This is a genomic window from Runella sp. (assembly GCF_027484545.1).
Lineage (GTDB): Bacteria > Bacteroidota > Bacteroidia > Cytophagales > Spirosomataceae > Runella.
On record NZ_JAIXST010000053.1, the window covers coordinates 1 to 57,671 of the forward strand.

Here is a 57,671-nt window from a genome sequence, read left to right on the forward strand (position 1 = left end):
CGCAAAAAAGAAATAAGATTATCAGTATGTTTATCTGAATAGATATACTGGTAAATACATTGATGACTTAGCAGTTTTTGACCAGCCTCCAAGGCCAATACTCCACTTATCTGCTCAGGTGAAAAACGTGCTTTCAAATGTGTCAAAACTTGTTCTTTGAGATTACCTTTCATCTTATAAGGCTCTCTTTTACAGCGATATGAACACGATTTATGTGCCTCAATTCCGACATAATCATTTGATAATGAGCAATGTCTTCTAATTTCCCTACTTATTGTAGATTTGCTTACTTTTACAAAATCGGCAATTTCATATTGCTTAAGATTTTGTTGTAAAAGGGTTTGTATTTGGTACCTTTGCTCAAGGGGCAACTGTTTGTATTTTGCCATCTTGTTTTATGATTCGACACCACAAAACTATGGTTTATTATTCACAACAGTTGGCTCTTTCATCAGCAGTCACTAACAAGTAACGGCTGGATAATTGCACTTCAAATCTGAATCTGCGCTTTTACTATATACTTATTATCAAATCAATTCGTATTCATTCAAATATCCCTGAATGGTAGGGACGTCGTTAAACATCATGATATCAACAATCGAAAGCCAGGGAACAAACTCATTTTTAAACTGTGAATATACCAATGGCTTCGATTTAAGGAAGTTTAATTGGATACCCACTTGCTCAAAATTGCTTTTATCGTACAAGTCAGTGCCGCCAATCGGGTTGATGTAATGGTTAGCCTTTTCCTGTTGACAAATATTCAAAATTCGTTCCGGCCCTTTCAGATGTGTATTTTCGTAAATACTTGAGCTTGGCACAATTTCGGTTTGAATACCTAAATAGTCAATTAATATCCCAAAACTTCCTGCAATCCAATCGCTCACCTTTTCGGCATCTAAATTGATAATTTTTTCGGTGACTGCAAAGGCCGTTATAAAAAAGGGCGCTTTTTTATAGGCTTGCTCAAAGGTCTTGAGCAGTTTTCCCCGCCATTTTGGATCATCGCTGAGATAAATTTCATTGATGAGTTTATTTTGGCTTGCATCTTTGAGTGGAATCGTAAACAAGTACTCCTGTCCGTTTACTAAGAGGCGATTACGATTAATCCACCCTTTATTGATATAATTGACATCATCATAAAGCACAAATTTATCCACTGCATTCATCAATTGCAGATACCCGATGTAAGGGAGAAAATAAGGTTGCATAATGGCAAGACGCATAAATCAGTGGCGGGGCCGCCCGTGCGGCAGTTAACAGTTTACAAAGGGTAAAAAATAAGTGGTTTGAAAAGATTACTTGAGCTTTCTCAAATAGTAATCTTCTCCGGGTACAATGACTCCTTTCATGGTGGTGTCTGTTCCCAATCGAATGTCAGTAGGCAAAGGAGCTATTACATTTTTTGAGAAAAACAGATAATCTGCCTCTTTAGGAATCGGTTGTACTCCTTTTTCAAACGGGTTGATAGTAAGTAGTCTCCGTGTGAGTTTTTTCCCATAAAGAGGATATTCAAAATCGTCATTAATGGTTCCTAAAGCAACCGTTGCTGAATCAGGAACAATTTGGTCAAATTTTTGGTAGGCTTTGGTTATGTCAGGTCGGGCAAAAGTCATCATTTCGATACGCTCTGTCTCAAAAGCGGATTGTCTCCCAAAAGCATCGAATGGCAAGCATCGAACGTTTAGAAAAACGGCTAAAAGCGCAGAAATACAGGCCAAAACAGTAACTATACCAACATAAGTTTTCAAAGCCCATGAATAACCCGATTTCTCAAGACTGTATTGATGGGTAAAAAGCAAGGTTAAAAATAAGACCCCCAAAATGCCCGTTTCCTGAAAATAACGGCCTTTCCACGGGTCATAAGCGGCTGAATAGGAGAGTGCTGCAAAATGTAAAAGCACGGCTATTGCTAAAAACCAGTACACAGGAGAACGAATGATTCCTATCAACACTAAAAACAACAGCGGAAACACCAAGGCAAAACCTAAGATACCCCAATAAGGATTTCCGTTGGCAAATTCAAACCGTCGTTCAAACGAAAAAGGTTGAATGGTAAATTCCGTGGTTTCATCCAGACGCATCTTAAGCTTGTCTTCCAGCCATACCAACGGTTTTCGCATGATTCTGTTGGCCTCCTGCCCGATTTCTACGTTGCGAAGTCCGTCCAGATTAATAAAATCATAGGCATATCGTACCACATTGCGCGAACCCTGTTCAAATAGATTACGATACCCTCCGTTCGATGTAGCCCGTTCAATTGATTGGTGTTTTAGTGAAGTGGGAGGGCCGATAGGATGACCAAAGACCTCAATATTTTTCAAATACCCCGTCGGCAAAGTCCAGATGCAGAAGCAAATGATAATGGCAACTCCTAATTTAAAAACAGCAGACCAATTGATACTTGCCGTTACACTTTCCTTATTTTTCCCTTTACCTCTATGCAGGAATACTGTATAAAGCATTACAATAAACACTGAAGGAAGCAGCAAAGTAAATGTAACTTTATGTCCATATACAACGCCGAAACTCAAAGCAGCTAAATATAGATAGCGATTTTCGTGAGTAGACCGGTAGGTGAATAAAAAGTAAAGCAAGCAACTCAGGTAAGCTGCCAATACAATATCTGTCTCAGTCGTAACGGCCTGCATCAAAAAATCTAAAAACAGGGCAAACGCCAATGCACAAAAAAAGCTGGCATTTAAACTGTTTTTTGTAATGCGTTGGGCAATCCCAAAAATCGCAACCAACGTAATCCAAAAAGAAAGATGGTGTATTAATTTGAAGGCATTTTCAAAACCTCCGGTCATTAAATACGAATAGATTTGAAGTGTACAGACGCTCTTGGGATAGGTATCAATGTTCCAATTTGTTCCTCCAAAATGCGCCATAGAACCGCGCTGAATGTATTGCACTACGCGGTTAAGATGCCCCGTCATGCTATCCCATTCGTTGGGAACGGTAAAAAAAACCAACAGTAGATTTGTGATACCGATAATTACTACCGTAAGAATCATTATTCCAAACAGAAAACGCAGATAAGTACCGCCACTGACATACCAACGCTGTATGGCGTGCCAACGGTGCAGAATCATTGTTTGAGAGGAAAACGAAGCTGTTTGAGGAGCTATTTTACCAAAAATAACACTAAGAACAGTTGGCGGAATAAATACTCCTAAAGCCCAAGCCCAAGTAGTGCCTGTCAGATGGAGTGGTGATAGACAGAAACCCGTACTAATAACGCTGCTTGTAAAAAGAATAAAAGAGGTAATGAGCCAATCTACCAGGGAAGGACGGCAAATCTTTGCTGATGTACGTCCAATGTACCAAATAAACAGGCCAAAACATAGTAAGCTTATCAGCGTCATTCCTTACAAATTTTGGTTAATCAAGGCAGCAATGCGCCTTACATCTTCATGGGGCAATTCGGCATGTAGAGGTAAGCATACAACTCGTGGTGATATACTTTCGGAGACAGGGCAGGATTCAGTAGCATTCAGGAAAGGTAATTTATTAAGCGAAGGGTAGAAATAGCGCCGGGGAACAATGTCGTTTTGATTTAAAACATCACGAACCGCAAGCATTTTGGCCTCAGATTCAAACACAACTGGATAATAAGCGTAGTTGCGCTCTAAGCCTATTACCCATTCTGGAGCTTGGAGATGATTCCAGTCAAGTAATTCCGTATATAAATCGCAGACCGCTTTTCTGGCAGCAATCAGTTGCGACACCAGAGGCAGATTACAAAGCCCCATTGCAGCGTGCATTTCCGAGTTTTTGCCATTAATCCCTACGAAATAATAATCATCACCTCGATGCCCAAAGGCGCGCATCAAGTGCAATTTTTCATCCCATTTGGAATTATTGGTAACAATTGCCCCGCCTTCTACCGTATGAAACAATTTAGTGGCGTGAAAGCTGCAAGTGGCAAAATCTCCGTAAGAAAGTAAAGAGCGGTCATTAAAATTGGCACCGAAAGCATGAGCTCCATCGTAAATAACAATAAGGTTATGCTTCTTCGCAATTTTCTCAATTGCTTCTACGTCGCAGGCATTCCCGTATACGTGCGTAGCCAAGATAGCTCGTGTACGTTCAGTGATGGCTGCTTCAATCAATTCGGAGTTGATACAATATGTTTTTGGGTCAATATCAACGAATACCGGTTGGCAGTTTTCCCACAAAACAACGTTGGTCGTAGCTACGTAAGAAAAAGGAGTGGTTATTATTTCTCCCGGTTCATCAAGAAGTTTCAGTGCCATTTGCAGCACGATAGTACCGTTGCCGCAAAAAGACAGGTACTCCACTCCTAAGTATTCTTTTAATCCCTTTTCTAACTCGCGTGCCAAAGGTCCGTTGTTAGTGAGAATGCCATTGTCCCAGATTTTTTTTAAATAAGAGACATATTGGTCAAAATCGGGAAGATATGTTTTGGTAACGTTAATCATTCGCTTCAGGGAAGCCGACCGTTTAGACCAGTACTTCTGATTGACTAATTTGAAAATTTAATTGAGGACGTACGTACCCGGGCCATTTGCCATACCATGTTACGCCTTCTCGGTGATCTTCTACTTCAAAAGAGAGTGCGTCGAGCAGTTGAAACAATACTGTAGATGTATCTTTCACAACCATGATGGAGATAACGTAGGAACCATCATTCAAAAAGTTGCCCGGAACTTCAAGCGTTGCCGATACCAACCCTTTCTCAAAAGACTGAGAAGCCGTACCTACATTAAAAATACACTCCCCTGTAAACGCATATAAGTGCAGACTTAGGTTAAGATCCGCGCGGTCTGCCAGATTCCAAAATTCAATATGTACCCGAACTGGTGTCCGAACATCTATGTAAAGTTTGCTGTCTTGATATTCAGGGTCAATCTTCACACTGCGGAATCGTATTTCATCGGTTCCTGGACCTTCTTCGGGTGTTTCCCAAAAATGCTGTAAATTGGTCTTGGCAACGTGGCTGAGGTAATTATTGACTACATGTGTGGTATCACCCTGCATTTTCAACTTTCCGTGTTCAAAATAAAAAGCACGATTGCAAAGCGACTTCACGGCAGCGAGATTGTGGCTTACGAACAAAATTGTTCGCCCGCTTTCGGAAACGTCGCGCATTTTGCCGAGGCATTTTTTCTGAAAATCAGCATCCCCCACGGCCAATACTTCGTCAATGATAAGAATTTCAGGACTTAAATGCGCCGAAATTGCAAATCCTAACCGCACGTACATTCCTGATGAATAGCGCTTCACGGGTGTATCAAGGAATTTTTCAACTCCTGCAAAATCAACAATACTATCGAAAGCGTTTTTGATTTCCTGGCGTTTCATACCAAGAATCGCTCCGTTTAAGAAGATATTTTCGCGGCCTGTCAGTTCAGGGTGGAAACCCGTCCCCACCTCTAACAAACTGGCAACCCGACCTTTAATTTTTACTTTACCGCCCGTAGGCTCGGTGATTTTACTCAGAATTTTAAGAAGCGTAGATTTGCCTGCACCATTGTGGCCGATGATACCGACCCGGTCTCCTTGATTAACGGTAAAATTGACGTCACGGAGTGCCCAGAATTCTTCCTGTTCTACTTCATCCTGTTCACCCTTACCGAAAAAATGCTTTATTTTCTCCGAAAAAGTATCCCGCAATGTATGACTTTTGCGAGCAGCTTTTTGGTGATCAATGATGTATTTTTTGCTTATATCTTCTGCAATGATAACCTGCATTGAGTTCGTAGGGATTTATCTAAGGTCAAAAGTAATCAAATGTAGTCAACAAATGAATTTTCTTCCTTACGAAAATAGTAAATGGAAATTGTCAACATGACCGCAATCAGCCCCATTGTACTATACAAACTACTGACTTTGAAGAATGCCCCGTCGCCAAGAAGACACCACTTAAAGCCATCAATAATACTTACCATTGGGTTGAGATAGTATAAATCATACCACCAAACATCATGATTTGCTTCTACTAAAGAGCTGCTGTAGGCAATGGGACAAGCGTAAAAACCTATTTGTACAAGAAAGGGTATGAGTTGTGCAATGTCTCTGAAACGTACATTCATTACAGCAAAAATCAGACCAAAGGCCAAAGAAGCTAATAACGTTAAAACCAGAAAAGCAGGAAATAAAATAATTTGCCATCCGGGAGTGTGACGAAACCAGACAGAGATCAACGCAAAAAGTGCAATAGATATGAAAAAGTCCACAAACCCCACTACGACAGAGCTTAAGGGCATAATCAAGCGCGGGAAATAGGTTTTTGTTACTAAATTGGAATTTAATAAAATACTATGACTGATTTGGGTAAAAGTGCTGGAAAAAAAGTTCCAAATGGTAATTCCGGCCAATACCATTAGAGGATATGGGATTCCGGCATCTCCTCTAAATTTGCCTACCATACTAAATACAAATACCATAACAGCCATGGTAGCAAAGGGCCGAATAACGGCCCATCCTGCTCCAATCACTGTTTGTTTATACCGAACCGACAAATCTCGGCGGGAAAGGATCCACAATAATTCGCGATTTTTCCATAAATCACGCCAATAATTCTTCGCTCCGTGTCCCGCTTCAATAACTATTTCATCCGAATACGCCATTTCTTTTTGAGTCGATTAAGCATTAAAAATTAGGTATTGAATTAAGAAGTTAATTTTCTCCCTTAACTTTTAACCGGTTTCTTTTTCATATCCCGCAATGCTTCCGAGTAAGTTTGTTTTGCAAGGACAAAGATAATTGCAACAATCAGCCCAAGAATCGCGCCAAATTTTGTATTTTCTCTAGTAAACAATTTGGTTTCCAAAGGCAACACGGGTGGTTCAATAATGGTAAACAGCGGCGCTTCTTTAACGATTGACATCCGTAAATTTTCAAGACTCCGAGATGCTTCTAAGTATATGGAGGATACAAAAGTGGTACTGCGGGTCAATCGACCCTCTTCTACTTTTGCCGTTGGTGCCACCGCTTCCGTATTGATAACAGTTGTTCTGGCAAGACTGCTTTCAGTTCGATTCAGCACTCGTGCCAACGAATCTACGCGTCTTTCCATAATTCCTAACATCTCCCGCGATTTCCGCGTTTGGTTTTCCTGATAGACGCGTTCGATGGTTTTAAGCAACAGCTCGGCAAAGGTTTTGGAAACCATTTCGTTTTCCATTAAAACCGTTAAGTCATAAAAAGCCGTTTTCAAATCAGGTTGACCTATTGTGATTTCACGATCTCGGATTTTATTTAATACGCCGTCAAAAACCTGCCGTTCTTTTCTCTCCATAGAATCCCGTCTGCTGTGCGTAATGCGCACATCCATCCATTCGGGAAGAAAGCTGGCCCATTCGTCCTGGCGCAGAAAGGTAGAATCCAGGTAATAATTGACAAATTTCTCTTTTCTTCCATCGCTTAGTGTTACAGGGGTCAATAAAACTCGTTCCAACACGGGACGCGTTTTGATAACGTAAAAAAGGTTCTCTCCTTTAAACAAACCCGCATCTCCTGCCTGTCCCCCGTTCATACCAAGCAAGCTTCCAAACCCGCCCATTTCCTGACCTCCCGTTACACCACTTACACTAAAGATGATTTTAGAAAGATATTGAAGCCGTTTGTTTTTTTCAGCATCTACATAATATCCTATTCCCGTACCTATACCTGTGATTAGCAAAATAAGCCACCAATTCTTGAGTGCCAAATCTTTCGTCTCAATTAGCTTTTGAAATATCAGTTTAGGAGAAAGGGTTACTTGATCTTGTTGTTCCATAATCAAAGACTGAATTTGAATATTTATTATTGTGCTCCTAATACTTTGAAAGCTAATACAGTGGTAATGAGGGTCATCAAAGTTGACGAAATTCCGATAACTGATTGCATGGCACGCTGCGCCTCTGCCAAATCAGATTGGGTACGTTGCGGAACATGGATTTCAGAGCCCGGCTCTACTTTAGGATAAACATTGAAAAACAGGAACTTGCGCGTACGATCAATCGAACCGTTAGGATAAATCACGTACGATTTCCGTTTTAGGGACATCCGAGTAAATCCTCCCCCCTGTGAAACATAATCCATAAATGAACTGCCACTGCGGTATTTTACTGTAGTAGGGAATAATAATTCTCCCTGTAGACGAACAGTTTCCAAACGTTTAGGGATATCAATAATGTCACCATCCTGCAAGATAATATCTTCTTTACCACTGGGATTACGTAAAATACGACCCAAATCAATTCCAATCGCTTCCTGTTTATCTTTAACAACAGCTTCTGCTTCAAAACGACCTTTTTTTGCATCATCAGAGATTTCTGAGACAGCTTTGTTGCGCTGGTTTATTTCTTCTTCCGACAACGTTACTTTCCGAAGCAGTGTTGCTCCATTCTCGTAAGCTTGGGCCGTTAATCCGCCTGCCCGTACCAACAAATCAGAGAGTTTTTCATCTTTACTTTTGATACCATAAATACCGGGACTTACAATTTCCCCTTGGAATGTAACAAATGTTTGTGGTTGATAATTGGACGATGGGCGTATCAAAATCTCATCATAGGGCTCCAGAACAAAATGGCTATTACTGCCATTGAGCGTTAAATCGCGATTAACATCAAAGATAAATATATCCGCAATTTGTGCCGAGGCAGATTGTACATTAACATCACGTCTCCTACGAACGATTTCAATTTTTGAAGTAGCTGCTGACTCTTTGAACCCACCCGAGCGAATAATGGCATCTTCAAGTGTTAAGTTTGAAGTATAGGCCAAATTTACTTCCGGGCCCTGATTTACTTCACCCACTACTTTGATGAAAGCCCCTTCACGCAACTCAAATTTTGAAGGAATAATAATTTGATCTTCGCGTCGGAGCAATAAGTCTTCGGTTTTTCCATTCATCATATCGGCCAAGTTGATGGAAATATTTTCTACTGATAAATCATCGCGTGTGCGAACCACATTGATACGACCCGTAAATGCTTCACCGGTCAAACCTTCCGCATTTTTAATCAATTGAAGCAATGATTTATTTTGATCCAATGAATACTGTCCCGGACGATAAACTGGTCCTGAAATGGTAACCATATTTTCAAAACGAGGAAGCAGCATATCGGCCGTTATTTCGTCGCCGTTGCTAGGAATATATTTATCGTAATCGCTTGACCTAACATCTACTATACGACGCTCTTTAGAAGTCAATCCAAGTAATTTAAGGCGATCTGTATAGGCATTGTCAGTAAAACCGCCTGCATAGTCCAAAACCTTACCGATAGGTTCTGTGGGCAACAATTCATAAAGTCCCGGACGTTTTACATTCCCTTTTATTTCTACGCGTTTTTTATAAACACTTACCTGAACTACGTCATTATCCTGTAAACGAATATCGGTATTGAGCATTCCGTTCATTAGGAGTTCGTACAAATCAAGTGTTGCTACCACTTTATTACGACGTACTACATTGATTTGACGAAATGAGCCAAGCTCATTGGGACCTCCTGTCAAATAGAGCGCATTGAGGGCTGTAGAAAGTGAAGAAACATTATAGGTGCCCGGTGTAATTACTTCTCCCAATACCATCACTCGAATGGTTCGAATCCGACCCAAGCGAATTTGCAGATAAGTACTTGCACTACTGCCCGGTGCGCCCAAATTGTTATAGTAGGGTGACAGACGGGTAATCAATTCTTTTTGTGCCTGCTCTATGGTGCGTCCGCTCAACTGTACTGGTCCAATCGGTTTCACAAAAGCAAAGCCGTCTGAATTAACAACCATTTCTATCTGAGATTGTGAATAACCATAAATATAGGCAGTTAATTCATCGCCAGGGCCAACCGTATAATCACGCGGAGTAGCGAGATTTTCAGAAGGTTCAAAAGATAATTTGGAATTATTAAAAAGCTGATACCCAAATATCTTGCGGCGCATCTTAGTTAATTCCGCCTGACGATAGGCTTCATCGGCATCTTCATTTGTAGCGGCATTTTTATCATTCGCCTTTTCGTCGGCTTTTTCTACCTGATTCAACAACGCTTTCGGGTCAGCTGATTTTTTTGGGTCAGCTCCTTTTTCTGTACTCTGTTGAGTAGTAGTTTGAGTCCCTGTTGTTGTAGTTTGTCCCGTAGAGGCCGGCGCGGCGGGTTGCCCTTTAGCCGGAGTACTTGAGGGAGCTGAGGATGGAGTTGAACTCGCCGGTGTTTGAGCATTAACGACAATAACGGCGAATAAACTGATTGAAAAGGCCTGTACAATGGTGCGCCCTGCGCTGAAAGTAGATAAATTCCTAAAAAAATTCTTCATGAAATTGTGTTCAAAGCGAAAATCTTAGATTCTGATTAACAATAAATTAACACATCGACCAAGCCAATATTTATACAGAATCAAATTGGCCGACAAAGTAACGCAACTTTTTTAGCTTTTTAAACTTTTTTCTTTTTTAAGGCCATTTTCGGGGCTTATTGTATGATTTTTCCGATATGTTCATCTCTAAAAATAAATAAGTTATGTAAAAACCAAACCGTTAAATAAACCGCAATAAAAAGTTTAATAGATAAAAAGAACTTTGTTTTGCAAAGTAAATATATTTTCACCTAACCCTGCAAGTTTTACGCTATAAAAATTTTGTAACGGGCCGTTTTTGGAGTTTATCCATTGCATTTGCTATTTTTAAATCGTAATTTGTAACAACAAAGGCAATCTGTCCAACAGTAAGCTATTTCTAAATCAGTATATATTCAATGGCAGAACAGGTAAAGTATGACGAAAGCAGTATTCGTTCACTCGATTGGAAAGAACACATTAGATTACGTCCGGGAATGTACATCGGTAAGCTCGGGGACGGTTCGGCAGCTGATGACGGAATTTATGTCTTGGTAAAAGAAATCATGGATAACTCCATTGATGAACATACCATGGGGTTTGGGAAGGCTATTGACATTAAAATCACTGAACACCGCGTCGAAGTTCGTGATTATGGTCGGGGAATACCCTTGGGAAAAGTGGTTGATTGCGTCTCTAAAATCAATACCGGAGGCAAGTATGATTCAGGTGCTTTTCAAAAATCTGTAGGTCTAAACGGGGTAGGTACGAAAGCTGTGAATGCGCTTTCTTCTTATTTTAAGGTACAGTCCTTCCGTGATGGGAAAAGTAAATGGGTAGAATTCCGAAAAGGTGATATTACAACCGAGTCAGGAGAGGAAGAGACGAATCAGAGAAACGGCACTTTGATGACGTTTGAACCTGATAATACCATTTTCAAAAACTACCATTATATCCCTCAGTTTTTGGATAACATGATTTGGAATTATTGTTATCTGAATGCCGGGCTGGTAGTCAATTTTAACGGACAAAAATTTATCTCTCAAAACGGTTTGCTTGATTTGCTCCGTAACAAAACCGACGAAGACGCCATCCGCTATCCGATTATTCACCTTAAAGGCTCAGATATTGAAATTGCGCTGACCCACGGCAATCAATACGGAGAAGAATACTATTCGTTTGTCAACGGTCAGTATACGACGCAAGGAGGAACGCATTTGGTTGCTTTTCGGCAATCATTGGTGGATACAGTACGGGATCACTTTAGCAAAGACTATGCTGTAGAGGATGTGCGGGCTTCGATTATTGCAGCAGTGAGTGTTCGGGTGCAAGAACCTGTTTTTGAATCTCAAACAAAAACTAAACTGGGTTCTAACAACATTTCGCCCGATCCCAACAGCCCAACGGTGAGAACCTTTGTAAATGATTTTTTAAAGGCCAAACTGGATAATTACCTGCACATGAATCCCGCCGTAAAAGAGGCGTTGAAAAAACGGATAGAGCAATCGGAACGGGAACGGAAAGAACTGGCTGGAATCAAAAAATTGGCAAACGAACGGGCAAAAAAAGCCAGTTTGCACAACAAGAAACTTCGCGATTGCCGTAATCACCTCACGGATGTAAAAGCAGAAGATCGCTACGAAACCACGCTTTTTATCACCGAAGGTGACTCCGCCAGTGGCTCTATCACTAAGTCTCGTAATGTACAGACGCAAGCCGTGTTTAGTTTGAGAGGGAAACCCCTTAATTGTTTTGGGTTGACCAAGAAAGTTGTGTACGAAAACGAAGAGTTTAACTTACTTCAACACGCACTTGATATTGAAGAAGGGCTTGACAATTTACGTTTTAATCGTATCGTCATTGCTACAGACGCTGACGTAGACGGAATGCACATTCGTCTACTAATGCTGACATTTTTCCTGCAATTTTTCCCGGATTTAGTGCGCAACGGCCACGTATATATTTTACAAACTCCACTTTTCCGAATTCGTAATCCACGTAATCATAAAGAAACGATTTATTCGTACAGCGAAGACGAACGGCAGAAAGCCCTTAAAAAATTGGGCGGGCTTAAGAAAGTGGAAATCACCCGTTTCAAAGGATTAGGTGAAATCTCACCCGAAGAATTTGGGAAATTTATTGGCGAAAATATTCGCCTCGAACCCGTCATTTTGGAAAAAGAAGCGACGATTCCCAAGCTTTTGACTTACTATATGGGTAAGAATACTCCCGAAAGGCAACGATTCATTATTGACAATCTTAGAGTAGAGAAAGACGTCATTGAGGAGGCAACCGTAGCGGCTTAAAAAAAGTAAAGGCTCGTTTAAATGCGAGTCTTTACCCCATCAATTATTATTTGGTCGCATATTTACGCTTTCTCCACCATTGCCATACGCCTCCCAAAATTCCAATGAAAGCCAGAGGACCGAGCAAATTGAGCAATTGCCACTGCGTACGTTCTTCTTTCAAACGGAGTTTATCCAAAGGACGCAGCGTCACCTGTTTGTTTCTAGCCGTGATAAGCCCTTCTGAATCCATCAGATAATCAAGCGCATACAATGCAAAATCTTTATTGGCAAAGGTTTTTTCCGAAAGTCGGTCGTAGCCCAAAGGCAATGGAGCACCGCGTTTGTAGTCAATGTCGTTCACAATCAAATCTCCGTCCGAAACTACAATCATCTTCGTCGGTTTTCCTTTTCCTATAAAGGTGGCTGTGCGAGGGTCGTTGGGTAGCAGACGATTATTAAATAAGGAGGTAAATGAGCCTTCCAATAAAACGGCTATGTCTTTTTCACCCGTATTGTAGTCTTTGGGGTCGGGTTGCTGACGGGCTTCGTTGTAGGCCACCAAAGCGGGCGCTTTGCGAATTTGAGTGTATTTAGAAGTCAGTAGCAAGGGAGTTTTTACAATCCCCGGTGCTTCAACCGTATCAATTGTGCTCGGAAAACGGGTATAAATGGCATCCAAATTACGGACAATCGGGTGTTTGCCAAAATTGTTAATTAACGGAAAAAAGCGCCACGGCATCGGCTTTATTTGTGGTTTATCGCCCATATTACCTACGTTGAGCGGAATCATGGCACAACTCAAATCTTTTACTAAATTTTGATTGACCCGACAGCCGTATTTAAACAGTAAATCATCCAGATTCAAATCCAATGGCTGTGCAAACGTGCCTTCTAAACTGATACTGTCCACTCTGGCACCATCGATAAACATCAGTAACTTACCGCCGCGCATCACAAACTGATCCAAACGATATTTTTCATCGTCGGTAAAAGGGGTATCGGGTTTAGGAATGACCAATAAATCTCCTTTTTCCCATGAATCGGGATTCTGTACGTCAAAATAGAGGTCGTAATTTTGTTGAAGGTTAGCCAAAAAATCTGAAAAACGTTGGGGTGGCACCTTGGTATGACCCACCAAAATTCCGACGCGTTTCCGTTCTTTCTGAGTCAACCGCCGAATCGCGGAAGCTAATTCAAACTCTACCCCTTCGTAGGATTGGTTTAACCGTTCTTCTGAAGAGGCTGAACTGTTTCCTTTCAATAGTTGCACTGGATATTCTTTGCCATCATACACCAAAATCGCTCCAGGAAATACCAGCCGCTCAGTGCGTTTTCCATCTTCGTTGGCAAACAAATTGGTGGGAATCAAGCCCTTTTGAATCAATTCTTCCTGCACTTTTGAATCTTTCGGTTCGATAAAACGATAGGCCAAATTCACTCCGCCATAGTCTGAAAAAGATTCTAAAGTTTCCTGAATGGCTCGCTCCAGCCGCTCAAAACCTGCGGGAAAATCGCCCGTCATGTACACTTTTATCGTCACTTGCTCGTCTAAATTTTGGAGAAGTTTTTTGGTAGCATCAGAAATAGTATACCGTTTTTCCTGAGTCAAGTCCCAACGGAAAAACAAAAAAGAAGCCAGTACATTAGCGGCGGCAAGAATGCCAATAAAAATAAGCAGTTTAACGATTTTCGACTTCATAAAGTCTGGATTTTCGGCCAAAGATACGCTAAAAACGAAAAAGGAAGCCGTATCGTGTGGCTTCCTTAAAAATGACCTGTACTATTTTATGGGATTCATAACGACATTCCTCAATTAGTCTCCACCCGAATCATAGCGCTGTTGCCGTTTGTGACGCCGGCTCCGCAGGTATTATTAATCGAAACCACTTTGTATTCCGTAGTCGTTCGTGGGTTGACAGTAAGTTGATAGGGGTTAATAAAAGTACCAGCCACCGCTGTTCCGTCGGAAAGTACAAAAGACCAAGGCGGCAGACCGTTTTTAAACGTAACCCGGATACGAGCTGCTCCGCCGGGGCGAATCACAGCCCCGCCCGTCACGAGAGCCGAAGCGGCATTGGGCATCATGACGTTGATGTTGGTAGGTACGCCTTCCGTAAATGGGAAAGTGGAAATAACCCGAATTTGCTGCGTAGTAAGTGTGTCTTTAAGATACGGCGGTAAAATCTTGGCACGTAATGCAGTAGCTCCTCCCATCGTAGGAAGGTTGACCCATTTTCCGCTGGTGTCCGTTATTTGAACCACAAAGCGGTTTGCATTTTCAAAGCGTCCGGTAGTGGTAAACGGCACCGTAATTTCAGTACCGGAGCAAATGATTTTATCTGATAAGTTACCGGTTGTAATAGTTGCCGGCGGGATTTTTACTTTTACAAAAGCATTTCCGGAAAAACTTCCCACCCCGCAAAATCCGCCTGCGGAGGTAATGCTGTAAGCCGTTGGATTGTTGGGAGTTACTTTAATTGTATAAGGAGTGACGCGAATGTCGTTTTGGTATGTACCGTCCGATAAAAGCACAAACCAAGGGCCACCACCGCCAAAATCCAAGCTCAGATTAGTGGAGCCTCCTTCGGGAATTTCAAGAGAATCACGACGTAAGGTTGCCGTTGCCGTTGCCGAAACGTTCACATCTACCGTATCGCTTGAAATCGTGGGAAAAGTAGATACCACTCGCAATTTATAATTACCCGGCTTTATTCCAAACGGCGTTTTTGCCATGACGGGGCTTTCTGAAGCAATTTCAGAAATATTGGCAAAATTTTCTCCCGCAGCATCGCTCAATTGTACGACAAACCCATTTCCGACATTGTATTTACCCGTTGCATTGAAATTGATCTGAAACGGAGTACCTGTACATACCCGAAATCCGGCCTTGGGAACTGCTTTCAGCGTAATAACGGGCAATGTATCCTGACTGACCTGTACCACTAATTCTCCCGAGGTAGTGCCGCTCCCGCAGGCATTGCTGACTGATGTTACTTTATAGGAGCCCGTTTGCGCAGGAGCTACCTGCGCCGTATAGGGATTTATCATTGTGTTGGTTACGGTGGTGCCATCGGAAAGTGTAAAAGACCAAGGAGCCGCGCCGGTGAGCAAAATACGGTACGTTGCCATTTGGCCCGGGCCGATTTTGGCTATGGCACTGCCGTCGTTTAGCTCCATGCGGGCGTGAGCGAAAGGCAAAAGCGTCAGGCGTGCGAGTTTACTTGTACTCTTCGCAGAAACCACTCGTACCGAAACCAAACCCGAGCGATTGGCGGGAAGCGTTGCCCGAATCGGGCTTTGAAGAGCCGAATCCGAAATCGTAACAAATTTGCCTGAAATGTCAGCTATCTGTACTCGGAAATAGGTGTTTTCTTCAAATTTGCCCTCAGTGCTGAAAGGAATAAGCACCGAACTTCCCGGACATACAAACAGATGGGAAAGATCGACGATTTTTATCTCAGATTTGATGATGGGCGCTGCCGTATCAGGCCGAAAAGTAGTGTCTCTTTGAAGCCCGATGATTTTTTTAGCAACACTACCGGTGTCTTTGCGAAGGGTGTCTTTACGCAAAGTGTCTTGACTGTAAGTGAATTGGGGTTGGTTTTTTACCTTCGACCACAGCCCTGCTCCTGCCCAAGCAATTACAAAACAACTAACAATGAATTTGTGCATACCTCTACCTGTTGAAGGGCAAAGTTACGGTTGTTTTCACAAATTCCCCACTGCCTGATGAATATGAGCGACTTGTTTGGGTTCAAAAACTACACAGGGAAAACCAAACAAACATTTATCTTTAATCATTTGGGCTACTTCTACTGGCACGCTTTCTTCCCAGCCCGGCTCGCCGCGTTTGATCAATTCAAGCACGCGGTCGGTCGAAATTTTAAGGTTTTCTTCGTTGTAATCACGAATATCTTCGATTTTGTCGTTACATACCAAGTAGTTAAAAAGAGGCTGGAGATTGGTGGATAATTCAAAATTTTGACAATTGTAGAGTTTGCCGTTTTTGAAAGTTGGGTAAACAAACAGTTTGACATTTCGGCTAAACAAAGTCGAAAATGACTCTAAAATTCCGCCGGGCAGATTGTGGTAATAACTTTCTTCAAAAATGTATTCCAAATTAGGAATGCCCAATACTAAACCGATTTTGAGGCGTGTGGTTTTGGCCAAAAATGCCACTAATCGGTGGTATTCGTGGTAGTTGGAAATCATTACCGTTTGCCCAATCGAACTCAACACATCCACGCGGTCGAGAAAATCTTTTTCGTTGATGTCTTTTTCGGCTCCCCGCAAATTTTGAAGCGTAAGTTCGGCTACCATCATTACCTTTTTTTCGTCTACGTCGGGTTTGGCTTTAAATTGCTTGAGACCATTGTGAAGCATATCTACGTGGACATTGGTAATGGGGCGAAGCCTGCCGCGCAAAAGGAGAATGTGCTTTTTGTAAAGCGCTTCCGAGGGTTGCAACACTTGACCGTCTGGACCAAACATCGCTACTTCCGTGAAACCATGTTTTACCAAATATAAACTCATCAGGCGATTATCAACGTGTTGAAAATCGGGTCCCTGAATCCGAATCATGTCTATTTGAACGCGGTCAGGGCTCAAATCGTCCATGAGCGAAAGCAAAAGCGTTTCGGGCGATTTGTAGTAATTAAAACAGCCGTAAATCAGGTTAACCCCAATCACACCCAGGGTGTATTGCTGTAAAATGCTGTCGTTGTCGAGCATTTTAATGTGAATTACAACATCATTATAAGGCGAGCGGGGAGTGAGCTGAAACCGAAGTCCCAGCCAACCGTGACCTTCGTTGCTTTTCTGATAATTGAGCGCTACGACGGTGTTGGCAAAAGCAAAAAACAAACTGTCAGCACCGCGTTTTTCGGCCAATCGCTGTTCTACCAAGTCGTATTCATGCTTAACCATTTTCATCAACCGTGATTCGACAACGTAGCGGCCACTGGGTTCGGGGCCGTAGATTTCGTCACTGAATTTCATGTCATACGCCGACATAGTTTTGGCAATCGTACCCGAAGCGCCACCCGCTTTAAAAAAATTGGCAGCCGTGTCCTGTCCTGCTCCGATTTCGGCAAAAGAGCCATAAATACGGCGGTCTAAGTTGATGCGAAGAGCCTTTTGTTTCGTGCCAAGGTTTTTGTCGTAAGGAATACTCATGAAATTGTCGGTTGCTGATAAGGTGGGTTAAAACTTTCCAAAGTTTTAAAGGAAAATCGGACGAGTTTGTACAAAACTAATTAATAAACCCGTCAAGATTGTACAAAAATACGATAAACTCCCTAAACTCCCATACCACAAATTGACATACACAGCTCCTTTAGTAAGGTAAAATAAACAATGATTGAATAAGCCAATTCTACCAAAATGAACCTCAAACTGGAGTATTGATTCATTTAAATGTGTTTTCATTAGTAATTTAGGTAAATCAATTTTGGATTAATAGGTTTGTAATGTACTTATAATCAATGAATTAATCACTAATTGTCAATTCACTAATTCACAATTGATTCCCAGCTACCCAAATTGTGGATAAAGTCGTAATTTTGCAGTATGCAAATAGATAAAGATACTCTCCATAAGATTGCGCACTTAGCGCGTTTGGAAATCAAACCGGAAGAAGAAGCCCCTTTGTTGGAAAGTCTCGTAAGCGTGCTTTCGTGGATGGAACACCTAAATGAGCTTAACACGGACGATGTAGCGCCGCTTACGCACATTTCTTCGGAAATAAACGTGATGCGTGAAGACACGGTTGGCAATCACTTATCCCGTGAAAAAGGGCTTTTGAATGCACCTTCGCAGGATGGTACGTATTTTAGAGTTCCGAAAGTGATTGAATAAGTAGATTCGCTCCGAGTGTAAAAAATAAAGCTCTTCCCAAAAATGAGAAGAGCTTCCAAATAACAGATGTTGGTGCGTACTATAAAGTAGCAATCAACTTTTGATTCAAAACTACGTAATCGTCGTTTTTAGCTTCTTTGGCCAATTCAATAGATTTCATGGCTGTTGCTTTTGCGCCTGTTTTATCGCCTGCTTTTGCCTGAATTTTTGCTTTTAAGTGCATTACCCAAAACGCAGTAGGTTGTGCTTCAACGGCTTTGTTAGCCCATTCCAATGCTTTGGCAATGTCTTTACCGTTATCAAAATAATAACTGGCGGCCTGAAAATAAGGACGGCTGTCTACAGCCATGGCTGAGCTGATTTGCGCCATGATTTTAGTGTCAATGTCAGCCACTACCGGGATTTGTACCGCGGTGTTTTCCCATAAGATTTGGATGTCGGCAGAGGAGGCTGTCAAATTACCTAAAATGATGGTGAAATTCTCAATCATCATAGGCAGCTGCATAGATTCTACTTTGAAACGAGCCACGTCATCTTCGGTTTTGTAGCCTGTCAAACCGCTGTTATTAGCGCCTTTGTTGATGATAATTTCCCAAGCACCGGCAGTAGGAACGGAATAAATTGCGTACGAACCGGCTTTTACGGGCATTCCACCCACTTTTACATCTTCTCCAAAAGTTACTTTGGTAGCTGCGTTAGCACCTGTTCTCCAAATTTTACCGAACGGTACTAAGTCACCAAAAATCTTGCGGCCTTTTGCTACCGGACGTGAATAGGTGATTTCAATGGAAGAAAGGGCAAAGTCTTGCTTGAGGGTTTGGGTTGGACTGGGGGCCGGGGTCTTGATACCTTGTGCAAAAGCACCCGCTGAAAGAAGGACAAAAAGAAGTACAACGACTTTTTTCATTTGATTTTTTTAATTTTGGTTAAACGATTATCGCTTACAGTCTATCGGCTATTAGCTGAATTGAAAACTCAATAATTCACTAAATAATTCAAAAAAATGACGGCTAAGTGTACCGTTGGGTTGAATTTATGAGATAATTACTGATGTATGTCATCATTTACCAACGAGGAAATGCCGATTTTTGGAGATATTAGATTCGGAGGGCCTGATATCCACTAATTATTAAATTGCTACTTTTTACATGTCAAAGCAACATACTTTTCATATTCCCGTCATGGGTCTGGGCTTTACGATGGAGTCGCCCATTAAAGTCGCTCGTTTTGGGATTTCGTCGGTCATTTCCATCATTGAAGATGAGCTGATGGAGCGCCTCCGTGAGTTGTACAGCCCGTGGGTGAATGAGACGTTCAGTCCAATTACCAAACATCAGGAAGACTGGCGTGCCAAACGAATTCAATCCTATCTCAATTTGGTCAATCAAATTGTAAATCAGCAGGTTGAAAAGTTACAAAATTTGCCCTTTACGGTTGGAAATGAAATTGTTAAATACTTCGAACTCCTGCCCGACGATTCGGCCATCAAAGAACTGTATCAGAAAATGATGTTGCTTGAAGAAGGGGAGAACAAGGCGCAATTGCAGGAAAGACTTCGCAGTGAAATTAAAGCCGGGGCTATTGACGTCAACATCATGGCGAAAGTAGACCGAAACAATTATACCAAAGAAGGTGAAATGCTTCCTAAAGAATTTTCGGATGCACTTTCCAGTTTGCGGGGTTTTGCCCAAAGTGATTTGGAATCTTCGGTGGTTTTTTCTGCTGGTTATAACCCGCGCCTGTATGGCTACATTGATACATTCAGCGACTTTTTTCCTGACGTAACCGGCTATTTGAAAAAGAAGATTGTGCTGAAAGTAAGCGATTACCGTTCGGCACTGACGCAGGGTAAACTATTGGCCAAAAAGGGTTTGTGGATTTCTGAATTCAGAATTGAATCAGGATTGAACTGTGGCGGACATGCTTTTGCGACCGATGGGCTCTTGTTGGGTCCTATTATGGAGGAGTTTAAGGCAAATAGAGAAGCCCTCGCAAACGAGCTTTGGACCATGTGCAATCAAGCCTTGGTTTCAAAAGGAGCTACAACTTTTGAAACTCGACCCGTGCTTCGCATTACAGTGCAGGGCGGTATCGGAACTGCCAACGAGAATAAATTTCTGTTGGAGCATTACCAAGCCGATGCTACCGGTTGGGGAAGTCCGTTTTTGCTCGTTCCGGAAGCGACGAGCGTGGACGAAACTACCCTTCAGTCGTTGGCTACGGCCAAACCTGACGATTATTACCTGAGTCATGCATCACCGTTAGGGATTCCTTTTAATAATTTCCGAAAAAGTACGGCTCAACAGCAATTAGCAACGCGTATTGCGAAAAACCGCCCGGGTAGTCCCTGTTACAAGAAATTTCTGGTAGCTAATACGGAATTTACCGAAATACCCATTTGTGCCGCTTCGCGCGAATACCAGCATTTGAAAATTAATAAATTGAAACAACAGAATCTTTCGCCCGCAGCGTACGAAGCGCAATTGGCGGAGGTGACCGAAAAAGATTGCCTTTGTGAAGGTTTGGGTGCTTCGGCTTTGTTGAGCGAAGGCTTGCAACCTGCTCATAAACTCAATGCCGTTACGATATGCCCAGGGCCTAATTTGGCGTATTTCTCCGGCGTATTTACGTTACAGCAAATGGTTGATCACATTTATGGCCGTTTGAATTTGCTCAATTCAGTGAAGCGTTCCAACCTGTTTGTGAATGAGTTGAGGATGTACATCAACTACTTTGATGATGAGTTGAAGAAAAACATGGATAGCCTCACGACCAAGAAAGTGCGTTATTTCCAACTGTTTCAAACGAATCTTCTGCAAGGGGTGGATTATTATAAACGACTCATGCCTTCTCTGAAAAATGAAGCGGAGCGGTATTTGGAAGAAATGAAGGAAGAACTAAATCAGTTTGAAAATACGATAAAAAATATGTCAGTTCCCGTTCCTGTGGGGGCGTAAATGAAGAATATTAGTTTTTGGTTTTTTAAGTGTTTCAGTGGTTAGCAAATTTTTGCTGACCACTCTTGTTTGATTCTCTTTCCGGAAAGAGTTACTTCTTCTGCTTTTTCGCTGGTTTCCCCTCCAATACCTTCGTATGCTATTAAATAGACAAAACCGGGCGAGCAGTGGAAGGTCATCAGCCTGAAAGTTAATCAATTGTATGAGGAAGAAAACGTAAACTTGCCTGTGATTGCTATAACACAAAGCTTGGAATTTAAGAAGCAATAATCGCCAACTCTATTGTTAGAAATTCATAGAGACTAATCACTTTTATTGAGTGATTTTTAAGATAGTCTGTGCCCGTTGGTATAATTAAAGACATATCTTCCAAATTGAATCCATTCGTTTTTAGATGCTTAAAGTAATACCGCGCGGGAGACCCCGTCTATTTTCCAGCGTTTAGCATATTTTTTGTCAACCATTTTCTGATGTAAAATAGGGCTCAATTATGATTTCAAGTTGCTAAATAGAGCGTTAAAATAGTTTTTTTTGTAAAAAAAGCTTATGATTCTAAGAATAAATGACGTTGTTGATGACCGATTATGCTATGAAAAAGTAAGAGAACTCCGTTGGTCTGAAGGGGTAAAATGTCCTCACCGTGGCAGCCATAAACACAACCGTCATGGGCATCACAATACAACTGAACACCGTTATCGTTACCAATGCAAAGATTGTTCGAGGTGTTTTGACGATTTAACCAATACTATTTTTCAAGGGCATCATCAGCCACTGAAAGTATGGATAATATGCCTTTACCTAATGCGTTTAAACCTCTCTAACGCACAGATTTCCAAAGAATTGGGAGTAAGCGAAAACGACACACACGTAATGACAAGCCTTTTAAGAGAAGGCGTTTGCGAGAAAAGTCCACAAGAAATAGTAGAAGGCGAGGTAGAGTTTGATGAGTTATACCTCATTGCAGGCCATTTCATATATTCATAAAACTGTTAACCATACTCAAGGCCAGTACGCCCGAGATGAGGATGGCAAATGTGAAGTCCATGTCAATACAATGAAATCTTTTTGCGGGGCTCCCCGTGCGGTCATTGTTAAGGCCGTGGCTACGTCCCCATCGTGGAATTTCGCAAGAAAGACTCCCTTATTATTTGGGATTTTTTGAATACTTACACAACATTCGAAAACGAGGTGCAAGTTGCACTCACTGCTTTAGTTCAACTTTTAGTAGCAACTTGAATCCATAATTGAGCCTTAAAGAAATAAGCCTAATGAATTTGCCCCTAATTTTTATTTGCTCTTAAAATTGTACAATTAAACGACGCTATTCTTCAATCTTTACTTAGATTAATGCAGAAATAAAGCAATTTTTTAGGCAGACGTAAAATCAAAGCCTTAATTTTGCGTTTAATTAAATCAGATGAGACTTAGCTTCCATTATGAGATATTCAGTTCAATTTTTTGTCCTTCTGCTATTTGTTTCAACTACATTACTCAGGGCACAGGACAATCGTACAAACTTTCAGATAGAGCTTCCTTCCGAACCTAATTGGAATACGGTGCAGGAAGGGAGTCGTATCGAATTTCGATTAAAAACTACGGGCGGGAAAAGTGATTCTGTCAAGTATGTTATTATGCAAGGTTTGGTCGAAGGCATGGTCTTTGACTCCACAGGTCATTTTGGATGGGTCCCATCCTACGAAATGGCGGATCGTACCAATACTCAAAAATCAGTACAGATTATTTTCGAGGCGAGAAACAAACAAAATGAAACAGCGACTCGCTCCATAGAGTTAAAGGTAGTCCATGTGAACAGACCTCCTCGGGTGGAAGAGTTAAAACCTTTTTATGTTCAAAATCGCACCCAAAATATTTATAGAATTGATGCCAATGCTTTAAAGGATGACGACGGCGATCCCCTGGTTGTAATTCCCGTAGCGGAAACAATGCCAGAAGGGGCGAAACTCACTTCAGCAGGAGAACTAACGTGGCATCCTTCTCTTACTCAATTCAATAATTTAAAAACGAGTCCTGTTTTTATTGATTTTTTGGTAGAAGACCAGCCGGGAAAAGCCCGGGCAAAAGGAAGGCTGAAAATTGAAGCTACCCAGATGGATTTGCCGCCAAGCATTATACAGGTGCCTAAAGGTGAGTATTTTAAGTCAAAAGAAAACGCTACAGTCAATCTTAAGTTTTTTCTGTCGGATCCTAATGGAGATGACGATATTTCCGCTTTTGATTTTGTAACTGACAATCCGGATGTACCTGCAAGTACCCTCGTCAGAAATACCCCTAATCAATATGAATTCATTTGGACGCCCAATTATGATTTTGTAAAAGACCCTCACGATTCACTTTCTTTTACCATTACTTTTTTTGTAATTGATAAAGAACAGAATAGAGATGAGCAAAAAATAAGATTTAACATTGTTAATGCCATCAATGAAGCTGAAAAAGACCGTCAGCTATATGATTTATACCGAGCTGCTTTGGTAGATGCCTGGAACTTGGTGACCCAACTCAGCGAAAAAGAGCAGGAGCTTAAAAGGTCGTATTTGAAAGCCAAAAAAGGCAAAAAAAATCGCTCTATGGTCAATGCAGGCTTGGGAGCAACTACCGGACTTTCGCCGGCTGTTATTAAAGCACCTCAGACAAAATCTATTGTTTCGGCCATTGGAGGAACTACAATTGTTACTATTGGTGCCTTGGAAGCCGCTGAGGTCATTGGTAAACCTCTTCGTGATTTATTGGATCGTTATAACTACGTACTGGAAAAGAAAATCGAGATTCAAAGTAAAGGAGATGTTTTTGCCCGTGAATATGCCCTTAAAGCTTCTCGGCGGCAAGGAGATTTTGCTAAAAAACGCGATGAATTCAAAGCAGCTCTTTCCATAAAAGGTCTTGTTACGCTGGATTTGGATGCCGGCTGGGAAAACAAAAAAGAAGCGACCGATAAAGCTATCGGTCGCGCATTTAAGGATTTTACGCCTTTAGAAGTTACGAATCGTGCTCGCCAGCAATAGAACCGTCGGTCGGTTGATGTGTCTTTTTAAACCCGACTGACGGTTTTATTTTGTGACCTTCAACTTTCCTTGCATCAACGTATGATGTCCCGGGAATGTGCACAGGTATGTATATTCGCCGGGCTCATTGGGAGCAATGAAGTAGATAGATTCGCTCGTTTCGGGTTGCAAAATGTTGGTATGGAAAATCACATTGGCAGATTTTGGAACATACTGCATATCAGAACCTTTCAGACCTAATTTGATAGCGGCTTCTCCTACGGGATTAGCCATACCAGGCTTTACAATGACACAATTGTGAAGCATATCGTCGTTGTTATTAAAGACCCATTTTATCCGACTGCCCGCTTTCACCTGAACTTCTGTTACGTCAAACTTTAGGCCCGGTTTTGTACCCAAAGTGATTACCTGGTCAGGGCCGTTTGTCCAGTCGGCAGGTTGGTCAAGGGTGCGTTTGGGACTGTTTGAAGCTTTTGAAGGGGCAGAAGCAGAACTTGTGGCAGGCATTGTATGTCCGCTATGTACACTTGCCGTTTCCACTGCCGGTTTTTGCGTATTTGCAGTCCATTGAGTGCTTGGTATTTTTTCGCCGTCGGCAATTTCATTCAGGGTATAATACCCCACGTTGTGTAATAAAGGCATACCTGCCGCCGAGCGAATTCCTTCCGCTTTGATTTCATGAATATATCCCAACTTCAAACTGTCTAACACAATTCGGGCTTTCAGTCCATTGTCTGATACAATAATGTGGCGTATTGCCCGCTCCGAAGCATTGATAATGGGACTGCCGTACGTATGGTGATATTTGTAAGTAAACGAGTTGAATTGATAAGAAGCGGGGTCCTGAGCGGCTTTCTTGTCTGCCGGAAGGGTGAATTCAACCTCAAAACCGTCCGGCATAGAACGAACCGTTTTCATTTCAAACGGAGTCTTACCCGTCCATACCAATCGTTGAACGCCAAAAGGATCTTTTCCTGTGGCCGACCAACCGCGACTGGTTTGGCCGACAAACATCGAACCGTCTAAGCCCCAAACCATTCGCAAGATACCCGATTGGAAACCTTCCCGGAAAGGAAAGCAGATGCCCTGCCAACGCCCTTTTACTTTTTCAAGCATGACCCGCATGATTTTACTGTGTCCTTGGTCTCCCACAAAAAGCTGACCTTCAAAAGGCCCGAAAGCACCCTTTGTCATGTCTTCTTTAATGTCAGAGGTAGAAATTCCCATCAACGTATGGGGAAACCAAACCGCAGGGGCTTTCAGTCCCGGTACCCGTTTGGCTACTTCGTACAAAGGTTCTCCCGTATCGGGAATGTCTTTTTGTTTCAATTTCAAGGGAGAGTCGGGCTCCTGACTCCATACCAGCCCTTCTGGATTACCGGCGAAATCACCCGTTTCTAAGTGAGTCATGCGGCCGGAACCTACCCAGTCTCCCTGATTTTCAGTGTAGAACATATCACCGTTTTGCAAAGCAATGTACCCTGCCGGTGAGCGCAAACCTGTCGCAATGGGTTTCATGTTGGCTTTGTCGTCAAATTTCAATAACCAACCGCGCCATTTTGCCATGCTGGAACCGTGCCCGATCCAGCCTAAATTGAGTGTAACGAGCAGCTCACCGTTGGGTGCCTGAACGGGCCCGTACGAGTATTCGTGGTAATTTCCCGACAAAGGCCATTTGTAAAACGAATCATACACATCGGCAACTCCATCGCCATCTGAATCGACCAAATGCGTGATTTCCCCGCGCTGTGATAGCAGAAAGGAACCATCGGGGCGATAAAGCAAGCCCAGAGGTTCGTGCAGACCGTGTGCAAATCGCTTATAGGTAGGTTGTCCCGACCCTTTTAGGTACGGATTGGTAATCATCCACACCTCACCCCGCCGGGTAGAAGCCGCCAAACGTCCATCGGGTAAGACCGACAATCCGCCGATTTCCAGTTGAATATTTTCAGGGACAGGTAAGGTAACAATGCGATAATAATCTTCTTCAATCATGGGACGGTTTTGCGCCTGGCCTACAAACGAAGAAGCAAAGGACAGAAGGAGAGAATACAAAAAGATTTTTTTCATGAACAGCAACCTTGTTTTTCAATAATAAAGACCATTCAGCATTTCTTTTACCCAAAATAAAAGCGGCGCACCAAGTAGCACTCCGCTTTTATTTAAATTGTATTATTTCGATTAAATGGTCGAAAGTACGTTGTTCATGTTACGAACGGCGTCGGCAGACTTAGCAAATGCTGCTTTTTCCGACTCGCTCAAACGCAGACTTACGACTTTTTCCCAGCCACCGGCACCAATCACAACCGGAACACCCATACAGATGTCTTTTTGGCCGTATTCGCCGTTCAGATAGACTGAACAAGGGAAAATGCGTTTTTGGTCACGAACGATGCTTTCTACCAACGAGGCTACTGCCGCGCCCGGTGCATACCAAGCCGACGTACCAATCATTTTGGTGAGGGTAGCACCGCCTACCATCGTATCAGCTGCTACTTGCTGTAATTTTTCTTCAGATAGGAAGCGACTTACCGGAATACCGTTGTAAGTCGCCAAACGAGTCAAAGGAATCATCGTGGTGTCACCGTGTCCACCGATTACCATTCCGTGAAGGTCATTAGGAGATACATTCATGGCAAGCGATAGATACGTTTTGAAACGTGCGCTGTCCAAAATACCGCCCATCCCGATGATGCGTTTTTTAGGTAATCCCAATTCTTTAAATGCCAAGTACGTCATAGTATCCATTGGGTTGGAAACGATGATGATGATGGCTTTAGGAGAATATTTCAAAATGTTTTCGGCCACTCCTTTTACTATACCCGCGTTGATACCGATAAGGTCTTCACGCGTCATGCCGGGCTTACGGGGAATACCCGACGTAATAACTACTACTTCTGAACCTTTCGTTTTTTCGTAGTCGTTGGTCGAACCGGTGATTTTGGTATCGAATCCGTTCAATGTAGCTGTTTGAAACATATCAAGGGCTTTTCCTTCCGATAACCCTTCTTTGATGTCGAGCAATACTACTTCCTGAGCCAACTGACGGCGAGCGATGTTGTCAGCGCAGGTTGCGCCTACTGCCCCTGCTCCTACTACGGTAATTTTCATAGTGTTTAAAGCCCCCTAACCCCCGACGGGGGAACTTTTTAAAGGTTTGGCCATGCCTTGGGAGTAAAATAAAGACATGGGCAATAGTTAATTTGTATTTGAGCCGTAAAGATAGAGCGAAAACCTTTTAAAGCTACTCTTAAAGGTATTTTTAATGCTAAAAACGTGTAGTGAAGCTTGTTTTATTACTTGTTGTTCTTTACTAAGAAACAACAGACAATGTGTGGAATACCTCCCCGGATGTTTATGACTTTTACCGTTCATAAGAGATTTACAAGACACTTTTTCCTGAAAAAGGCTGTCCATCCGAATTCGTTTGCAGACCTTTAAATCACTAACTTACCTTTGTATTCCTTTTTTCAGCCATGAAATACTAACTTTATCGTTGATTATCACCCAACCTTTTTTAACATGACACCCAAACGTAAAGGAACGGTCGTCAAGACTGTCAAAGAAATTACAATCGGCGCCGCGTTGACTGTGGCATTATTGAATGGAGGGATGATGCTCCAAAGTTGCGGCGGGTCCGATGACAACGAGCAGCAGGAGACTCCCTACAAAGGTCGCCCTGTGAAAACATACATTACAGAAATAAAACCCGGCGAGTATAAAATTACGGACGAAGTGGCCGTCAACAGTGATGCCGAAGCAGGTGCTGTTGTCCGTTATTTCGACGGACGACGCGATACCCTGACCGTAGCAGAAGCCCGAAATCTGGTAAAAACAGATTCCACGACCCGTGATTATTATAATAATCCGAATCAGTATCACAGTCATTATCACCGCAGTTCACTTTCCAATGCGCTGCTTTGGGGAGGAATGGGATATATGCTGGGCCGAAACAACAATTCGCAATTCTATAGCGAAGGACGTGAGCGTCAGTATAGCTCGGGAGCGTATGCCAATTCGTCGGTATATCAGCGTTCGGCTGGCATTCATGAAAGCTACCATAGCTACCGCAAAAGCTCTGCTTCGCGTCCGAGCAGCAGTCGCAGTGGGTTTTTTGGTCGCAGTCGCAGTTCGGGGAGTTAATTTTTTCTCACGCAAAGAGGCATAAGGTGCAGAGACGCGAAAACATTGCGACTTTGCAACGCTGTGTGCATAACTAATTTACCATTACAAAAATGATCAATACACGCTATTTAAATAATAGTCCCGAAGTCCAATTACGTAATGTCGGTTGGGATTGGATGTTGGGGGCGGATACGTTGCCTTATTTGACCAACGAAGTGGTTACCATAAAATCGTACGAAGCGGAGGCGTATTACAATGCGGCCAACGAACTGTACGAGATTTATACGGAAGCGGCTCAACATGCCATAGACAGAAATCTGTGGAAAGAAATGGGTATTCCCGAAAACTTGATTGAATTGATAAAACTTACGTGGGAGGACGACCGTCATTGGCATATTTATGGGCGATTTGATTTGGCGGGAGGGGTGAGCCGGGAACCGATAAAACTTATCGAATTCAATGCCGATACAGCTACCTGTATTCCCGAAACGGCGGTGGTGCAATGGGCGCACCTCAAAGCCAATAATATGGACGAGAGCAAGCAGTTCAACAATGTTTATGAATCGTTGAAAGGTCAGTTTGCCGAACTTCGTCGCCGGAATATGCATCTGACGCCCACGCTTCTATTTTCGACCATGCGTGATGCTCCCGAAGACGATACCAATGTTGCGGTATTGGGTGAGGCAGCGCGCGAGGCGGGTTTTGACGTAGAGTTCAGTTACATGGATGAAGTGGAGTTTACGGCTACCGAAGGAATTTTTAAGCAAAATCCGCAAAACGGCAAGTTTGAACAGTTTGATTTTTGGTTTAAGTTGGTGCCGTGGGAATACATTGGTTACGATGAACCTGAATTGGCTGAGTTACTGACAAGTATCGTTAAAAACGGCAAAGCGGTGATTATCAATCCTGCTTATACCTTGCTGTTCCAATCGAAATACATCTTAAAATTATTGTGGGATTTGTATCCCAATCACCCACTTTTGTTGTCTACGACTACCCAACCGCTTTCGGATAAAATAAGTGTAGAAAAAGTGCTGTTTGGCCGAGAAGGGGCCAATGTTCGTATCTTAGAAACCAACGGAACGGTCATTTCCGCTGCCGGCGGTGACTATGGTGATTACGAAAAAGTATATCAGGAATACGTAGAATTTCCGCGCGATTCCCTCGGCAAACGCTACCAAGCGGGGGTGTTTTGGGCAGGCGATGCCTGTGGTTTAGGCTATCGTCGAGGTGGTAAAATCATTGACAATACCGCACAGTTTGTGGGGCATTTGGTAGAGTAAGAGGGTATAGAGTATAAGTTTACTCAAGCTTCTTTCAAATTAACTTGATAATAAGGGAGAGTTTTTCTATTTGTGTTTAACAAAAGTTATTATTATGACAAAAGAAAAAGTGTTAGTCGCACTAAAAGAACTTCCTGAGCGATTTGACGTAGAAGAGCTTATTGAGCGACTTATTTTTTTGCAGCAAATAGATGAAGGATTGGCTCAATCAGATAGTAATCAAGTTGTTTCGTTAGAAGAAGCTAAAGTGGCTTTAAGTAAATGGTTGAAGTAAATCTAACGCACAAGGCATTGCGCTGATATAGAGGCCATTGTCCAGTATCTATCTTAGTATTCTCCAAGCTATGCTTCTCGTTTCGTGGTGGAAGTTACCAAAAGAGCTGAATTATTACGGGTATTTCCTGAAATGGGAAGAGTTTTGCCCGAAATTGACGAAAGGGAAGTCCGCGAATTAATTTATCAACGATATCGCATTATATACCATATCATTAATGAAAATCGCATTGATATTATTACTGTTCAGCACGCTTCAAGAGACATAAAACGTCACTTATCTAATGAAGGAAAGTAGAGCTGGTTAAATTTTTAATAATGTTATTCCGCCTTGAAATAAGTGAAGATCAGGCTTTTTGAGGAATAAACTCCACTTTTAAGTAAGCTCCCGTTGCGTTTGGATTAGTGACAATCTGCGGTAAACCATTCATTACATCAAGTGATTGTTTGTGCGTGTGTCCTGCAATAATTCCCAGCAAATGGGGCGTATTCATCACTTCTTTGTAAAAGGTTTTAGTCACTTCATTATGTCCAGCTTCGGGCCATTGCGGGCGGCGTTCGAGTTGGTAATTTTTGTCCGCCTTTGCGCTCCAATCGGGATGCCCGCATCCAAAACCAACAGACCTTTCGGGGGCATACAACGGGATATGGACTAATAATACCAAAGGTTTTCCGGTTGCAACTTCTTTTCGGAAAAACGCGAGTTGTTCGGGCAGAATTTCGTACGTTGAATTGTCAATAACCACAAAACGTACACCATTGATTTCTCGAACCGTCATCAGGGGATACCCTCCCTGATAAAGAGGGAAAAGACGTTTCTTTGTCCACGTATCGCGCAGTTCAGTTACTGTGCCGGGCATTCCTTCATAATGCCAATCGTGATTGCCGGCCACATATACGTAAGGTAAACCTGTCGTTTTTAGTTGTTGAGTGACCCAATCAACGGCCGCTTCGGAAGGAAAACTCATGATGTCGCCGATGAGTGCGACCAAAGAAACGCCTTCGTTTTTAGCAATGTCAAGCGTTTCCTGAAAGCATTCTGCGGGATTTGTGGCTTCACCCGTTTGAAAATGCTTTGTTTGATTATAGGCTTTGGCCATTCGGTCACTGTATTGCTGGTACGGTTCTCCGCGTGCATCATCCATAAAAAGATGAGTATCGGCAATAAACATAATACTGAAGCGCTCGCGAATGGAAGCGTTGAAAAAACGAACTTGGTTGGCATCAATCGCAAAACTTCCCCTTTCTGAAAGGATTGATTTTGATTTGTTTCCTAAAAAAGGGGCAATGACAAGGGAGGAAAGCAGGTCGCGTCTTTTCATGGTCAATAGTAATGGTTTATTTTTTATGGATAAACCAAGCCCAAAAAATCAATACAAATTGAAGAGGAAGACGTATCAAAGCCACTTGGTGGCTTCCCACAGCTGGGTGTTCTTTGAATACATCAATGACATGCAAGGGCAGAAATGCCACCATCATGATGAGAATTCCAAGCGTTGATAAAGAGCGAAATTTGGGAATAAATACACCGATGCCCACGATAATTTCTGCGATTCCTGACACGTAATTGATGGCTTCTCCAGGTAAAAAATCAGGAATAAAAGGAAGATACATCGCGGGTTTCAGGAAATGGTTTACTCCTCCAAAAACCATAAAAGCACCAAATAGTAAAGTTAAGATAAGTTTCGTGATTTTCATCTTTTTAAGGGAAAAGGGTTATCAAAATAAATAAAATGCGGTGGATTGTAAGTAACCCACCGCACGGATATTACAACTCATTGAATAACTGTTCTGTTACAAACTCTTCACAAAACCGCTTTCTATTTTCCAGCTTTTCTTATCGGAGCGAAGTTCAAAATTGCCTCGGTCGCCTAATCTCAAAACGATGGGTTTGCCTTTGGCGTCTACGAGCATGGCACCTTGGGCATCCAATTCATCAATGCCGTAAAATACTGACAAATCGCCAAAATCTTCGATGCTGCTGCGATAGCTGAACCCAGTCGCATCGGCATTGTTGACTTCGTTGCGGTTGACGGCTACATCAACGGTATAGGTCTGTCCATTGAGTTCAGTCTTGGCATTCCGAATGATAAGGTCAAAGTGATTGCGGGCGTTTTGGGGGATTTTTTCGTAATCGTTACGATTTTCGCGAGCGTATGTTCCATCAGCAATGGACTCTAACGCCGTCAAAATGGCAACGAAGTTCATTTTACGCAAATACTGTTTTTCGGGATCGTCTTTGTACCCGCCCGATTCAATCAAAATAAGGCTGGTACCCCATTTGGCAATATTATCGCCAAAAGCACGCGGCTCAAACTCGTCGGAATAGCGCGCTACTTGGTTAGGGACAAATTTTTGCAATTCGCGATTCATCCCCACAATCAATTGCATGGCGCGTTCACGGATGGCGTTGATGCTTCTGTCTTCGTTATACGCTGTGGCCAAAAACGAAATGGCCGCCACTTCTTTTGACTCGCCTACGCTGTAACGCGGGCTTTGGTCGTGAAGGTTAAAGCCAACGGCCGGTTTGAGCGTTTGTTGGAGATGCTTGAGCAATTTTGATTCAGGACATTGCAACCGTAGTGCATCACGATTCATATCAATTTCCTGCGCGGTACGCCGCTGCCAACGTTCAACCCCGTCGGGATTAAGCATTGGAATGAAGTAAAGGGTACTTTTTTCCAGTAATTTTTTACGAAAATCGTCGAAACCATCTCCGCTTGCACTCAGAAAATTGAAAATGTCCAACATGGCCATCGTTGCTGTCGCTTCGTCGCCGTGCATTTGCGACCACAATAAAACAGGAGGTGCGCCGGTGCCGTATTTTACCTGAAAAATCGAACGTCCTTCAAACGATTTTCCTGCTTCGGTTACTGCAAATTTGGAATTGGATTTGGCTTTGTCAATCAACGGAATCAAGTGACGGTGTTTGAAAGCACGACGTTCAGCCACACTTTTTTCTTTGAATAGTTCGTGAGCGTCGAAGAGGCGCTGAGACAGCGTGTTTTGGGCAATAATGGTTTCAGACATACAAAAAAAAGAAACCACCAATAGAAGGTGTTTCATAAGCGTAGGAAAGATATTGTGAAAACTCCCCGAAAGTTCAGAACTTTCGGGGAGTTACGCAAACAAAGTAGGGGGTTTCGTCATTGTTACTACTATTGTTGCTAAACATACGAACGTCAAATTAGCTAACAACCCATGAAAACGAAATTATGGATAGCAGTGCTACTCTTGCTAAGTTTTGAGCTGCGAAGCCAATCAAACACGAGCGTACTCGAACTCAGATTTGAGACGCCTAACCTAAATTATACGCCGTTGATAGATTGGGAGAATTATAGGTTTACCTCCCGCGATACGCCCATTGACAAACAAAATTTCCTACGAGTAAAAGTACCTATCGCACGCTCGCAAGTGGTATATGTTCATTACATGGACACGGCCAACCACACCTACATACACCGTTTTTTTCTGCCTAAAGGCGATACCCTAAAAGGGACAGAAACCAACGGAACTTTTGTATTTGAAGGAAATCATAAGTCGGCAAATATTAATCGTTTTTTGTACCAGCAAGGCGTATTTGGAGATGATTCTCTGACGAAACGGCCGTTGATGCAAAACGTCTCCACCGATATATACACCAACTTGATGCAGGATTTGGCAGAAAAAAGCTGGGAACTTTACAAAACCACCCAAGATACCTCGGATGTGGGTCAAAATAGTTTTGTAAAGGCGGCTCTTCAAGCCCAATACTACTATCGGACTAAGTTTTTTGTTGCTACAAAAAGTTGGACTGCGGCCATGTTTGAGGAGTATCGTAAAGGGCAGAATCCTTCGTTTGTACCGTCGGAGATGTATTACCCCCCTTTTCATATTTTACCCCTTGAAGAGGCGATACTGTCGCTAGACTATAAACAGTGTTTGTTAGAACATATTCAAAAAGACATACCTCTCAAAGGAGATTTGTTTGAGGTATTGAATGAATTCTACAACGCGATTGACCAGAAACTTCCTCATTTACCTCATACCCGCGAAGCCCTCTTGATAACACTGCTGATGTGGAAGAAAGATTTTCCTCGAAAACAAGAACTCATTGAGCGTTTTGAACGTGATTTTCCGAGTGCCCAACAACTGAAAGAACTCAAGTACGAGACATGGAAAAGCCAAAAACCAGTCCTTGGTATGGCCTTACCATCACTGCCACTTTTAGGACTGGATAGTAGCCAAGTGATATTAACAACGATTAGTAAGTCGAAGTACTCACTTTTACTGATTTGAAACACATGGGAAGATAGCTGCCTAACTGCGTTGACAAATTGGGCGACTTTTGCCCAAAAATATACTTCTCCCAACCTCAGTTTTGCCACCGTAGGGGTTCGTAATCATTTTGATAGTTGGAAAGAAGCCCTGAAAAAAACTGGCCTGTTTTAAAAGTAGGAACTCACCTATATGCCAGTCATCCAGAGACAGAAATAGTAGAGGGAATGTTTGGCACCAAACGCCCGCTGGTAGTGGTGATGGATGTCCATGCCAACTACGTGGAGCATTTTTCGCCGTTTGATAAAGAAAGGTTGGGTAAATGGTGGAAACGCTAAGACTATGGATTGTAGTTTCGAGTTTTGTTATTCTGAGCCAATTGACCATTAAGTGTTTGTGCAAGAATAGCTTTGATTATTGCAACGTAGTCAGTTGCTAATTAGCACATTTACTTAAAATCAAAGATTCTGTCGAGTCTATTGATGTTTCTGTCGAATTTAAGAGAGATGAACGATTTTGCCTTTCTATATTTGTAATATTCCCATAAAAAATATTATAAATAATATTATGACCAAAAGAAGATTACTCTACTCGTTGTTGCTTGCCCAAGTCTTTATCTTCGGTTGTAGCAAAAAAATTACTGAGCTAAAGAACCATGAACGCTTCAACCCGGTGACACCACTCACGGCTAGTTCGTTCGCCAACCCTTCCTCAGCCGACTTCCCGTGGGTAAGGTGGAACTTTCCGCCAGAAACCGCCGAGATAGCTGAATTGGAAAAACAACTCACCGAACTCAAAGCGGCAGGCATAGCAGGCGTAGAGATTGGCCAAGGGGGGGAGCCAACGCTCAACCAAATAGAAGCGGTTTTGAAAAAAGCCAATGAAATAGGCATGAAGGTGAGTTTGAAGTATAAAACAGGCGCACCGATTCCTGGCAATTTTTCGGCCAAACACGATTTTGTAAGAAAAACGCTTTCGGCGGCTGATACGCTGCTTGTGGGAGGACAAGTTTTTAATGATTCGTTGCCGGGAAAAGGGACGATTCTTTCTGTACAAGCTTACAAAGTCACAAAATCGCCCGAAAAAGGCTCGAAATTAATTACAATTGACCACCCTTCAGCAATCGTTTTAACCGATAAAATAACGCAGACCAATACCGCTGGATTTTTCGGGGGTTCAACTACTGCCCGACTGAATTGGACAGCCCCCGCCGGTGAAGGCAATTGGGTTTTGATTACATTCAGAATGCAAACGGTTGACCCTCAGCCCGAAGTTTTTAGTTTGGAAGGCACCAATTTATTGATTGCTGGTTACGAATCGTATTGGACAGAAAGCATCAAAAACCTTTTGAAACAGAATGGCGGTGGCGATATTTTTGTGGATTCTCACTCGATTGATGGCTTTGGTGCGCCGAGCGATGTGTGGAGCAGCAACATGGCTCAAGAGTTTAAGACAAGAGCAGGCTATGACCTGATTACCCATTTGCCAGCCTTGATTGATGCGGGTATTGACCGAGTTTGGGGACGCCAAGGGGCTGGTTTAGACATTGACCATTATTATACATACAGTAATAAAACCGATACCCGCATCCGTGCCGATTACAACAGAGTGCGGACGGATTTATTTGTAGAATACCGAATCAAACCTTTTACAACTTGGGCAAATAGTTACAACCTTGCCTTGCGACTTCAACCCGAAGATGTGCCTACCGTCAATACCCCCGATCAGTTGGACGTGACCTATCACTTAGACCGTCCCGAACACGAAACGCTTTCGTCAGGCGATCAAATAGACGTGTATCGTCCGATGGCATCGGCCAACCATATCAGCGGAAACACGTGGTATTCCAATGAGTTAGCAGCGGCACGTTCGCTCAATTATGTGCAGACGTTTCAAGATATAATCGTCCGAATGAACAAATGTTTTGCCAGCGGCCAGAGCAAAGGCGTGTATCATGTTTATCCTTATACGTCTAATCCAAAGTCGGTTTGGCCTGGGTATAATACCTTTGGTGAAGGAAATTTTGCCAACAGTTGGGGCCCACGCAACCCAATCTGGTACGCAGAAGCCAAAAATATCAATACTTGGATGGCCCGAAATGAACAAGTATTGAAACAGGGAGTGGCCAAAATTGACGTTGCGGTTTATATGCAAAATTATACATTTCCAGCTCCTTTTGTGGCAGGAAAAGGCAACGTTAGGTTTTGGAACGACCTTTCGCTACAAGAAGAAGGATTTACTTGGGATTACCTCAATCCAACGCTTTTGAATTTACCACAAGTTGCGGTTTCAAACAATCGCCTCTACGAAGCAGGCCCTGCCTATAAGGCATTTGTCTTGAATGGTTTTTTGCAATCGGCTTCCAATTTTAACCCTGCCAAAAATACTTTGCCCGTAGCTACGGCCCGCAAGATGTTAGATTTTGCCCAAAAAGGACTTCCTGTCATTATCGTCGGGCAATTGCCTGCCAATACACCTGGCAACACACCTGCTGAAGATGCTACTTTGAAAGAAGTTTTGGCGCAGCTAATGCTTGAAAAATCCGTTCATAAAGCCGCTTCCGAGGCAGAAGTCCCGAAACTGTTGAAGTGGTTGGGGATTTTGCCTGCCTCAAACCCCGAAAAACCATCTAATTTGATGACTATGCGACGCCACGACAAAAAAACGGACACAGATTATTACTTTTTGTACAACCAAGGCGACGACCAAATACCAGCGATGCCAAACGCCACCGAGGAAAAATACAAAGGACTGACAACGACCCCAGGCAATATTTTTGAAGAACCCAAGACCATCAGAGTAAAAGGATTGAATTATGGTACAAAAATTGGCTCGGCATTGGCTACAAAAGTGACTTTAGAAGGAATAGGGCAGCCTTTTTTGCTCAATGCGTGGTCGGGCGAAATAAAACCCATTGCCCACTATACCGCTGACGGGAATCACATTACTTTCTCAATTAATTTGGCAGTGGATGAATCTATATTAGTAGGAATTACTAAAAACCCTGCTCAATTAGGTTTTGCCCCTGCGAATGTTTTTGTGACAGCAACTGACGCCGAAAGTGTGGGGCATTTATCGAATGGTTCAATAGTTGTATATTCCTCAAAATCTGGAAATTACACCTCACAGTTGAGCAATGGACAAACGGTAAAAACGACTATTGATAACCCGCTCGAAAAGATAGACCTCACACAAGCAGCCTGGAATTTGAAGGTGGAAGATTGGCAACCTAAAAACAAATATGGCACTACGGGTGCGGCAGGAGCAGAAACGTCGAAATCGTTGATAACCTTGAATTTGAATTCGTTACAACCTTGGCCTGATATTGCCGAACTGAAAAATGTATCGGGCGTGGGTACATATACTTATACGCTAAGCCTACCAAGCACTTGGAACAGTGCAAGCCACGGTGCTATGCTTAGTTTGGGACAAGTGGTAGATGCTTTTACGCTGAAAGTAAATGACCAAACAGTGCCGATAGACCAGATAAGTGCCAAAGCAGATTTGGGAAGCACGTTGAAAGCAGGAGAAAACAAAATAGAAGTTCGGGTTTCGACTACCTTAAACAATCGCCTGTTTACACTTAGCAAAGCAGTGACTGACCGAGGCATCGTTCAAGAGTACGGATTAGTGGGTCCCGTCATTTTTCAACCTTATAAGAAAGCAATCATTTGGTCTAAATAGAATGGTCGAATCTTCCCGAAACAGGAACGCCTGCCGGTTCTAAACTTTCGGGAAGATTTTGAATTACCACCTCACCTGCCCGTCGCCCACAACCACCCATTTTTCGGTAACGAGCTTTTCGAGGGCAAAAGGCCCGCGGGCGTGGAGTTTCTGGGTTGAAATGCCAATTTCGGCTCCTAAACCAAACACCCCGCCGTCGGTAAATCGGGTAGAAGCATTGGCATACACTGCTGCCGCATCTACTTCATTTAAGAATCGGTCAATCGCTACTTGATTTTGAGAAATAATGGCTTCGGAATGTCGCGAGGAATAATTCTGAATGTGGGATAAGGCTTCGTCGAGGCCATCGACTACTTTGACAGCCATTTTATAATCTAAAAACTCCCGCCCAAAATCCTGTGGTTGGGCGTGTTGAAGCATCGGATAGTGAATTTGCTCAAAAATGGAGTACGAATCTTCTTCGGCAAAAACCTCTACGTTCCATTTGATGAAGTCTTCTTTGAGCATGGGTAAAAACTCAGCCGCTATGGCTTTGTCCACAATGACACAATCCATGGAATTACAAACCGAAGGGCGCGAAACCCGCGCATTGACCACAATGTCGCGCGCTTTTTCGAGGTTGGCAGTCGCTTCTACGTAACCGTGACAAACGCCCGCTCCCGTTTCAATCGTGGGAATCAATGAATTTTTACGGACAAACTGAATCAACGACTCCGACCCCCGAGGAATGATAATATCCACGTAACGCGTTGCCGTGAGCAATTCCATTACAAATTGACGGTCGGTGGGTAGAAGCATTACCGCATTGGTATCTATGCCATTTTCTTTCAAGGCTTGGTGAATTAGCCCAACTAAACAGCGATTGGAAAAATCGGCTTCTTTCCCGCCTTTCAGCACGCAGGCATTGCCTGAGCGCAGACACAGTGCCGCTACATCTACCGTTACGTTGGGGCGTGATTCAAAAATGGCCCCTACCACACCGAGTGGAACGGCTATTTTTTTGAGTTTAAGTCCTTGTTCTATTTCTCGTTCAAACAACACCTGCCCCGACGGGTCTGGTAGTTTTGCTACGTCGCGTAAGCTTTCCGCCAAACCTTGAATCCGTTTTTCGTTTAAGAACAAACGGTCTTTCTTCGGGTCGCCGTTTGGCATACGTTCCATATCTTTTTGGTTTTCGGCCATGATATGAGATTTGTTCTCAATCAGTATGTCAGCCAAACGATTAAGCAAGGTCGTTTTTTGCTCACTCGTCAAACGGCGGATTTGGGCCGCGGCTTGCTGCGTAGCTTGAAGTTGGGGAACAATTGTGGTGGTCATTGAAATAAAGTTGAGCTACAAAGATAATAACTTTGTAACTCAACGGCTCAAACTTATGCCTAACCAATAAGCTTGCGCGTTGTACTGCCAGTCTGACTTAGGCGATGGAAGGTACTGATACGCAACTCCAACCCCCGTACCTATAAAAACGCCCTTGATAGGAATTCGAAGCAAATCGCGTATTTCGAGCCCTGCTTCGGCATGAAGCTGATTGGTACGAAACTCCCAACTAAACTGGTGTTTTTCGGATTGACGTAATGCTCCCGCCAAAACATTGTTGTATAGCAACAAGCGCGGTTGGGTATATTTGCTCCGAAAACGAAACAGCGTCTGGCTAAAATCGTGGCTAAAGTACAGGGCGGCGTATCGGTCAGCAATGAAGTCATTGGTAGGTAGTGTACGAAAAGTAGCCAAGGGAAACCCGCTGGAATTCAAACCGGCTACATTTACAAGGCCACTACTACCCAGTGAGCCAAACAAATAGGGATAGGGTAAATCGCCGTTGATAAATCCCGACACTACTTTTATATTACTGAAACCCATTCGTTTGGTTCGGATTTGATAGTATATCTGAACCGCAATACGCCAGTAATCAAACTCACTACCCAAGGTGGGAAGCCCCTTAGATACCTGAACGTTGATAATGGGGAAAAAGCGATTGACGATAGACTCCATTCGTCCAGTTCGGTACAGGTTTTCTTTGAATGCAAAACTCCAATCCAGAACCAGTTCAGTGATTTCAAAAGCGTTTCGACCTTCGTAAGTGTAGGCATAATTGGGCGTTCGCTGTTCTCGGTTGACTGCGATTCTAAACCAACTCCATGCAAAGGGCTTGAAGTGCAGAGAAACGCCGTATTTCCGAAAATAATCGGCCTGAATCGGCAGGCTGTCTTTGCTGGTAGAAAAAGGTAACGAGGTTTCGGGTTCGATGAGGAAATTAGGGCCTAAAAACTCGGTTGTTCCGGGTTGGGTAATACTATTTTGAACATAGGCACTCAACTTGTTGAAACGGTCTTTGGTAATATGCCAACTTCCAAGCACTTTGTATTTCCAGCGGGCATCTCTTAGCCCATAACCCGCACTGCCATACAGCCTAAATCGTGGTTTAAGACTTTGGTTGTTTTGCAAACCCATTCCTAACCTGGGTCCTTCAATGGAGTTTCCGTTTAAAAAGTCGCCGGGTTGTAGTTCAATGGGCCCTATTTCAAAAAGATTAGAAAACAAGCTCGCCAAAATATGCCCGTAAGTAGAGTCTAACCTGCTGATGAGGCTGTTTGGTTTCTTAAAATTAGTGTACATCTTTTGTTCCCAAGCAGCCAGCGTATCGGTTCTGAAACTTTTAAATGTTTCGTTTGTTTGGCGGATGGCAGCGGGACGCATGGCGCGTTGCACTTCGTCAAATAGCTTATCGTCTAAGTCGGGGTTAATTTCGATGTTGTTCAAATAGGTAGTAAATCGCATTTGAAACAGGGCCTAGTACCCCTTGCCCGCGTACCCAGTAAGAGACGCGTAGTAGCTGTCTTGGGAAACCATCGCCCATTTACTTTATGATACTCTTGCTGAATTCTGAAAGTGAAATTTTGTAGTGTGTCGGTAGGGGCTACACTAATACGCTCAATGGCATATTGGTCGGAGTTGATATATAGAGTGCCTTTTAGGGCATCAAAATTTGATTTAGGGTAGGGCTTAAAACTAATCACAAAAGTGGTGTCTCGTTCCTGATAGAGAGTATCTTCGATGTTGAAGTCATATTGTGAAAACGTTTTTGGATTGATAGGATTCACATAAAACCTTTTCAGAATCGTGAAATTGTAGAGGTCGTCGTAGAAGGATAGTTTGTGTAAATCATGCGGTAAGTAATTAGCCATTTGGCTATACACTTGCGCTAAGTTATTGACTGACGCGATGATTGTCTCTTTGTTTTTGTTGGGTTTTTTGTGAATCAACTCACTGAAGTTTTCTAAGATATAGATGGGGGCCGAAACCTTCGTTGTGCCTATTACTTTTTTGGAGGAGTCTTTCTGTACTTTTCGGAGGCTATCTGCAATCACCAAAATTTTGGTATAAGCATTGGCTTTGTAGGCATCCAGTTGGTTAGGGTCGTTGATAGGGCGATTTTTTAACACTTTACGAATAATGCCCCAAGCAGGGTTTTCGGAAGGACGAATGCGTACTTCGGCCAAATCATTGATTTTCTGCGAAAGCTTAAAGGGGCGTTGGTTCGCTTTGTCAGAGAGTACTATTTGCAGCGACTCATAGCCAATCAAACTCAATACAAGCGTATCAGTGGCAGGATTGACTTGGAGGACAAAACGCCCTTCAATATCGGTTAGTGTTCCTTTGGGTTGGCCTTTGATTCGTACACTTACAAACGAAAGTGGAGTGTTGTCTTTTGCGTCGGTTACGGTATTTTTTATGGTAACTTTTTGACCAAAAGCGACTTGAGTATATAAAAAAAGAAGCAGTAAAATGCGTCTCATCATCTTAAATGGCTGTTTACCGATAAAACGTTTTTTTTCTGAATAGATTTTAAAATCTCATCTACGAAATATTTCGTACAAAAAATTTGGTATTACGAAACTCTTCGTATATGTTTGCTACGAAATCATTCGTAGATGATTTGTCGAGGATTACAAATCCCCTTTCATTTACCTTTCGGATTGTAAATCCGAAAGAGCGGTAGGCTGGAAGCCTGCCAATAGTAAACACGAGGCAGAGCCTCGCGCTATCAAAAATGCACCCACATTCACTAATTCGCAATTCACCATTAAAAATGAAACCAACCGATTCTGAACTTGAAATTTTACAGGTGCTTTGGCAGGAAGGCCCCTGTACGGTGCGACAGATAAACGAGCGCCTCGCCGAAAACAGAGAAGTAGGCTACACCACTACGCTCAAATTGATGCAGATCATGTACGAAAAAGGCCTATTGACTCGATTGGAAGAGGCTCGCTCGCACGTATATGAAGCCAATGTCAGCGAGGAAGAAACGCAATCAACGTTGTTAGAGCGTTTTGTGGATACGGCCTTTCGCGGCTCTGCAAGCAAGCTGGTCATGCACGCCTTGGGAAATCACAAATCCACTCCTGCCGAATTAGACGAAATTCGTAAACTATTAGACCAAATCGAACAACAGCCATGAAACTTTTCTCATTTTCTACTGACCCCATTGTCCACGCTTTTGGCTGGATGCTTCTACACGCCGTTTGGCAAGGTTTCGCCATTACTGTCTTAGCGGCCGGTATTTTGTTTTTGCTGCGTCGCCGAGCCAGCTATGGACGTTATTGGACGGGCATATCGGCTTTATTCCTGCAAATTTTGGTTTCGGCAGGTACATTTGCCTTGTATTATCAGCCTCGGGCATTACAGGTTGCCATGCCGAAAGTAACCCACTTTGCCCAACCGTTTGTTACAAAAAGTACACAAGTGATGGTTTCAATGCCTTGGTACAATCAAACCCTTTGGTTTTTACAAAGCAACTTAGACACCATTGTCCTGTTTTGGGTCATTGGGGCTTCGGTGTTGCTGCTTCGTTTGGTAGGAAGCTGGATTTATGTGCAACAACTGAAAGCCGAAGGAATTCGATTGACCGAATCGCGCATTCAGGAGATGTTTCGTCGAATCGCTGCTAAACTCAACATCCGTTCTACGGTGCATTTGTTTGAGTCGGTTCGAGTGAGTACACCCGTGGTGATTGGTTTTATTAAACCCGTTGTGTTGCTTCCCGTTGGCTTGGCTACGGGCTTGACTACAAAGCAAATAGAGGCGATTTTGGCGCATGAATTGGCGCACGTAAAACGTTTTGATTATTTGGTAAATCTCATTCAATCCTTAGTCGAAGTGGTCTATTTCTTTCATCCTGCCTTGTGGTGGTTGTCGTCAAGAGTGCGTGCTGAGCGCGAACATTGCTGCGACGATGTGGCGGTTCAAGTGTGTGGCGATAAACTTGCTTTTGCGCGGGCCTTGGCAGAGGTAGAGGCATTTCGTCAGTCGCCGGCATTGGCCATGGCCTTTGCTTCCAAAAAAGGAATGATGTTGCAGCGGGTAAAACGTGTGTTGGGAGTTACAGAAAAACCACAGCACCGAATGAGTCCCAATGTGTTGGTTCTATTTGTGTTGTTAGTATTTGGGGTATCTGTTTACGCCTTTCAGCAGGATGGAAAACCAAAACAGGCGAAAGCGAAAATTTCCAAAATGAAACATAACAGTATTTTTAATATAACAGAAAAGGAAGGCGGCACACGAATAGAAATGAATCAAGAAAATAGTAAATTAGTGTTAATTAAAGTCCTTTGGGAGCATCGACAACTTTCTAACGATGAAGTATCCCGATTGCAAAAATTGAGAGATAAAATAGAGTTGGGTGAATTAAGTATAAATGATATCCAAAACAAACAGCAAAAGGACATTTTAGAATATCTTCATAAGTGGGAGTCATCTTTTGATGAAGGTTTTAAAGGGCTGGGAAAAGGTTTGAAGCAACTGTCGGAGTTTTATGTAAAATTAGACTCGCTTGATTTAGGCGAGAATAATGTGATTAAGGAATTAGAAGTTTGGTCATCGGATGAGAATTTATTGACTAAAATTGTAGATTCTGTACTTGTTAATGGAAAATGGGTCGCTGCTAATGAATATGAGGCCAAATGGAACCAAGTAGACAATGCTAAAATGGCTTTCCACCAACGTAAAATGGACAGCCTGAGCCGAATGATGGAGCCCCAACACCAAAAAATGGAAGCCCTGCGGCTCGAAATGGAGCAATACGAATTTAAAACCAGTGAGCTGGAGCGTAAAATGGAAGTGCTGGAGTGGAAAAGAAGCAAGTTTTACGACGAACGCAGCCAATTGCTCGAAAAGCGTAACCGAACGATGTACCATGAAGGCCAAAAAGTAAAAAAATCGGAAACTGAGGTAGAAAAAGAATTGGCGCAGTTTGAAGAGCAAATTAAACAGCAAGAAACGCAGATTCAACAGTTGAACCAACAAACGGCCGAGTTGAGACAGCAAATCAAAACCGCTCGCCAACCCGTAGAGGATTTAGAAAAACAAGTGCATAAGTTGGAGGAAATGAATGAAAAATATGCACGTGAAATGGAGCGTTATTCTTCTGAAATGGCGCACATGTTGCCACCTCCGCCACCTCCTGTTGAAAGGGCCAGAGTAAAAACACCGCGGCCGGTTATGTCTGCATCGCCATTCATTGATGCAGTACCTGCAAAGTCTTCAAGAGTCAATGTAAGAGCACCTCGGGCAGTGGTGTTACCACGTACTCCCCGGGCCGCCACGGCACCTACTCCGGCGGCGCCCGCAGCGCCAAAGAAGAAATAAAGTTGACTGATTTTGTTACACCAGTTTTGCCACTCTGAAAGGGTTTGTTTCTTCGCAATGAAGGAAATTAGCCCTTTTAGAGTGGCAAATCGGTTTTAGCCGAGAAATAAAAACTACAGAGTAAGTTTGGGCGGCTGTCAAAAATGCACTTATTTTGCCTCCTCATGTAGTTTAAAACACACTTGTGAAGAAGAAATCTACGCTTTTTAATCTCAAAGACCTCATCGTTTATTTTTTGGTAGCCGGAGCCGGAGCCGGAGTCCAATTTATAGCAGGGAGTTTTTTTAGGAATTATTACGGTTTTACCACATCAGTAGCGTTAGGGTACATTGCATCTTCTGTTGTTGGATTTATCCTAACAAAAATGTTTGCTTTTGACGCACGCAGCACAAATAAGACCCGTCGTGAAATGATTAAATTCGGCATTGTCGTCTTTATCTCATTTGGAATTACGACTGGTATTTCTACCGCCTCACTGATAATTATTAACAAGTTCTTTTCAGAACATCACTACGTTATTTCTTTTGCCCCGCTTTTTGATAAATCCTTCGAGATAAATGTGAATGAATCGATTTCTGTACTCATTGCCATGGGTTGTAGTTTTGTCAGCAATTACATTCTGCATAAAACTTTCACTTTTAAAAGTACAGGGTTTTATGACCGCGCCAAAGTAGCCTTGAATTTAGGGAAAGACGAATAAAATTAAGTGTCGAATGTCAAGTGCAGACGGGGTCGCCCGTGCGATGTCAAATGGGAAAAATAATTCGACACTCTGCATTCTGAACTCGTCATTCTATTTTACTTCCTCCTGCGTCAATATCGCCATCCAGGTTTTTATTCCTTCCACATAATTTCCCAATCGCAGATTTTCATTGGCTGCGTGCTGATTATTGTCCATGTTGACCATCGGGACGTGAATGGCTGGTAAATTTAGCTCACGCAAAAAAGGCACAATCGGAACCGAACCACCCGTCATACGGATCTTGATAGGAGCTTTTCCAAAAGTACGTATCATTGCTGCTGTCAACCAACGATCGGGATAAATGCCGAAATCTGTTCGGAAAGGCAACATTCTTGATTCCCGTTCGAGCAAAGTCACTATTTTGGGGTATTTGAGCCGTTCTTCGTCCGTAGGTTTACGGTTTAGAATTACGTATCCTTTTGACTCAATGTGCTTCTTTACCAACCCAATGAGTTGGTCCGGACTGGATTCAGGAACCAAACGAAGGTCAATTTCGGCGGTGGCTTCGTTGGGAACAATGGTGTTGGCTTTTTCGCCGATGTTGGCACAGACCAAACCCCGCACATTCAAAGAGGGATATTGCAAAGCTTCCTGATAATTGGTACCTACTTTATCGGGCTGACTGAAAACCAATTTTTGTCGGATCATTTCCGGGTCATCGGGCACGGCAGCCAAGATTTTGCGGGCATTGGCGTCAATCGTGATTCCGTCGTAATAGCCCGGAATCGTCACGCGACCGTCTTCATCTTTCATAGAAGCCAGCAATTGTGCCATACGCAGGGCAGGATTGGGGGCATAGTTTCCGTAATGTCCGCTGTGCTGCGGTGTTTTTGGGCCGTAGGTAATAAGCGTAATGGTGGCAATACCTCGGCATCCGTACGTCAAAGTAGGCTCATTGGAAAGGTGTCTTCCGCCGTCCATCACCATCAGAAAATCAGCGGCTAATTTGTTCTTATACGTTTTAACCATATCGGCCAAATGCGGAGCGCCGATTTCTTCCTCGCTGTCCAAAATGACTTTGATATGATAGGGCGACTGCACTTTTTCCTTTTGCATGATGTCCAACGCGGCCAACAACATCAGAATGGGTCCTTTATCGTCCGAGACAGCACGGGCGAAAATGCGCCATTCGGGGTCATAGCCTGATTTTAGATTGTTCCAGTCGATGGTTTCCCATTTCCCGTCGGCAGTGCGTTTTTTCAGAACAGGTTTATAAGGAGATTCCTGTTGCCAATTTTCGGGTTCAACGGGTTGTCCGTCGAAGTGCATATAAAACAGCAACGTTTTCAACGAGCCTTTGGTAGGAGTCGTGGGTTTATGTTCCGCAAAAAACACGGGATGTCCGCCCGTTGGCAGAGCCTCGGTGGTAAATCCCTGTTTTTCAAACGCTTTTTTCAGCCAATCCAAATTGGGTTGAATGTGTTCTTTGATGTGCGCATTGCTCGGCAAACTCATAAAATCGTACAAATCGCCGTAGTAGTTTTTTGCGTGTTTTTGGGTAGTTGCTTCTAGGTCAAACTTGTTCTGAGCAATTGCCGTAAGGGAGAGAACAAAAAGAAAAAAGAGTAAAAATTGCTTTTTCATGGGACTAAAAGATGGTTGATTGTTTAAAACCAAGTAAAGGATGTTCAGTTGTTAATGCGTACTTTCTTCTCCAAAAACCCACTTACCGAACCACTGCCAATTCTCTTCCATTACCTGTCGCATTTGTTTGGGTTTGGTAATTCCGTGGCCAAAACCTTTGTAAACCACCATTTTAACGGGTACATTGTTATCTTCTAATGCCAGTCGCAATTCGTAAGCATTAGCAATCGGTACACGTTTGTCCAACTCTCCATGTTGGATAAGGGTAGGGGTTTTGGCTGTTTTGATGTAGCTGATGGGAGATGTTTTCTGATAAATTTCGGGGTCGTTCCAAGGCGTGCCTTTCAGGTACTGGCGGGTGAAAGGGGTAATGTCCGTATTTTGATAATAAGTGGCCCAGTTAGAAATACCTGCACCGACCGATGTAGCCTTGAAGCGGTCGCTGAAAGTAGTAATAAACGCCGAAATATAACCCCCTTGACTCCAGCCCATGGCACCCACTTTGTCTTTATCTACCCATCCTTTGCCAATCAGAAAATCTACGCCCGAAATCACGTCCGCATAATCTCCCACTCCTAAATTCCGTACGTTTAATGCTCTAAATGCACTTCCGTAGCCCGCGGAGCCTCGGTAATTGGGGCGTAAAACCAGCGCACCCTTGGCGGCAAATTGCTCAACCGGGTAAATGCGATCGGCAACTACAGTAGGCAAATCAATGCCCGTCGGTCCGCCGTGGATGACGACGAGTAAAGGATATTTTTTGATAGAATCAAAATTAACAGGTTTGATTAAAATCCCTTCGATAACCGTTCCGTCGCTTGATTTCCAGCTGATTACCTCGCGATTTGAGGTTTTGAACGGTTTAAGCTGATCACTCATTTGCGTTAGATTTTTTGGCGAATCGGCTATTGAGGTAATAGCTTTGGGTGTTTTCCCTGGTTTCTTGATTGATTTATCAGAAGAAGCAATCGTTGAATTTGCCAAATCCCGTACCATAATTTCTGCCATCCGGTTGGGAGAAGCCATGACGAAGGCCGTTTGTTTGAAATCTGTTGAAAAAGAAAACTGTGATGCTACGACGTTGTCGGGTTTCGTGATTTTAGTAATTTGCTTATTATCAGGATTCAATAAAAATAAATGAGAAGCGGTTTTTTGAAAGCCCGCAAACCAAATCCCTTCCGCCGACCATTTCAGCAAATTGGCATTTTCGTCAAAACTTTGGCTTAAAACTACGGGTACACCACCCTCGGCTGGAACAGTAGCAATGAGACGATTGGCATAAAAATAAAACTCGTTCTGGTTGGTAGTGGCGAAGGCAATTTGTTTCCCATCGGGCGACCAAATGGGACTGTTGTCGGGCCCTTTGAGAGAGACGATTTTGCGCGTTGTGCTGTCCGCTAACGTAAGCACATAAATATCGGCGGTATGTCCGTTGATTAAATCGGGGTCTTTGGTGGCATCGAAGGCTATTTTTTTTCCGTCGGGTGAGATTGAAAAACTACCTACTGAATAGTCAACTCCTTTGGTTAGAGCTTTTGGTGTTGGAATTTTGGAATCGGTGTCCGAAATCGGGAAAGAATATAAATGCGTCATTTTGTAATCTTCGTGCACTACTTCATAATCGCTGTATTTCTCAACGCGGTCTTTAAAAGCTTTGGAATCGGGTACGGTAGCGGCAAAAACAATGGATTTTCCATCGGGCGAAAATTCAAAATAAGAAACCCCCGTTTCAAATTTGGTGAGTACTTTGGCTTCGCCACCCTGCGGATTGATGATATAGATTTGACTTTTATCATCGCGGGTAGAAAGAAAGGCCAATGTTTTGCCATCGGGAGCCCAAACGGGACTACTGTTTGACTTTTTGGAATTGGTAAGCTGAAATTTCTCTCCCGTTCCGACATTGGCCAGCCAAATTTCGGTTTCGTAGGCGTTTTCTTCCCAATTGGTTTCAGAAACTGTGTAGGCCACCCACTTTCCGTCAGGCGAAATCCTGGGACTGCCGACGCTTTTCATCGAAAGAGATTGTTGGATACTTGGCGCTTGGGCGAAGGCAGTCGCGCATAAAAATGCGGATAGCAGTAAAAAAAGTATTCTCATTAGAGGAAGGGTTGGATTGCCCTTAAAGTTAAATAATTTAGCTTTTAGGACAACACAACCCTCTGACCAATTTTGAAAAAGATTTTAAATTGAAATAAAAAGAGCCTTTATTTTACTAACGTGTTAACAATCAGTCGCATTGATTCGGTAGGAATGATAAAATTGAAATTTCCCCAAATCACTTCGTCATACTTGGGTACACTTTGTTGGGAGAAACTTTCGGTGTCAATCAATATGTCAGTTTCGGGTATACGATTACCGTTACTTTTCTGAATTTCTGTGGTGACAAATTGTAATTTAATCGTGCCGAGTACTTGCGTGTTTTTCTGTTCAAACTGCGTATCCAACAACATTCGATAATCCTGCAAATACCATTTTCCTCCAAAAGGTTTGTAGTTGATGCACGTATAAAGGCGCTTCGGTTCGCGTTTGGTTTTGCCGAATACTTTGTCTGACGTACTCGTTTTCATCACATCTTTGACGCCTTCCGACGTAAAATCGTACTCAATGCGTACAATGGCGGTATCAGCCGCATTGATGCAAATCATACCCGTACGGGCTGCTTTGATGCCTGCGTTGACAGGACGAAACAGGATTCGATAGACTTGTTTGTCCAGGTAATACAAAATGCTGTCGTCTAATTCATACACATAATCATAGAGGTTCTTTCCGTCCAGATATTCAGGAATACCAACGTCAACCGAGTGGGTTACGATGGTGGCACCGTTCGGGAATGCATAACCTTCCAAGGCTTTGGAGCGGCTTTCGCTGGCATACGTGCGGCCGCGGATGGCTTTTACTTTTTCAGGAATCAGGATTTTAGGACGAGGATCTTTTTCAGTTTGAAGCACAGCTTCGCGGATTTCGGCGTACTCGCCATTTTGCTGAAGCGATTCTCGGTAAAAACCACTGAGCAAATAAGGTACCTGAGGGTTGTTTTTTTTGATTTTACCCAAAGCGTCCGATACCCAATTTCGGGCTTCAAAGGTTTTGATGTACGAACTGTCCACTACCCGCGGTTGCGCAGGTTGGAGCTCAATAATCACATCCTTTTGATTGAGTTGATAGGCCGACGCTTTTTGTCGAAAAGGTTGATAACCCATCATAGCTACTACCACGGCTGAGTCGGCGGCGATACGCGGGAAGCGGTAAAAAAACTGACCGTCGTCGTTAGTAAGGGTACCCGTGCCTTTGGTCATCATCCCCACGTACGCATGAGGAACAGGTTTTTGAGTGACTTTGTCAATGACTTTGCCCGAAAGCAGCAAATAGCCTCCTTGGGCGTGTAAAGAGAATGCCGATAGCAGGCAGCATAATGTGATAATAAGAGGGCGCATAGATGGGGTTTTTAGCTATACGCAACCCTCAACAAAAATCAAGCCAAATCTTCCAAATTGTAGCATCTGCGGCAACGAGCTTCGTAGGAATCGGTTTCGCCGAGTAATATTTTGTCTTGAGAGGTTACTTTTCGGTACGAATATTGCGCTACTTCTCCACAAACGACACATATCGCGTGGACTTTGGTAACGTATTCGGCAATGGACATTAATTGGGGCATGGGACCAAACGGTTTTCCCGCAAAATCCATGTCCAAACCCGCCACAATCACCCGTTTTCCGTTGGTGGCAAGGCGGTTACAAACCTCTACCAGGCTATTGTCCAGAAATTGGGCTTCGTCAATGCCCACCACGTCGCAGTCGCTGGCAAAGAGTAAAATTTCCTCGGCAGCATTGATGGGTGTAGAACGAATCGAATTTTCATTGTGAGAAACAATGTCCTGCTCGTGGTAACGTTTATCAATGGCAGGTTTGAATATTTCGACTTTTTGGCGGGCAATTTTCGCCCGGTTGAGGCGGCGAATCAGCTCTTCGGTTTTACCGGAAAACATAGAGCCGCACACTACCTCTATCCAACCCGTACGAGGCTGCATATTTTTTGAATGATGATTGGGTTCGATGAACATAATTTTAGTTTACAATTTACAGCGGGCGCGCAGCCTTTATCGTCTACAGTTAGCAATCCGCTAACTTGCATGGATAACAAGTAAAAAATTTTTCGGATAACCGATAACGGATAACTGGTTTTGGCCCGTTACCTTTACAAAACAAACAAATTTTAGGATGCTCCACAAGTTTAATCTTAGCGCTCTCAACGATTACAGTCAGCGATTTGCGCGTCAAGTTTGCGACGATTTTTTTATTCATAATGCCGCTGCTTCAGGTCAGCATATTCTGAATTTAACGGCTATCCCGCAGATAAATCTGTTTGTTATCAGTAGTTTATACGATAAATGGAAAGCGGATGCGGAAACGTTTCGAAGCCCGTTTTTTGACTTTGAAAACACGGAAGTCAAAGAGTCATTAAAACAATTTATGAACGTAGTGTCGCGTAATATTTCGGTAAAACGCGAAGCTTTGGAGCCTATATTGGCCGAGGCTACTAAAAATACGTTAGTTCTGCTGATAGACCCTCATAGCTATTTCAACGAAATTTTTCGGAACCAACCCAATTTTACGGTTACTTCCGATACCGTTCAACAATTGCGTAAGTACATTCGTTTCAACAAGTTTGTGGCTCAGGCAATGACCGAGTCCATGGCCGAACGCGCATTTGTGTACGTAAATCAAGCCATTGAATGGTCAGAAAATGCCATTAATCAACGGTCTTCTGAATTGGACTCCATCGACCAATGGGTAGGTGTGTTTTCAGAAAAAGTGCCTTTGGAAGTGTCTTCTTTATTAAAAAAGGTAGCTCGCGTTGAGCCCGATAAAGTTCCTGAACCCGAACCCAATCAATCGTTTTTTGATACATTGATCCCTGAAACGGATTCGATTCCTGCGCCACCCGCAGAGCAGCCAAAGGAGAAGAAATGGAATGAAGTAACCCCGCCGTCGCCTGCACTGGTTGTGCCAACGTATGTTCCTCCTACTCCTCCTACAAGCCTCAATGAATCTGTGGCGAGTAATGGAACAAGCGGTAAGGCATCGTTGAATGATACATTGCGTACCGAACAATCGAGCATGTCTGATATGTATCAAAAACAGCCGATTGCCAGTATTTCGCAAAATATTCCGCTCAATCAAAAATTTATGTTTATTCATCATCTGTTTGGCGGAAGTAACAGCGCTTATGAAACGGCCATTGCTGAATTGGAGCAAGCACCTGATTTTGCAACGGCAAGAGCCTTAATTACCTACAAATTTGCCTCGCAGCATTTGTGGGACATGACGGGCGATGTAGTAGGCGATTTACTTGAAATCGTAAAACGTCGGTTTGGACAATAACATAATGAATCACAGACCTCTTATCTTATTGAAGTATGACTTAGGAAATAAGAAGTAATCTTACTTCCTAAGTCATACTTCCTAATTCCATTATCTATGATTTCCTGTAAAAACCTTACCTTTTCGTATAGTCCTCAAAAGCATTTTTCATTTCCTGATATTTCGTGTGCTGACCGAGAAGCCCTGTTGATTTTGGGGCAATCGGGGAAGGGGAAAACTACCTTGTTGCACCTGATGGCCCTGTTGTTACGGCCTGAAACTGGAGAAATACTAATAAACGGTAAGGATATTGCTCCGCTGTCGGCCGCAGAAGCGGCGGCAGTACGTGCTGGTCAAATTGGCATTGTGTATCAGCGCCCGCATTTTGTAAGTTCACTCAGTGTGATGGACAATGTTATTTTGCCTAATTATTTAGCGCAAAAGCCACAGGATAAAAATCATGCTCGCCAATTGGCAGAGCAATTGGGGTTTGCCGATCATCTTTCCAAAAAAACCAATCAATTGAGTCAGGGGGAGCAGCAACGGGTAAGTATCGCCCGGGCATTAATGAACAATCCTGCCGTGATTTTGGCCGATGAGCCAACGTCCAACTTAGACGATGAAAACTGTCGGAAGGTCATCGAACTTCTTAAAAATCAATCCGAACAAATAGGCGCAAGCCTGATTGTAGTGACCCACGACCAGCGGTTAAAAGACGTATTTTCGAATCAAGTAAATTTGTGATTTAGAATTTCGGACAGGAAAGTTGTTTGTCTTTCTTTACTCGTCGAGTACGCGGAGAAGGTTCAAAGTCAAACGTATAAGCCAATGAGATTTCGTGTGAACCTCCGCTGGGCAATCCCAATGATGAAATCGTAATGTCGTAGCTGTATCCAAAGGAGAATTTATCTTGTCGGTATCCTACTAAGACTATAAGTGACTCGCGGTTGGAAATGTTGCTAACGTACTTTTTAATGGGTAAACCACGGTACCAAAGTCCCAAAACAATAGGAGAATAGGTGAGATAAACTCCTAAATCCAACTGGTCGTATTTTCCCTGAAATTTGTAATTAATGGCGGGTGAGATGGTTTTCTCTCTGTCCCATTCGTCGCCTAAGCCCGTATAACCCCCAAAAGGAATACGAAGACCTGCGTGCAAACTCCCTTTGATGGGGAGACGAGTACCGTCACCCACCTGAAAAAATCCCTGTTCAGGGCGATTGATGTGGTCTGCTGCCACTCCAATCCAATACTTATCTGAATACAATAACAATCCCGTTGAAAAACTCATGTAGCCAATTGAGGGTGTACCGTTAGCAGCGAGTGGGTCAGCAGTGGCATTTCCTGTAAAACCGCGATTGGTGTATTGGTCACCAAACGTTAAATCACTAAGATTAGCCCGGCGATTGGCATACGTTCCCGACAAACCCATGCGCAGTGCGGTATTTTCATTAAATTTAAGTTGATACGCATACTGCGCCGTGACTTCGGATGTACGAAGACTGCCCGTTCCCTGGGTATCGTTAACAAACATCAATCCTACCCCGCTGTTTACTCCCGCAAAGAAATGATCAACGGCAAAGGAAGTTGTCACATAGTTGGCAGCTAAGCCCGGCCACTGATTGCGGTAATTCATCATTACGCGCGGAGCCAAAGCTCCTCCTGCAAAAGCCGGATTCAGGTATAGGGGATTCGCATAAAATTGCGAAAATTGAGGGTCTTGGGCTTGCACCATCAACAAAGTAAGCCCAAAAAGCAAGGTTAAAGATAATCTTCTCTTCATGATACCAAACGCTACTGCAAACATTTTGCCAAAATAATCATTAAATCTTCGTGAATTTAACGGTTTTTTCAAGTAAATGTTATCCAGGTTTTAAAAAAGGCTGCTGAAAAGGTGGAATGCCGCTTTTGGATGTACCGATAGTCATTGAAATTATCTTTTAAGGTTAGAGAATCATGCATTTATTTTTACCATATAAGAAAATATCAATATGTTCGCCAAGTTTAAATGTGAATAGCCTCTAATCTGGCGATTTTTAAGAATAGCGGACTATTTAAATATTCAATATGGTCATTTTCGTTACTATTTAAAAGTATTTCAGCGTATTTTTCTGCTCTAAAAGTAGCTTTTAAGTCAATTATGCCCATTGACGAGCAGTATAGCTTGTTTTTGTATTTTTCTAAGACTAACTTACCAATTACAGTCATGCTAAATGCCATATTTGCTGCATTGGTTACCTGAATTTCTTTATAGTTTTTAAAATCAGCCAAGCCATAAAATTGTTTGGCATCCCTGAAATCAAACCGCGGCGGCGGTCCGCTCAATTTGAAATCGTAAGGAGTAAAAATTGATTATTGACTCTGAACTTAAAGTTAAATCGTTTGAGAAAAGCACATTTCGAGATACTTTTTTTGTAATAAGATGAGTATGAATCATTACTGCAACATTCAATTTTATACCCGATATTTTAGGTGTAAATGCTTCAAATTGATAAACCTTAGTTGAAACATTGGAGTCATCATCTTTGATTGTTTTGACATAAAACTTTTCGTCAATTTTGTCTAAATTCACTTTTTCACCTAATACCCTTGGTCTTCCTATACCCGATTGTTTGCCATCAAAAGGTAAAATCAAGTGAGCATTTGTTTTGAATTTTGAAATAATATTTAATCCCTGCTCAATTGCTAAAAGTAAATAAGCTTCATGACCATAAAAACCGTCAAGCGCTAAATAAAAACAGTTCAAATCAGGTATAAACACTTTTAATTCACTCTTTACTAAGCTTAAAAGCGATTTAAGTACTTGATAAGAAGTGCCTTCTGATTCGGTTTTTGGCTTATTTTTTGAACCTTTCGGCCTTCCTTTTGCCTTAGGTAAGGCATTTTGAGTTGATTTATTGATTTTGCAGGCAGTCTTTTTTGCTTTTTGTAAATTAGTAACAATTAGTTGTTGTGACGCTAAAATGTAGGACTTTTTTTCATCAATATCAATAATACAAATTACTAAAAAACTAATGGCTTTGATAACTTGCTTTTGTATTGAAGAGTAAAACAGACCAATTCCATAAGTTTGTTTACCTGCTTTGCCTTTCACGGTCTCATCCGCTGCTAACAAGTATTTTTTATCTTTTTTATATATAAAATGCTTGAACAACAGAAGATTTATTGCAAGCCAATTAATGTCTTTTAAAGCATAAAATCTTTGTACTGTTCGATAACTTAAAGTACTATATCTGGAGACCGATAAAGTAGTTACTGAATTATAAATCCCAAATATACTATCAATTATGACTGCAAAATGTTGTAAATTTGTCGTATTGAACTGAGAGTTTAATACTTTTAATAGTTCGATAATTGTTTGCACTTTTACAAGTTGTTTAGGTCTGGAAACCATATAACAACTGTAAAAGTGCTTTTATTCATTTAATCACAGTATTTGGCGAACATATTGAATATAAGTCATCTTTTCTTATATGGTAAAACAAATACGTATACTACTCAATAGATGCTGGCGCAGCAGCACCAGTTTTTTGTTCATTTTCCAATCTCTTTTTCTTGCCCATGCTGATTTTTTCAATCAGAACAAAAAGAACAGGAACCACAAAAATGGCCAACGAAGTAGCAGCGAGCATTCCTCCAAATACCGTCCAACCGATGGTTTTGCGCGATTCGGCAGCGGCTCCACTGGCAAATGCTAAAGGCAAAACGCCCAAAATAAACGCTAATGAAGTCATAATGATAGGGCGAAGGCGTAATTGCACGGCTTCCAAGGTGGCTTTGACCAATTCCATGCCGTTGTCAACTCGTTCTTTGGCAAACTCCACAATCAAAATGGCATTTTTGGCCGCCAACCCAATCAACGTAATCAATCCGATTTGGGCGTAGATATTGTTGGATAAATTGGGTAAAAATGTCAGCGTTAAAATGGAACCGAACGCACCGATGGGAACGGCAAAAAGCACTGAAAACGGAATGGACCAACTCTCATACAGCGCTGCCAAAAACAGGAAGACAAACACGATTGAAATGGCAAAGATGGTGGTGGTACTGTCACCCGCCTTGATTTCCTCGCTGCTCATGCCCGAAAACTCGTAACCGTATCCTTCAGGCAACGTCTCTGCCGCTACTTCACGAAGGGCAGTAATGGCCTGACCGCTACTGAAGCCGGGCTTGGGTGTTCCGTTGATTTCGACCGAGCGGTAAATGTTGTAGTGAGAGATAAGCGCCGGATTCTCAATGACTTTCGTCGTAATTAAAGAACTCAACGGAATCATATTTCCTTCCCGGTTTCGCACGTAGAATTTTTCAACCTTATCCAACGACGTGCGGAAACTGCTGTCGGCCTGCACTACGACGCGGAAATTTCGTCCGTACAGGTTGAAATCATTCACGTAGCTACTTCCCAACATGGCTGACAATGAACTGAATACTTCGGATACCGAGACGCCCAATTTTTTGGTTTTTTCACGGTCTACGTCAATTTTGTAACTTGGAGTTCGGGTGTTGAAAAACGTAAACGCCGCACCGATTTCGGGGCGCTTGGTCAGTGCACCGAGAAATTTACGGGCTACGCCTTCAAATTGTTGAATATTGTCGGTACTGGTGGTTTGTTGTAACTGAAACGTAAATCCTGATGTAGCTCCTAAACCCGGAATGGCAGGTGGAGCAATCGCCAGAACGCGGGCTTCTTTAATATCGGCGGTGCGTTTTTGAATTTCCTTAATAACGCTCTGAACATGGTGCTCAGCGCCTTTTCGTTCAGCCCACGGATGCAGGTTGATGAACAGCGTCCCTACGTTGGATTTATTGGAAAAACTGAGAATGTTCAATCCTGCCAATCCACCCACTACCCGCACTTCGGGAATGGACTCGACCCGTTTCATCACTTCCTTGATCATCGCGATGTTGCGCGTGGTAGAGGTAGCTTCCTGCATTTCATACGTCACAAAAAGGCGGCCTTCGTCTTCGACCGGAATAAAACCCGTCGGTTTGTTTTTAAACAGAAAGAATAAACCCACAAACAAACACACCATCATCACCATCACGTAAGGCGTACCCTTGATCCATTTGGCAACGCCGTTGGTATAGGAATGCGATACTTTCTCAAACCATTTATTGAAACGGTCGAAGAGTTTCTCCATGAAATTTTTCCTGTCATTGGCACCTTTGGAAGGACGCAGCATGGTAGAACACAGCGCAGGCGTAAGCGACAAGGCTACGAAAGCCGATAACAGTACCGATACGGCAATCGTAATGGCAAACTGCTGATAAAGACGACCTACAATGCCCGGTACAAAGCTAACGGGCACGAAAACC

Annotated in this window: 45 protein-coding genes and 1 pseudogene (1 of these 46 running past the window's edge); 17 read left to right on the top strand and 29 right to left on the bottom strand. The window is 42.8% G+C overall.

Features of this window, described 5'->3' with window-relative positions:
- From Q0081_RS04750 to Q0081_RS04785, 8 genes are all read right to left on the bottom strand, one after another.
- The coding region (locus Q0081_RS04750; RefSeq protein WP_298349900.1) for a helix-turn-helix domain-containing protein at nt 1-389 on the bottom strand (389 nt) is incomplete at its 3' end.
- Between the two features lie 138 nt (nt 390-527).
- On the bottom strand, nt 528-1,226 hold the full coding sequence (locus Q0081_RS04755) for a WbqC family protein (protein ID WP_298349901.1): 699 nt from the start codon (nt 1,224-1,226) through the stop codon (nt 528-530).
- A 72-nt stretch (nt 1,227-1,298) separates the two neighbouring features.
- Entirely contained in the window at nt 1,299-3,368 is a 2,070-nt protein-coding gene (locus Q0081_RS04760; RefSeq protein WP_298349902.1) for a glycosyltransferase family 39 protein, read from the bottom strand.
- A 3-nt stretch (nt 3,369-3,371) separates the two neighbouring features.
- The gene (locus Q0081_RS04765; protein WP_298349903.1) at nt 3,372-4,445 is read right to left on the bottom strand and encodes a DegT/DnrJ/EryC1/StrS aminotransferase family protein; all 1,074 of its coding nucleotides are present in this window, start codon (nt 4,443-4,445) and stop codon (nt 3,372-3,374) included.
- 22 nt (nt 4,446-4,467) lie between these two features.
- Nucleotides 4,468-5,718 carry an ABC transporter ATP-binding protein gene (locus Q0081_RS04770; RefSeq protein ID WP_298349904.1) on the bottom strand — a complete coding sequence of 417 codons (1,251 nt, stop codon included), beginning with the start codon at nt 5,716-5,718 and terminating at the stop codon, nt 4,468-4,470.
- Between the two features lie 35 nt (nt 5,719-5,753).
- Nucleotides 5,754-6,596, bottom strand: a complete 843-nt coding sequence (locus Q0081_RS04775; protein WP_298349905.1) for an ABC transporter permease — start codon at nt 6,594-6,596, stop codon at nt 5,754-5,756.
- A gap of 62 nt (nt 6,597-6,658) precedes the next feature.
- Nucleotides 6,659-7,747, bottom strand: coding sequence for a hypothetical protein (locus tag Q0081_RS04780; protein WP_298349906.1), 1,089 nt, complete (start codon nt 7,745-7,747; stop codon nt 6,659-6,661).
- A 26-nt stretch (nt 7,748-7,773) separates the two neighbouring features.
- Nucleotides 7,774-10,263 carry an SLBB domain-containing protein gene (locus tag Q0081_RS04785; protein ID WP_298349907.1) on the bottom strand — a complete coding sequence of 830 codons (2,490 nt, stop codon included), beginning with the start codon at nt 10,261-10,263 and terminating at the stop codon, nt 7,774-7,776.
- Nucleotides 10,264-10,700: 437 nt separating this feature from the next.
- On the opposite strand from Q0081_RS04785, the gene Q0081_RS04790 reads away from it, so the two are divergent.
- A complete protein-coding gene (locus Q0081_RS04790) occupies nt 10,701-12,587 on the top strand; it encodes a DNA topoisomerase IV subunit B (RefSeq protein ID WP_298349909.1) in 1,887 nt (628 codons plus the stop codon).
- A gap of 46 nt (nt 12,588-12,633) precedes the next feature.
- Here the strand turns inward: Q0081_RS04790 and gldG are convergent, their stop codons facing one another.
- From gldG to Q0081_RS04805, 3 genes are all read right to left on the bottom strand, one after another.
- Entirely contained in the window at nt 12,634-14,268 is a 1,635-nt protein-coding gene (gene gldG / locus Q0081_RS04795; RefSeq protein WP_298349911.1) for a gliding motility-associated ABC transporter substrate-binding protein GldG, read from the bottom strand.
- Between the two features lie 110 nt (nt 14,269-14,378).
- Nucleotides 14,379-16,241 (bottom strand): hypothetical protein, encoded by a 1,863-nt coding sequence (locus Q0081_RS04800; protein ID WP_298349913.1) that lies wholly within the window; start codon nt 16,239-16,241, stop codon nt 14,379-14,381.
- Between the two features lie 36 nt (nt 16,242-16,277).
- A complete protein-coding gene (locus Q0081_RS04805; protein WP_298349914.1) occupies nt 16,278-17,744 on the bottom strand; it encodes a TonB-dependent receptor in 1,467 nt (488 codons plus the stop codon).
- A gap of 393 nt (nt 17,745-18,137) precedes the next feature.
- Between Q0081_RS04805 and gatC the strand changes: the two genes are divergently transcribed.
- Entirely contained in the window at nt 18,138-18,425 is a 288-nt protein-coding gene (gene gatC / locus Q0081_RS04810; protein ID WP_298349916.1) for an Asp-tRNA(Asn)/Glu-tRNA(Gln) amidotransferase subunit GatC, read from the top strand.
- Nucleotides 18,426-18,504: 79 nt separating this feature from the next.
- Here the strand turns inward: gatC and Q0081_RS04815 are convergent, their stop codons facing one another.
- Nucleotides 18,505-19,332: a DUF2911 domain-containing protein gene (locus Q0081_RS04815; RefSeq protein WP_298349918.1), complete on the bottom strand. Its 828-nt coding sequence runs from the start codon at nt 19,330-19,332 to the stop codon at nt 18,505-18,507.
- A 241-nt stretch (nt 19,333-19,573) separates the two neighbouring features.
- Here Q0081_RS04815 and Q0081_RS04820 point away from each other — a divergent pair, with 241 nt between their 5' ends.
- Nucleotides 19,574-21,382, top strand: coding sequence for a hypothetical protein (locus Q0081_RS04820; RefSeq protein WP_298349920.1), 1,809 nt, complete (start codon nt 19,574-19,576; stop codon nt 21,380-21,382).
- Between the two features lie 41 nt (nt 21,383-21,423).
- Here the strand turns inward: Q0081_RS04820 and Q0081_RS04825 are convergent, their stop codons facing one another.
- On the bottom strand, nt 21,424-21,561 hold the full coding sequence (locus Q0081_RS04825; RefSeq protein ID WP_298349922.1) for a hypothetical protein: 138 nt from the start codon (nt 21,559-21,561) through the stop codon (nt 21,424-21,426).
- A gap of 622 nt (nt 21,562-22,183) precedes the next feature.
- Here Q0081_RS04825 and Q0081_RS04830 point away from each other — a divergent pair.
- The gene (locus tag Q0081_RS04830; RefSeq protein ID WP_298349923.1) at nt 22,184-22,366 is read left to right on the top strand and encodes a hypothetical protein; all 183 of its coding nucleotides are present in this window, start codon (nt 22,184-22,186) and stop codon (nt 22,364-22,366) included.
- 452 nt (nt 22,367-22,818) lie between these two features.
- The gene (locus tag Q0081_RS04835) at nt 22,819-24,402 is read left to right on the top strand and encodes a hypothetical protein (RefSeq protein WP_298349924.1); all 1,584 of its coding nucleotides are present in this window, start codon (nt 22,819-22,821) and stop codon (nt 24,400-24,402) included.
- Nucleotides 24,403-24,447: 45 nt separating this feature from the next.
- Here Q0081_RS04835 and Q0081_RS04840 read toward each other — a convergent pair whose 3' ends face one another.
- Together Q0081_RS04840 and mdh are read right to left on the bottom strand one after the other, a co-directional pair.
- Entirely contained in the window at nt 24,448-26,472 is a 2,025-nt protein-coding gene (locus tag Q0081_RS04840) for a plastocyanin/azurin family copper-binding protein (RefSeq protein WP_298349925.1), read from the bottom strand.
- 111 nt (nt 26,473-26,583) lie between these two features.
- Entirely contained in the window at nt 26,584-27,513 is a 930-nt protein-coding gene (gene mdh, locus Q0081_RS04845) for a malate dehydrogenase (RefSeq protein WP_298349926.1), read from the bottom strand.
- A gap of 411 nt (nt 27,514-27,924) precedes the next feature.
- On the opposite strand from mdh, the gene Q0081_RS04850 reads away from it, so the two are divergent.
- From Q0081_RS04850 to Q0081_RS31805, 4 genes and pseudogenes are all read left to right on the top strand, one after another.
- Nucleotides 27,925-28,545 carry a hypothetical protein gene (locus Q0081_RS04850; protein ID WP_298349927.1) on the top strand — a complete coding sequence of 207 codons (621 nt, stop codon included), beginning with the start codon at nt 27,925-27,927 and terminating at the stop codon, nt 28,543-28,545.
- Between the two features lie 92 nt (nt 28,546-28,637).
- Complete coding sequence (locus Q0081_RS04855) at nt 28,638-29,810, top strand: glutathionylspermidine synthase family protein (protein ID WP_298349929.1); 1,173 nt, start codon at nt 28,638-28,640, stop codon at nt 29,808-29,810.
- A 94-nt stretch (nt 29,811-29,904) separates the two neighbouring features.
- On the top strand, nt 29,905-30,084 hold the full coding sequence (locus tag Q0081_RS04860) for a hypothetical protein (protein ID WP_298349932.1): 180 nt from the start codon (nt 29,905-29,907) through the stop codon (nt 30,082-30,084).
- A gap of 81 nt (nt 30,085-30,165) precedes the next feature.
- A pseudogene (locus tag Q0081_RS31805) lies at nt 30,166-30,381 on the top strand (type II toxin-antitoxin system RelE/ParE family toxin); the annotation flags it as partial.
- Nucleotides 30,382-30,430: 49 nt separating this feature from the next.
- Here Q0081_RS31805 and Q0081_RS04865 read toward each other — a convergent pair.
- The 3 genes from Q0081_RS04865 to Q0081_RS04875 form a co-directional block, all read right to left on the bottom strand.
- A complete protein-coding gene (locus Q0081_RS04865; RefSeq protein WP_298349934.1) occupies nt 30,431-31,405 on the bottom strand; it encodes a metallophosphoesterase in 975 nt (324 codons plus the stop codon).
- A 16-nt stretch (nt 31,406-31,421) separates the two neighbouring features.
- On the bottom strand, nt 31,422-31,781 hold the full coding sequence (locus tag Q0081_RS04870; protein WP_298349936.1) for a hypothetical protein: 360 nt from the start codon (nt 31,779-31,781) through the stop codon (nt 31,422-31,424).
- 96 nt (nt 31,782-31,877) lie between these two features.
- Nucleotides 31,878-33,149, bottom strand: coding sequence for a M14 family zinc carboxypeptidase (locus Q0081_RS04875; RefSeq protein WP_298349938.1), 1,272 nt, complete (start codon nt 33,147-33,149; stop codon nt 31,878-31,880).
- Nucleotides 33,150-33,284: 135 nt separating this feature from the next.
- On the opposite strand from Q0081_RS04875, the gene Q0081_RS04880 reads away from it, so the two are divergent.
- From Q0081_RS04880 to Q0081_RS04890, 3 genes are all read left to right on the top strand, one after another.
- Nucleotides 33,285-34,361 (top strand): hypothetical protein, encoded by a 1,077-nt coding sequence (locus Q0081_RS04880; protein WP_298349939.1) that lies wholly within the window; start codon nt 33,285-33,287, stop codon nt 34,359-34,361.
- Nucleotides 34,362-34,477: 116 nt separating this feature from the next.
- Nucleotides 34,478-34,678: a hypothetical protein gene (locus tag Q0081_RS04885; RefSeq protein ID WP_298349941.1), complete on the top strand. Its 201-nt coding sequence runs from the start codon at nt 34,478-34,480 to the stop codon at nt 34,676-34,678.
- A 229-nt stretch (nt 34,679-34,907) separates the two neighbouring features.
- A complete protein-coding gene (locus Q0081_RS04890; RefSeq protein WP_298349942.1) occupies nt 34,908-38,024 on the top strand; it encodes a glycosyl hydrolase in 3,117 nt (1,038 codons plus the stop codon).
- Nucleotides 38,025-38,087: 63 nt separating this feature from the next.
- Here the strand turns inward: Q0081_RS04890 and Q0081_RS04895 are convergent, their stop codons facing one another.
- From Q0081_RS04895 to Q0081_RS04905, 3 genes are read right to left on the bottom strand one after another with little or no spacing between them, the layout of a single operon-like run.
- Nucleotides 38,088-39,341 carry a glutamate-5-semialdehyde dehydrogenase gene (locus tag Q0081_RS04895; RefSeq protein WP_298349944.1) on the bottom strand — a complete coding sequence of 418 codons (1,254 nt, stop codon included), beginning with the start codon at nt 39,339-39,341 and terminating at the stop codon, nt 38,088-38,090.
- 39 nt (nt 39,342-39,380) lie between these two features.
- Nucleotides 39,381-40,802 carry a hypothetical protein gene (locus Q0081_RS04900; protein WP_298349946.1) on the bottom strand — a complete coding sequence of 474 codons (1,422 nt, stop codon included), beginning with the start codon at nt 40,800-40,802 and terminating at the stop codon, nt 39,381-39,383.
- Nucleotides 40,781-41,824, bottom strand: coding sequence for a DUF5686 and carboxypeptidase-like regulatory domain-containing protein (locus tag Q0081_RS04905; protein ID WP_298349948.1), 1,044 nt, complete (start codon nt 41,822-41,824; stop codon nt 40,781-40,783). The genes Q0081_RS04900 and Q0081_RS04905 overlap by 22 nt, the downstream gene beginning before the upstream one ends.
- A gap of 290 nt (nt 41,825-42,114) precedes the next feature.
- On the opposite strand from Q0081_RS04905, the gene Q0081_RS04910 reads away from it, so the two are divergent.
- The 3 genes from Q0081_RS04910 to Q0081_RS04920 all read left to right on the top strand — a co-directional run bounded on the left by Q0081_RS04910 (nt 42,115) and on the right by Q0081_RS04920 (nt 45,369).
- Entirely contained in the window at nt 42,115-42,483 is a 369-nt protein-coding gene (locus Q0081_RS04910; RefSeq protein ID WP_298349950.1) for a BlaI/MecI/CopY family transcriptional regulator, read from the top strand.
- Nucleotides 42,480-44,669, top strand: a complete 2,190-nt coding sequence (locus tag Q0081_RS04915) for a M56 family metallopeptidase (RefSeq protein WP_298349951.1) — start codon at nt 42,480-42,482, stop codon at nt 44,667-44,669. Before Q0081_RS04910 ends, Q0081_RS04915 begins: the two co-directional genes overlap by 4 nt.
- Before the next feature lie 184 nt (nt 44,670-44,853).
- Complete coding sequence (locus Q0081_RS04920; protein WP_298349953.1) at nt 44,854-45,369, top strand: GtrA family protein; 516 nt, start codon at nt 44,854-44,856, stop codon at nt 45,367-45,369.
- A gap of 93 nt (nt 45,370-45,462) precedes the next feature.
- Here the strand turns inward: Q0081_RS04920 and Q0081_RS04925 are convergent, their stop codons facing one another.
- The 4 genes from Q0081_RS04925 to Q0081_RS04940 form a co-directional block, all read right to left on the bottom strand.
- Nucleotides 45,463-46,995, bottom strand: a complete 1,533-nt coding sequence (locus Q0081_RS04925) for a M20/M25/M40 family metallo-hydrolase (protein ID WP_298349955.1) — start codon at nt 46,993-46,995, stop codon at nt 45,463-45,465.
- Nucleotides 46,996-47,046: 51 nt separating this feature from the next.
- Entirely contained in the window at nt 47,047-49,092 is a 2,046-nt protein-coding gene (locus Q0081_RS04930) for a S9 family peptidase (RefSeq protein ID WP_298349957.1), read from the bottom strand.
- A 107-nt stretch (nt 49,093-49,199) separates the two neighbouring features.
- The gene (locus Q0081_RS04935) at nt 49,200-50,429 is read right to left on the bottom strand and encodes a carboxypeptidase-like regulatory domain-containing protein (protein ID WP_298349958.1); all 1,230 of its coding nucleotides are present in this window, start codon (nt 50,427-50,429) and stop codon (nt 49,200-49,202) included.
- Between the two features lie 38 nt (nt 50,430-50,467).
- Nucleotides 50,468-51,055: a thymidine kinase gene (locus tag Q0081_RS04940; protein WP_298349960.1), complete on the bottom strand. Its 588-nt coding sequence runs from the start codon at nt 51,053-51,055 to the stop codon at nt 50,468-50,470.
- Between the two features lie 157 nt (nt 51,056-51,212).
- Between Q0081_RS04940 and Q0081_RS04945 the strand changes: the two genes are divergently transcribed.
- Together Q0081_RS04945 and Q0081_RS04950 are read left to right on the top strand one after the other, a co-directional pair.
- Complete coding sequence (locus Q0081_RS04945; protein ID WP_298349962.1) at nt 51,213-52,376, top strand: hypothetical protein; 1,164 nt, start codon at nt 51,213-51,215, stop codon at nt 52,374-52,376.
- A 96-nt stretch (nt 52,377-52,472) separates the two neighbouring features.
- Entirely contained in the window at nt 52,473-53,099 is a 627-nt protein-coding gene (locus Q0081_RS04950; protein ID WP_298349964.1) for an ABC transporter ATP-binding protein, read from the top strand.
- 1 nt (nt 53,100) lies between these two features.
- Here Q0081_RS04950 and Q0081_RS04955 read toward each other — a convergent pair whose 3' ends face one another.
- From Q0081_RS04955 to Q0081_RS04970, 4 genes are all read right to left on the bottom strand, one after another.
- Entirely contained in the window at nt 53,101-54,138 is a 1,038-nt protein-coding gene (locus tag Q0081_RS04955) for a type IX secretion system membrane protein PorP/SprF (RefSeq protein WP_298349966.1), read from the bottom strand.
- A 221-nt stretch (nt 54,139-54,359) separates the two neighbouring features.
- Nucleotides 54,360-54,626: a hypothetical protein gene (locus Q0081_RS04960; RefSeq protein WP_298349968.1), complete on the bottom strand. Its 267-nt coding sequence runs from the start codon at nt 54,624-54,626 to the stop codon at nt 54,360-54,362.
- Nucleotides 54,627-54,654: 28 nt separating this feature from the next.
- The gene (locus Q0081_RS04965; RefSeq protein WP_298349970.1) at nt 54,655-55,719 is read right to left on the bottom strand and encodes a transposase; all 1,065 of its coding nucleotides are present in this window, start codon (nt 55,717-55,719) and stop codon (nt 54,655-54,657) included.
- A gap of 130 nt (nt 55,720-55,849) precedes the next feature.
- Nucleotides 55,850-57,671, bottom strand: partial view of an efflux RND transporter permease subunit gene (locus Q0081_RS04970; RefSeq protein ID WP_298349972.1) — the 3' portion only. The gene runs 1,358 nt beyond the window's last position; only the last 1,822 of its 3,180 coding nucleotides appear in the window; its start codon lies off the right edge, out of view — the gene reads right to left on this strand; it ends in the stop codon at nt 55,850-55,852.

Bases quoted from the DNA above. Each gene is read 5' to 3' on its own strand.
- Q0081_RS04825 (WP_298349922.1), bottom strand. From the start codon at position 21,561: ATGACCTTCCACTGCTCGCCCGGTTTTGTCTATTTAATAGCATACGAA.
- Q0081_RS04870 (WP_298349936.1), bottom strand. From the start codon at position 31,781: ATGAAAATCACGAAACTTATCTTAACTTTACTATTTGGTGCTTTTATG.
- Q0081_RS04915 (WP_298349951.1), top strand. From the start codon at position 42,480: ATGAAACTTTTCTCATTTTCTACTGACCCCATTGTCCACGCTTTTGGC.
- Q0081_RS04860 (WP_298349932.1), top strand. From the start codon at position 29,905: ATGACAAAAGAAAAAGTGTTAGTCGCACTAAAAGAACTTCCTGAGCGA.
- Q0081_RS04790 (WP_298349909.1), top strand. From the start codon at position 10,701: ATGGCAGAACAGGTAAAGTATGACGAAAGCAGTATTCGTTCACTCGAT.
- gatC (WP_298349916.1), top strand. From the start codon at position 18,138: ATGCAAATAGATAAAGATACTCTCCATAAGATTGCGCACTTAGCGCGT.
- Q0081_RS04935 (WP_298349958.1), bottom strand. From the start codon at position 50,429: ATGCGCCCTCTTATTATCACATTATGCTGCCTGCTATCGGCATTCTCT.
- Q0081_RS04755 (WP_298349901.1), bottom strand. From the start codon at position 1,226: ATGCGTCTTGCCATTATGCAACCTTATTTTCTCCCTTACATCGGGTAT.
- Q0081_RS04940 (WP_298349960.1), bottom strand. From the start codon at position 51,055: ATGTTCATCGAACCCAATCATCATTCAAAAAATATGCAGCCTCGTACG.
- Q0081_RS04890 (WP_298349942.1), top strand. From the start codon at position 34,908: ATGACCAAAAGAAGATTACTCTACTCGTTGTTGCTTGCCCAAGTCTTT.
- Q0081_RS04950 (WP_298349964.1), top strand. From the start codon at position 52,473: ATGATTTCCTGTAAAAACCTTACCTTTTCGTATAGTCCTCAAAAGCAT.
- Q0081_RS04775 (WP_298349905.1), bottom strand. From the start codon at position 6,596: ATGGCGTATTCGGATGAAATAGTTATTGAAGCGGGACACGGAGCGAAG.
- mdh (WP_298349926.1), bottom strand. From the start codon at position 27,513: ATGAAAATTACCGTAGTAGGAGCAGGGGCAGTAGGCGCAACCTGCGCT.
- Q0081_RS04850 (WP_298349927.1), top strand. From the start codon at position 27,925: ATGACACCCAAACGTAAAGGAACGGTCGTCAAGACTGTCAAAGAAATT.
- Q0081_RS04865 (WP_298349934.1), bottom strand. From the start codon at position 31,405: ATGAAAAGACGCGACCTGCTTTCCTCCCTTGTCATTGCCCCTTTTTTA.
- Q0081_RS04855 (WP_298349929.1), top strand. From the start codon at position 28,638: ATGATCAATACACGCTATTTAAATAATAGTCCCGAAGTCCAATTACGT.
- Q0081_RS04910 (WP_298349950.1), top strand. From the start codon at position 42,115: ATGAAACCAACCGATTCTGAACTTGAAATTTTACAGGTGCTTTGGCAG.
- Q0081_RS04925 (WP_298349955.1), bottom strand. From the start codon at position 46,995: ATGAAAAAGCAATTTTTACTCTTTTTTCTTTTTGTTCTCTCCCTTACG.
- Q0081_RS04765 (WP_298349903.1), bottom strand. From the start codon at position 4,445: ATGATTAACGTTACCAAAACATATCTTCCCGATTTTGACCAATATGTC.
- Q0081_RS04945 (WP_298349962.1), top strand. From the start codon at position 51,213: ATGCTCCACAAGTTTAATCTTAGCGCTCTCAACGATTACAGTCAGCGA.
- Q0081_RS04875 (WP_298349938.1), bottom strand. From the start codon at position 33,149: ATGAAACACCTTCTATTGGTGGTTTCTTTTTTTTGTATGTCTGAAACC.
- Q0081_RS04800 (WP_298349913.1), bottom strand. From the start codon at position 16,241: ATGCACAAATTCATTGTTAGTTGTTTTGTAATTGCTTGGGCAGGAGCA.
- Q0081_RS04955 (WP_298349966.1), bottom strand. From the start codon at position 54,138: ATGAAGAGAAGATTATCTTTAACCTTGCTTTTTGGGCTTACTTTGTTG.
- Q0081_RS04815 (WP_298349918.1), bottom strand. From the start codon at position 19,332: ATGAAAAAAGTCGTTGTACTTCTTTTTGTCCTTCTTTCAGCGGGTGCT.
- Q0081_RS04905 (WP_298349948.1), bottom strand. From the start codon at position 41,824: ATGATGAGACGCATTTTACTGCTTCTTTTTTTATATACTCAAGTCGCT.
- Q0081_RS04770 (WP_298349904.1), bottom strand. From the start codon at position 5,718: ATGCAGGTTATCATTGCAGAAGATATAAGCAAAAAATACATCATTGAT.
- Q0081_RS04830 (WP_298349923.1), top strand. From the start codon at position 22,184: ATGCGTTTAAACCTCTCTAACGCACAGATTTCCAAAGAATTGGGAGTA.
- Q0081_RS04760 (WP_298349902.1), bottom strand. From the start codon at position 3,368: ATGACGCTGATAAGCTTACTATGTTTTGGCCTGTTTATTTGGTACATT.
- Q0081_RS04780 (WP_298349906.1), bottom strand. From the start codon at position 7,747: ATGGAACAACAAGATCAAGTAACCCTTTCTCCTAAACTGATATTTCAA.
- Q0081_RS04900 (WP_298349946.1), bottom strand. From the start codon at position 40,802: ATGCGATTTACTACCTATTTGAACAACATCGAAATTAACCCCGACTTA.
- gldG (WP_298349911.1), bottom strand. From the start codon at position 14,268: ATGAAGTCGAAAATCGTTAAACTGCTTATTTTTATTGGCATTCTTGCC.
- Q0081_RS04820 (WP_298349920.1), top strand. From the start codon at position 19,574: ATGTCAAAGCAACATACTTTTCATATTCCCGTCATGGGTCTGGGCTTT.
- Q0081_RS04895 (WP_298349944.1), bottom strand. From the start codon at position 39,341: ATGACCACCACAATTGTTCCCCAACTTCAAGCTACGCAGCAAGCCGCG.
- Q0081_RS04840 (WP_298349925.1), bottom strand. From the start codon at position 26,472: ATGAAAAAAATCTTTTTGTATTCTCTCCTTCTGTCCTTTGCTTCTTCG.
- Q0081_RS04835 (WP_298349924.1), top strand. From the start codon at position 22,819: ATGAGATATTCAGTTCAATTTTTTGTCCTTCTGCTATTTGTTTCAACT.
- Q0081_RS04930 (WP_298349957.1), bottom strand. From the start codon at position 49,092: ATGAGAATACTTTTTTTACTGCTATCCGCATTTTTATGCGCGACTGCC.
- Q0081_RS04805 (WP_298349914.1), bottom strand. From the start codon at position 17,744: ATGAGTATTCCTTACGACAAAAACCTTGGCACGAAACAAAAGGCTCTT.
- Q0081_RS04785 (WP_298349907.1), bottom strand. From the start codon at position 10,263: ATGAAGAATTTTTTTAGGAATTTATCTACTTTCAGCGCAGGGCGCACC.
- Q0081_RS04880 (WP_298349939.1), top strand. From the start codon at position 33,285: ATGAAAACGAAATTATGGATAGCAGTGCTACTCTTGCTAAGTTTTGAG.